Below are 57671 nucleotides of genomic sequence, written 5' to 3' on the forward strand. Positions count from 1 at the left end.
GCCTGCAGGTCTTCCAGGCGATGCCCGCCGCGCCGGACTTGACCCCTGCCCAGGCGCAGCGCGCCAAGCACGCCGCCCGCAGCCTGGGCGCGGCCTTCCAGAAGGTCAACTTCCTGCGCGACCTGGCGGAAGACAGCGAAGATTTGGGACGCAGCTACTTTCCCGGCCTGGACCCGGCAGGATTCGATGAGCCAAGCAAGGCGAAGCTGGTTGCGCAGATCGAGCAGGACCTGGCCCAGGCCCGTGCCGGCCTGCCCTACCTGGCCCCGTCCGCTGCCCGGGCGGTGCGCCTGGCCCATGACCTGTTCCGCGAACTGAACTCCCAGCTGGACAAGGCCCCGGCCTCCCAGCTGCTGCGCACCCGCATCTCGGTCTCCGCCCCGCGCAAGGCGCTGATCGCCGCCCGCGTGCTGCTGGGCACCCGGGGCACCACCGGCCGCAAGCCAAGAATGGAAGTAGCAAGCAGATGAACCACGCACAAAGAGAAGTCGTAGTCATCGGGGGCGGATTCTCCGGCCTGGCCAGCGCCGGGTTGCTCGCCGCCCGAGGCTGCAAGGTCACCTTGATCGAACAGCAGCCGCATCCAGGCGGACGCTCCGGGCGCCTGGAGCGCGACGGGTTCCGCTTCGACACCGGCCCCTCCTGGTACCTGATGCCCGAAGTCTTCGAGCACTGGTTCAAGCTCATGGGCACCAGCGCCAGCGAACAGCTGGAGTTGCGCGAACTGGCCACCGGCTACCGCACCTTCTTCCAGGACCGCGAAGAACCGGTGGATGTCGGAACCGGCGCTGCGGTCAGCGGACTCTTCGAAGCCCTGGAACCGGGCAGCGGCCCAGCCTTGGAGCGGTACCTGCGCACAGCGAAGGAGGGTTATGAATTGGCCTTGGAGCATTTCCTCTATGACGATTTCAGCTCGCTCACCTCCCTGCTGCACCCAAGGATCCTGCGCCGGACCCCGCAACTGGCCCAACTGCTGGCCTCCAGCCTGGAAAGCCATGTCGCCCGGCGCTTTTCGAGCAACGAGATCCGCCAGCTGCTCGGATACCCGGCGGTGTTCCTGGGCTCCAGCCCGAGCCGCACCCCTGCGCTCTACCAGCTGATGAGCCACCTGGACCTCACCGACGGGGTGAAATACCCGATGGGAGGCTTCGCTGCCGTTGCCGATGCCATGGCCGAACTGGCACGGAAACACGGCGCGGCCATCCATTTGGGCGCCACCGCAACGGCCATTGAAACCAGCGCAGGAAAAAATCCCCGGGTCAGCGCGGTGCGCTGGATCGACGCGCACGGCAGGCAGCAGCGCACCCCGGCGACCCAGGTGATCGCAGCCGCCGATGTGCGCCACCTGGAAGGCCATTTGCTACCCGAGGAGCTGCAGACCCATACCGCCAAGAGCTTCCAGCGCAAAGACCCCGGCCCCAGCGCGGTGCTGCTGTGCCTGGGCATCAGCGGCAAGCTGCCGCAGCTGGAGCACCACAACTTGCTGTTCACCACCGATTGGAAAGAGAATTTCTCGCGGATTCGCCAAGGGCGGATGCTGGAGGCGGAAACCAGCATCTATGTCTGCAAGCCCAGTGCCACCGACCCCTCGGTGGCCCCGGAAGGCTGCGAGAACCTGTTCATCCTGGTTCCGGCTCCGGCCATGCCCGAATGGGGGATCGGCGCAGCCGATGGGGCAGGAGATGCCGCGGTGGAAGCGGTGGCCGACGCGGCCATCGACCAGCTGGCCGCATGGGCTGGCATCAAGGATCTTCGCGAGCGGATCGTAGTGCGCCAGAGCATCGGCCCGGGGGACTTCCTCCAGCAGTACGGCGCCTTCAAAGGCGGTGCGCTGGGCCTGGCCCATACCCTGGGGCAAAGCGCCATGCTGCGTCCGGGCAACCGCAGCGCCAAGGTGGGCGGGCTGCACTATGCCGGCAGCACCGTGCGCCCCGGAATCGGCGTGCCGATGTGCCTGATCAGTGGGGAACTGGCTGCCAAAGCGGTGCTCGGGATCAAGGCCGCGGGGCCCATGGACGAAAACTTCGCGGCCACGGTGCGGCAGGAGGCAGGAGCATGATCTACCTGGGCATCTTGCTGGTACTCCTGGTCTGCATGGGGCTGCTGGACGCGAAGGGAAAGCTCTTCATCTTCCGCCACCCGGTGCGCGGGCTCCTGTGCCTGGGGCTGGGCACCGGATTCTTCGTGCTCTGGGATGTGCTGGCCATCAGGCAGGGCATCTTCCTGCACAAGGAATCGGAGCTCATGACCGGAATCATGGTGGGCGAGCAGTTCCCTGTGGAAGAAGTCTTCTTCCTGGTCTTCTTGTGCTATTGCGCCATGATTGCCTTCACCGGGCTGCCAGTGCTGGCCGGAATGCTGCGCAACCGGAACCAGAAAGCACCCAAGCGCACGTTAGGGGAGAACCATGTTCCTTGAATTGAGCTTCTGCTTCCTATTTGCGGCCATGGCCGTCTTTGCCGCCGGTCTGGCCGCCAGCAAGCAGCGCCTGCGCTCGGTCGCCAAGCCGCTGGGCGCTGCCATGGCCTTGATGCTCGTGCTCACCGCGATCTTCGACAACCTGATGATCTACGCCGGGCTGTTCGGCTACGGCAGCGGGACGCTGTCCGGGGTGCATCTGGGCCTGGCCCCGATTGAAGACTTCTTCTACGCCGCCTGCGCGGTCTTCCTGGTTCCCGGGCTGTGGTGGCTGCTCGGTGCCCGCAGCCACAGAAAGGACGCTTCATGATCCGCGGAATCGTATTGAGCTCACGCCCCATCTCCTGGGTGAATACCGCCTACCCGTTTGCCGCCGCCTATCTGCTGGCCGGCGGCGGGATCGATTGGCGTTTGGTCCTGGGCACGGTGTTCTTCCTCTTCCCCTACAACCTGCTGATGTACGGCGTGAACGACGTCTTCGACTACGAATCGGACCTGCGCAATCCGCGCAAGGGAGGGATCGAGGGGGCGTTGCTGTCCAGGCAGAGCCATAAGGCGCTGCTCATCGCCTGCGTCCTGTGCGCCGCGCCATTCCTCGCGGTGCTCGCGGCGGCCGGGGATGGCGCAGCCAACCTCGTTCTGGCCGTGTCGCTCCTTGCGGTGCTGGCCTACTCCGCACCGCGGTTGCGATTCAAGGAAAGGCCCGGGCTGGACTCGCTGACCAGCGCGGTGCACTTCGTCTCCCCGGCGGTCTACGGATGGGTGCTGGCTGGCGCCAGCGTGCAGGCCGAGCAGTGGCTGGTCTTCTGCGCGTTCCTGCTCTGGGGGATGGCCAGCCATGCCCTGGGCGCCATCCAGGATATTGTTCCCGACCGCCAAGGCGGGCTCTCCTCGATCGCCACCGCCTTGTCGGCTCGCACAACCATCTACCTGGTCTTGGCCGCCTACCTGCTGGCCGGAGTGCTCGTGGCGGTGGGCCTGTCGGGCCTTGGCCGATGGGCGGCGGTGCTGGCCCTTCCCTATGTGCTCAACGTCCTACCCCATCTTGGAATCAGCGATGCAAGCTCGGGTACGGTTAATCGAGGATGGAAGAGATTCTTGTGGATCAACTACCTGTGCGGTTTCCTGCTGACCATGCTCCTGATCTTTTCGGCACTTTTCACCAACTAGACCCGGATGGGGATTCAAGGATTTCAATGGACGTCATTTTGCTTTCGGATCAAGGCCAGCCTATTGGCACGCGCCCGAAAGAATCGGTTCACACCACGGATACCGTGCTGCACCAGGCATTCTCCTGCCACGTGCAGAATCAAGCCGGCCAGGTGCTGGTGACGCGTCGCGCCCTGTCCAAGGTGACCTGGCCAGGGGTCTGGACGAACTCCTTCTGCGGGCATCCCCAGCCCGGCGAGAGCTTCGAAGAAGCCATTACGCGCCACGCGGCCCATGAGCTCGGCTTCAAGGTCAAGCGCATCGAATCGGCGCTGCCGGACTTCCGCTATCGCGCCGTGGATGCCTCGGGCATTGTGGAAAACGAAATCTGCCCGGTCTTCACCGCGATAATCGACAGCGAGATCTCTGCGAACCCGGACGAAGTCATGGACTACTGCTGGGTGGATCCGGCACAACTCGGTGAAGCCCTGCGCGCCACCCCGTGGGCTTTCAGCCCGTGGCTGGTGATGCAGGCTGCAGGGATGTCCCTGTACCAAGCCGAGCAAGGCTGATTCCGGGCCCGCCGCCGGCGTGGAATCCGTGCTGGGTGATTCCTGTGGAATTGTCCGGGGCATTGGCTATGCTCAATTGCATGGTGCTTCAAGTAATTTCTTCCGGTATCCAGCAGCGCTGCGTGGCCATCGATGCGTTAGGCAGGGCCAGTGTGGTCGCCGGTGGCCTGGTGCTGGCTTCGTCCCTGGCCAGCTGTGCCCCGCTCCAGTTCGAAGCATCCGCGCAAACTCCTAGCGTGAGCCAGCAGATCGCGGCCTTGCCGAAGTATGCCGACAACCTCCAGGAAGTCGAAGGGCGCCAGAAATGGGCGGATCAGAAGATCTTCCAGTACCTCAATGGCCAGGGCGCCGCAGGCTTCCATTCATTCGCCCAGGATTCCATCCAGTACGCCACCGTGGGGTGGCTCTCTCCGGTCCAGGGCGTGCTCGCCATTGTGGTGGAGGGCAGTGATTGGATCGCGGAGGGCAGTGCTGCCGGCTATGCCGAGCGGGTCATGACCTCCGTCGGCTACGAATCAATCGAGTTGGACCGGGTTGAGATCCTCACCGTCGAAGGGCAGCTGCTCGCCTCCGACTACCGCGGGAATCATCCCGGGGCTTTGTAAGCGAAAAGGCCATCTCGCCGCGTAGCTCGTAATGGAGCTAGCTGGCGGGATGGCCTTTGCTATGGCGAATTCTCTTGCTGGTTATACGAAGTTCTCGGTGCCTTCGATGGTGTTCATGAAGTGGTCCATGAAATCAGCGAAGTCCTCTGCATCTGATTTCTGGTCAATGGTGGCACCAATGCTGATGGCATCATCGACATGCAAGTCGATGCTCGGCGCTTCGGGAATGCTGAAGCGGAACACCCGGCCCGAAGAGATCGCGATTTCGTAGCCGCCATCGCTGAGCTCGGCGAGCTGGTTCACATTCGTATTGTTGATGTTGATCGCATCCTCGGATGCTTCCAAGCTGCTGGCATTCACTGGCGCAATAATCAGTTCCGCTGGTTGGCGCCGATATCCAATGACCTTGAGCCCTCCGGAGCCGGCGATGCCGGTGCCCGCCACGAGATTGTAGCTGGCGAAGTTGGGGATCTGCGAGTCGAAGGCCTCATGGAGGCGGGCCTTTACCTGCTGGGTTGGATTTTCGTCTGGGCGCTTGTCCATAACCAATACTCTACCGATAACTTTGGACAATTTGACCAGTCGCAACATTTATCGAAATGTGTCATCGGCACGTCATGGGTTATCTGATTGGTCATATTGACTTCTAGAATGGGATTAATGAGCCAGGATGCTGATTGAGTCGCCAAGCCATGCGCCCGTGTGGCCATCGACGGAACTCATGCCTCTCCCGGCTCAACGCTGCAAGCGAAACCAACTGCATGGCAGGGGACTTCCTTGGAGCAAGGGGTGCGCAGCGCGAGCGATGCGCATTCCCGGCAGTTGGTGCTTGTCTCCAGCTAATCCCGTTTCGACAGGCGCTTTTGGTGCCTATGAAGCGAAAAAACCAAGTCTTGTTTGCGGTGTCGCGTCCAAGGCTTGGACATCCATCTCATATAATGAGATAAACAGGGTGTCTAGTTGCTCTTTGCCGTGAGGTGGAGAAAACTAGAGGCATGCAAACAAACACCGATGTACTACTAGTTATCAGGCGCGGAGCCTGAGGCACTGTCCAACACCACGGACAGTACGTCGGTAACGCGCAAGCCCCCTTTCGTCAGTAGTGACGGCCGCGGGGCGTTTTTTATGCGCAAACGAAGAGATAGATATGGAAAGGATCCCGATGAGCAACTCAACACCCGCCAATCCGGCGTCGGTTGCGAAGTCAATCAATCGAACCAAGGATGCCGCCGCCGCTGTCTCTTCCGTCGTGGAGGCTTCGAACCCGGTACAGGGTCCGAATAATATCGTTGCTCCCACACAGATGACGGGCTCACAAGCCATCGTCCGCTCGCTGGAAGAACTGGGCGTCAAAGACGTCTTCGGATTACCAGGTGGGGCCATCCTTCCCACCTATGATCCACTGATGGATTCGACCAAGATTAACCACATCTTGGTCCGCCACGAACAGGGTGCCGGCCATGCCGCACAGGGTTACGCCATGGTGAGCGGGGAAGTGGGCGTATGCATCGCTACTTCCGGACCAGGCGCAACCAACCTCGTCACCGCACTGGCCGATGCCAATATGGACTCGGTACCAATGGTGGCAATCACCGGTCAGGTCAATAGCGCTTTCATTGGCTCTGACGCATTCCAGGAAGCAGACATTGTCGGCATCACGATGCCGATTACCAAGCACGCTTTCCTGGTCACTAACGCGGAAGACATTCCGCGCACGCTGGCCAGCGCGTTCTACCTGGCGCAGACCGGCCGTCCCGGTCCGGTGCTGGTAGATATCACCAAGGATGCCCAGCAGAGCGACATGACCTTCTCATGGCCGCCAAAGGTCGACCTGCCGGGCTACCGCGTGGTCACCCGCGGACACAACAAGCAGCTGCGCGAAGCCGCCAAGCTCATCGCTTCGGCAACCCGCCCGGTGCTGTATGTTGGCGGTGGCGTGATCAAGGCCAACGCCCATGAGCAGCTGAAGGAATTCGCGGAATTCATCAACGCGCCGGTGGTCACCACGCTGACCGCACGCGGTGCCTTCCCGGACTCGCATGAACAGCACGTGGGCATGCCAGGCATGCACGGTGCCGTCTCGGCGGTCACGGCACTGCAGCAGTCGGATTTGCTCATTACCCTCGGCGCCCGCTTCGATGACCGCGTCACCGGCGTGCTCTCCACCTTCGCGCCGAACGCGAAGGTGATCCACGCCGATATCGATCCTGCGGAAATCTCCAAGAACCGCGTGGCCGATGTGCCGATCGTCGGCTCGCTGGATGAAATCATCCCGCAGCTGCACGAGGCCTGCGCCTCGCGCTTCGAGAACGAAGCCCAGCAGGACCTGGCCGGCTGGTGGGGACTGCTCAACCGCCTGCGCGAAACCTACCCGATCGGCTACACCGAAACCCACGACGGCCTCTCTGCTCCGCAGAATGTTATCGGGCGCATCGGCGAGCTGACCGGTCCGGAAGGCGTCTACGTGGCAGGCGTGGGCCAGCACCAGATGTGGGCAGCGCAGTTCGTCAAGTACGAGCGCCCGCGCTCGTGGCTGAACTCCGCCGGCCTGGGCACCATGGGCTACTCGGTTCCTGCCGCCATGGGCGCCAAGGTGGCGCAGCCGGACCGCGTGGTCTGGGCCATTGACGGAGACGGCTGCTTCCAGATGACCAACCAGGAACTGGCTACCTGCGTGATCAACCGGATCCCCATCAAGGTTGCCATCATCAACAACTCGTCGCTGGGCATGGTCCGCCAGTGGCAGACGCTGTTCTACGATGGCCGCTACTCCAACACCGATTTGAACACCGGCCACGGAACCGCCCGGATTCCGGACTTTGTGAAGCTGGCCGACGCCTACGGCTGCGTGGGCCTGCGCTGCGAACGCGACGAGGATATCGACGCGACCATCCAGAAGGCATTGGAAATCAATGACCGTCCGGTGGTCATCGACTTCGTGGTCTCGGCCGACTCCATGGTGTGGCCAATGGTCCCATCGGGAGTCAGCAACGACCAGATCCAGATTGCCCGCGGCATGACCCCTGAATGGGAAGAGGAGGACTAGGACATGGCAAAGCATACACTTTCGGTACTGGTTGAAGACGTTCCCGGCGTGCTCACCCGCGTCGCCAGCCTCTTCGCCCGCCGTGCCTTCAACATTCACTCGCTGGCCGTGGGCCCCACGGAAATTGCCGGCATCAGCCGCATGACCGTGGTGGTGGACGCCGAAGGGGATTCCCTGGAGCAGGTCACCAAGCAGCTGAACAAGCTGGTCAACGTCATCAAGATCGTGGAACTGCTGCCGGAAACCTCGGTGCAGCGTGACCACATCATGATCAAGGTGCGCGCCGATGCGGCGACGCGACTGCAGGTCACCCAGGCCGCGGAGCTGTTCCGCGCATCGGTGATCGACGTATCCACGGACTCGCTGGTCGTTGAGGCCACCGGCAATGCGGCGAAGATCGAAGCACTGCTGGCAGTACTTGAGCCATTCGGCATCCGCGAGATCGTCCAGGCCGGAACGCTGGCCGTGGGACGCGGAACAAAGTCGATGAGCGACCGTGCCCTGAAGACGCTGTCCGCCTAAGCGCACAACGACTTCAAGAGACACGAACTACAAATTTAGGTATTTGGCACCTAGCTTAGAAGAAAGCAACAGTGCCTAAGCACAAGACTTCTTTACCAGAAGCACAAATAAGGAGAATTACAGTGGCTGATCTGTACTACGAAGACGACGCAGACCTCTCGATCATCCAGGGCAAGAAGGTAGCTGTCATTGGCTACGGCTCCCAGGGCCACGCCCACTCATTGAGCCTGCGCGACTCGGGCGTCGAGGTTATCGTCGGCCTGGCTGAGGGCTCCAAGTCCCGTGCCAAGGCCGAGGCCGAAGGCCTTAAGGTAGCTACCGTTGCCGAGGCAGCGGCTTGGGCAGATGTCATCATGATCCTGACCCCGGACCAGGTCCAGGCCCAGGTCTACACCGAGTCGATCGCCGAGCACCTCGAAGAGGGCAACGCGCTGTTCTTCGGCCACGGCTTCAACATCCGCTTCGGCTTCATCCAGCCACCAGCCAACGTCGACGTTGCACTGGTTGCTCCCAAGGCACCAGGGCACACCGTGCGCCGCGAATTCGAAGCCGGCCGTGGCATCCCTGACCTGATCGCCGTGGAGCAGAACTTCACCGGCGGCGCCAAGGAACTGGCACTGTCCTACGCTGCAGGCATCGGCGGCACCCGTGCCGGCGTTATCGAGACCACCTTCACCGAAGAGACCGAAACCGACCTGTTCGGCGAGCAGGCTGTGCTCTGCGGTGGCACCTCCCAGCTGGTCCAGTACGGCTTCGAGGTCCTGACCGAAGCTGGCTACAAGCCGGAAATCGCCTACTTCGAGGTGCTGCACGAGCTGAAGCTGATCGTCGACCTGATGTGGGAAGGCGGCATCGCCAAGCAGCGCTGGTCGATCTCCGACACCGCTGAGTACGGCGACTACGTTTCCGGCCCACGCGTGATCACCCCAGAGGTGAAGGAAAACATGAAGGCTGTGCTGGCCGATATCCAGTCCGGTGCTTTCGCCAACCGCTTCATGGAAGACCAGAAGGCTGGCGCTCCGGAGTTCAAGGAACTGCGCGCCAAGGGCGAAGCCCACCCAATCGAGACCACCGGCCGCGAACTGCGCTCGCTGTTCTCCTGGATCTCGGATGCATCCTCGGATGACTACGTAGATGGTTCGGTAGCCCGCTAATTGCGAGCTGACAACTAGCTTCATAAGCTGAAAACCGCTGGCTCTGAACGATAGGAATATCGTTTAGAGCCAGCGGTTTTCGTTTAAATGCATGTTGCGTCCATTCTGCGATGAGCGCATCGAAAAGGGAGCTGCACTCCTGCTGTGTGCTGAAGTGCCGCGGCCTGAAGGAACTTTAGTATTCAATCTTTTAGTGTAAGAATTGTTCCGGGCGAGAGCAGAACGAACAATGCCGCCGCCGCTGTTCAGTAGCTGATAGTTCAAGGAGCAAAAAGTGGCTAGCGAAGATATTGAGATCGTTTCTGATGGAAATGGCGTGGCAGTCCTTGGCGAACGCAGCGCCGTTGACAAATTCGTGGAATCCGTCGGCTTGATTTCCAAGGAACTGCCCTTGGAACGCGTAAGCAAAGCAGCTGGCCTCAGTGCAACCGCGATGCAAGCCGGTAGCGGGATTGCGCAGACGTCCGGACGCTGGATCAAGCTCTCGGAAGACTCAGCACGGATCTTCAATGCCAAGAACCTGATGGCTGGATCGGAGAACGGCCTGGCGCGTGCAGTCGTCATGAAAGATGGCAAGATCAGCAATTTGCTTGAAATCGTCACCAGCCCAACGGCGATGCTTTCAAACCCGGCTGTTCTGGCAGGCGTGGGTGGGATTATAGCCCAATACGCGATGCAGCAGAGCATGGATGAGATCACCGATTACTTGAAGGTGATCGACGAGAAAATTGACGATATCCTCCGTGCGCAGAATGACGCGGTCCTAGCGGATCTTGATGGTGTTGGAATGCTCATCGATGATGCCATGGTCGTGCGCGACCAAGTGGGGCATATCGGCGAGACGACATGGTCAAAGGTTAATTCGAATGCCAAGACCATCGCAACGACCCAGTCCTATGCGCTGCGGGCCTTGGCAGGATTAGCTGAAAAGCTGGAAAACAAAACGAAGATGGGTGAACTGGCCAAGATCACCCGCGAGATCGAATCAAAGGCCACCCAGTGGTTGGCAGTACTGGCACGTTGCTTCCAACTCGAAGACGGCATGTCTGTTCTGGAACTGGACCGTGTGCTCAACGGGTCTCCTGACGAACTGGAGAATCATCGAATCGCGCTGCAGATCGCGCGCGAACGCAGAATCGCACACATTACGAAGGTGACCGAGCAGCTTCTTGAGCGAATCGCTGTCGTCGCCGGACTGGCGAATTCAAAGGTGCTGCTGCATCCGAAGTCATCGAGCGAAGTCGTGAAGGCGACGAATGCCGTCTCGAATGATCTAGTGGAATTCCAAAGCCGATTGGGAATCGAGAGCGCCTACGGGGCACTGGAGTCAAAGAAGTGGCTCAAGGCTGTCTCCGAGGTTCGGGACAAGGTGACTGATGCAGGCGCTGATGGCTTGAGCGCAATCAAGCAGTTTGGGGACGAGACGAAGAACCGTGCCTTGGACAAAGCCGAGGACGTAGCAACTTCATTTGCCGAGAATATCAAGAAAAGCCGCAGTGGGGAGTCCGCGAAGGATTCTCCAGAAGCCATTGAGAAGTAGGAGCTGGCGGAACTAGATTCTTCCCTCGCACTTGGCTCCATTGCATTTCAAATAAATCGACCTCGGTTGCTTCCCATATGGGAAGCAACCGAGGTCGATTTTTTAGTTTGCTGGGTCGGATACCAGCCAGGCAGGTTTAGAGCTTCGAAGCCCGGTAGCCGGCCTTGCGCGCATCAGCTGCAGTCTTGAAGCATTCTTCTGGCTTCGTGATGTTGTAGAAGCGCTGTCCCTTGACGTGGTACTTCCACTCCTTCTGGCTGCCGGTGCGGTTGCCCTTCACCGGGTAGCCTGCAGGGCAGTTCTTTGCCTTGCCGCTCATCTTCACGGAACGCTTGGCGGCCGCCTTCTTCACCAGCAAGGTCTGCGTCTTCTGAATGGTCGAGGTCTTGCCCTTGAGCTGGTACTTGACCGTGGTGGTGACCTTGTAGGTGCCCGCTGCGAGCTTGACGGACTTCTTCTTGCTGGCGACGGTCTTCTTGCCCTTGACCACCTTCAGCAACGCCGACTTGATCTTCACGTTCTTTGCCTTGGAATAGCTAGGCTTGATGGTTGCCTTGGCTGAACCCTTGACAGTCTTCGTGCCGATTTTCTTGATCGTTACCGCAGGAGCCTTTTTCTTCGCAGCAACGATGCTGGCAGATGAAATGCTGGTGGGCAACGGAGCGGCCGAAGCCGCGGAGACACCGGAGAATACAAGTGCTCCCGAAGCGATGACAGCGAACGAACGCTGAACTAATTTATTCAATTTCTCCCCATGGAAAGTCGAGCGAGCATGGGCACTGATCGGTCCCATGTGCTGATTCTAATCTGGACTGGGAATAGAAACTATGGCTGGACGCGATTGTGATCGATTGCGGCTAATGCAGTCAAAGCGTTACCCGAGCAGTCGAGTGTTTTCCCAATGATTAGTTGAAGCCCTTGCTAGGCTCGGGCAAAACCATGCAAAGGAGCGCGCCCGTGCCACAGGAAAGCAACTACGACGATTTCGCCCAGGACTACGCTGACGAGAACGAATTCAGCATGCTGAACGCCTACTATGAGCGGCCGGCCACCTTGGAACTGGCAGGAGAGGTTGCCGGCCGGAACATCCTGGATATCGGCTGCGGCGCCGGCCCGCTGTCGGAACAGCTCATGAGCCGTGGAGCGAGCGTCTCGGGCTTCGACACCAGCCGGGCAATGGTGGACCTGGCACGCCAGCGGCTGGGCGAAGATGCCGACCTGAAAGTGGCGACATTGGGGGAGAAGCTCCCGTATGCCGACAACGGTTTTGACGATGCCATTGCTTCCTTGGTGTTCCACTATTTGCCGGACTGGGACTACGCACTGGAGGAAGTCCGCCGGGTCCTCAAGCCCGGCGGCCGGCTCATCATGTCGGTGAACCATCCGATCCTCTACCCGTTCAACCACCGAGGCAAGGACTACTTCCAGCTCACGCAGTACACCGACGAAGTGACTTTCAAGGGGAAGCCTGCCGAACTGACCTATTGGCATCGGCCTTTGCATGAAACCATGAAGGCACTGATCTCCGCAGGGTTCGCGGTGGAGCGTGTTTGGGAGCCGCCGTATGCCAAGGATGCGCCCGAAGGCGTGATTCCAGAAGCCTTGCGTGAACGCGACGCGTTCTTGAGCTTCCTGTTCTTCTCGCTGCGCTCGACGCGCTAGCCAGCGCACTGCTTCCGGGTGCCAACGGCGTCCGGAAGCCGCGAAGCCCTCGAATGTCAGCTGATAGCCGGCATAGCGGCAGGACGCGTTGAATGATGGGGATCGACGAAACTGTTTTCTGCCAGCTGAAGCAAGTAATCGCCATACCCGCTCTTGCCCAACTCCCGGCCCAAAGTGCGCAACTGGTCATCGCAGATGAACCCCTGGCGCCATGCAACTTCCTCGGGAGAACCGATCTTCAAACCCTGCCGCGCTTCGACAGTGCGCACGAAGTTGGAGGCGTCGTTGAGCGAATCGAAGGTTCCGGTATCAAGCCACGCAGTTCCGCGGGCCAGCACCGTGACGTTGAGGTTGCCCTCTTCGAGGTACAAGCGGTTGATGTCGGTGATCTCAAGCTCTCCACGGGCCGAAGGCTGCAATGTCCGGGCTTTGCCAACCACGGAATTGTCGTAGAAGTACAATCCCGGAACAGCGTAGTGGCTTTTCGGGTCCAGCGGCTTCTCTTCCAGCGATACGGCCCTTCCGGAGCTATCGAACTCGACGACGCCGTAGGACCTGGGATCCTTGACCCAGTAGCCGAAGATCGTCGCGCCGGTCTGGTCGGCGTAGCTTCCCAACTGGGTGCCGAACCCCGGTCCATGGAAGATGTTGTCACCCAGCACCAGCGCCACGGATTCCCCTCCGATGTGCTCGGCGCCAAGTATGAACGCTTGGGCCAGGCCTTCAGGCCGGGCTTGCACGGCATAGGACAGAGTGATGCCGAACTGCGAGCCATCGCCGAGCAAGGACTTGAACTGCCCCTCATCCTGCGGCGTCGTGATGACCAGGATGTCCCTGATTCCAGCGAGCATCAGCGTGGTCAGCGGATAGTAGATCATCGGCTTGTCGAAGACAGGCACCAATTGCTTTGAGATGCCTCGCGTGATCGGGTGCAAACGAGACCCGGTTCCCCCAGCTAGAATTATTCCCCTCATGGCTATCGAGCCTAATGAAGCGGGCAGGGATCTTGTCAGAGTAGTCATACTCGAGAATTGCTAGGAAGCTGCTTGGCCGCGGTGCCCACTGGCTACATTGGTGAGATGAAAAGAATCCTTGTAACTGGGGGAGCAGGATTCATTGGGGCAAATTTCGTGCACCATATGATTGCGCATTCCGACAGTGAAATCACCGTATTGGATAAGATGACCTACGCCGCCAACCGGCAGTCGCTGGAAGGCTTGGACAGCAAACGCGTCAACCTTGTTGTTGGCGACATTTGCGACTACGTGTTGGTCAACGAACTGGTGCCGCAGCATGATGCTGTGGTCCACTTCGCGGCAGAGACGCACAACGATAATTCCTTGCATGACCCGCGCAGCTTCGTGAATTCCAATGTCTTGGGAACTTTCGAACTCCTGGAAGCCGTGCGCAACCACGGTGTGCGCCTGCACCATATTTCCACCGACGAGGTCTATGGAGACCTGGAACTCGATGATCCGCAGCGCTTCACCGAAACCACGCCCTACAAGCCATCCAGCCCTTATTCGGCTACCAAAGCCTCCAGCGACCTGCTGGTCAAGGCCTGGGTCCGTTCCTTCGGGATCGAGGCGACGCTATCCAACTGCTCGAACAACTACGGGCCGTACCAGCATGTGGAGAAGTTCATCCCGCGGCAGATCACCAACGTCCTGGGGGGATTGCGGCCCAAGCTCTACGGCAATGGAGCAAATGTGCGCGATTGGATCCACGCCAGCGACCACTCCTCGGCGGTGCAGCTCATTCTGGAAGCGGGCCAGACCGGGCGCACCTATTTGATTGGTGCGGACGGAGAGAAGAGCAACCGCGAAGTGCTCGCCCTGATTCTGGAGCTGATGGGCAGGAAAGCCGATGACTTCGATGCGGTGGCCGACCGGGCCGGCCATGACCTGCGCTATGCCATCGATTCCACGGTGCTGCGCACCGAGCTTGGCTGGCAGCCGCGGTACACCGACCTGGTGCAGGGCCTGGAGCAGGCCATTGGCTGGTACCGTCAGCACCGCTCCTGGTGGGAGCCGGCCAAGGCACAGACCGAGCAGCGCTATGCGCAGCAGGCCGATGCGTTCAAGGTTGCCAGCTGATGGGCGGCGCGGCACAGCTACGGGTAGAGGACAGCCCGATTCAGGGACTCAAAGTGGTCAGCCTGCCGGTGCACCGCGATGAGCGCGGCTGGTTCAAGGAGAACTGGCAGCGGGAGAAAATGGTGGCTGCGGGTTTGCCGGACTTCCGTCCGGTGCAGAACAATGTCTCCTTCAATGGCCAGCGCGGGACCACTCGCGGATTGCACGCCGAGCCATGGGACAAATACATTTCGGTGCTGTCTGGGGAGATCTTCGGCGCCTGGGTGGACCTGCGTCCCGGACACGGTTTCGGCAGGCTGTTCACCGCTCAGGTGGGCGAAGGCCAAGCGGTCTTCGTGCCCCGCGGGGTGGCCAACGCCTTCCAGACCCTGGCCTCGAATACCGTGTACTCCTACCTGGTCACCGAGCACTGGACCGAGCCAGCCCGGTTGGAATACAGCTACGTCAATCTGGCCGACCCGGATTTGGACATCCCCTGGCCCATCAGCTTGGATGAGGCCATAGTTTCACAGGCGGACAAGGAGCACCCACCGCTGGCGCAGGCGAAACCAGTGCAGCCCAAGAAAATTGCGGTGCTCGGCGGGAACGGTCAGCTCGGACGTGCCTTCGCCCAGCTGGCGAAGTCAGATGAACGGATCGCTTTGTATACCCGCGCCCAGACCGACTTGCAGTCCCCGGGCTTCGCGGCATCGCTGGACCTTGCAAATTGCAGCCACGTGGTCAACGCGGCGGCGATGACCTCAGTGGACCGGGCGCAAACCCCTGCGGGCAGTGCCGAAGCGTGGCAGGTCAATGCCGTGGCCGTGCGCCAGCTGGCGTCACGATGCGCCGAGCGGGGGGTGCCGCTGGTGCATGTGTCCACCGACTATGTGTTCGATGGCGCGCAACGCGAGGTTGATGAGTTGCATCCGATCGCGCCGCTCGGAGTCTACGGCCAAAGCAAGGCCGCCGGCGAGCAGGCCGTGCTGGCCCACACCAGAAACTATGTGGTGCGCACCAGCTGGGTTATCGGGCAGGGCAACAATTTCGTGTCCACCATGCGCCGGCTCGCCGAGCAGGGAATCGCGCCCAGGGTGGTCGATGACCAAATCGGCCGGTTGACCTTCGCCAGCGAGCTGGCCCGCGGCATCATGCATTTGATTGATGCCGGCAGCGCCCCGGGGACCTATCACCTGCAGGGTGGCGGCGAACCCGCCAGCTGGTACCAGATTGCCTGCGAGGTCTTCGCCTTGTGCGGCCATGACCCGGATTCCGTGCAGCCGGTTTCCACCCGGGAGTATGCCTTGGGCCGGCCGCAGTTGGCACCCCGGCCGGCGAATAGCACGCTGGACACCGCAAAATTGCAAGCGACCGGCTTCGCACCGAAGCCGTTAGCCGACTTGCTGGATCAGTTCCTTGGCCAGAATCGCGTAACGCCATAAAAACCGGGTAGGTAAATATCGGGTGTGGTCCCAGTGAATGGCAGGTGAACGGCCAGAACCCCTCATCCAGGCTCGTCAATCCTGCCCAAGGTGCGAGTTATTCCAAGTCAACTAGAAAAGTCATGGGGACTAACTCGTTGTTCCCGAGTGAAGGCGAAGTGCTGTGCAATCACTGGGAAAAGAAGAAAAAGTGACTGAGCTTCATTTATCCTGCCGAACCCAGTGTTCTCGGTGCCTTTAAGTCCTAGGATGGGGAAATACGAGGAAGAGTCCTGACAGATTCTTTCGCGGTTAATTTGGGGGAACGAACCGATTGGGGCGGTTTGAATAATGGAATATTCACGAATTCTCTCGCTGGCGGGCACTCGCAATGCTCAAGCGCAGCGGGGAGATAGCAAGACAACTTCGAAACTCTCGCGGATTTCGCAAGGCATTTTGGGCAGAGTCCTGAACGACCCGCATTGCGCCGGAGCTGTGGTCTCCGGACCACCGGGCAGCGGTCGAAGGGCGCAGCTGGAAACCGACTTGGGCCAGATGGCCGAGCCGCCGAAGCTGATCCGGCTGAACGGAAGCAACTTCGGCACGAAAGTGCCTTTCGGTGTGCTTTCATTCCTGCTTGCCCAAGTCGACGTGGCCGGCGCTTCGACCCGCCATGAGCTGATCCACCAGCTGGGTCGGGTGCTGTGCACCGACCGGCGCCCGTCGATGGTGGTCCTCGGGCGGCCTGAATTAATCGACGAGCAATCCAGCTCCTTGCTCGCCCAGCTGGCCACGATGGGCAAGATCAAGCTTTTCGTGATCTGCGAACACGTGCAGGATCTTCCTGGGGACCTGTTCGCCTTGTACCGTTCGGGCCGGCTGGCGCACCAGCGCGTCGAGCGCATGGGCAGCATGGAAACGCACGCTTTCGTCCAGCAGGAATTGGAAGGGCGGGTCTCCGCCTACGCCTCGGCAACCCTGTGCTACTTGGCCGGGGGCAACCGCTCGCTGATGCTCAAGTTGATGCACAGCTGGCGCGAAGACGGCCATCTGCTGCAGCACAACGGTACCTGGGCCTTGCGGATAAACGCGCTCGATTCCGGGCCTGCGATGCAGGCCCTGCACGTTTCGCTGACCCATGGGCTCGATGACGGTGAACGCGAACTGCTCGGGGCCCTGGCACTGGGCGGGCCGGTGGAACTCAACCGCATCCGGCGTTCGGGCCTGACCTGCGAGCTTGACGGCTTGCTGAACCGTGGCCAGGCCAAGTACCTGCCCGGCGCCGCCTACAAGGTAGGCATATCCAATCCGCTGCTGTCCCTGCTCGTGCGCGCCGAATCCAGCAATCAGGCTCACCCTCACGGTGTGGAACTGCTGGCCAAGTTGCACAAGGACCCATTGGCTGCCCGAATCCTTGCGCAACTGAAATCCCTGAACGACCTTGGCGACTACGAATCGCAGCTCAGGGTGGCAGAAGACTTCCAGCAGCAGGGCTATCACGCCGAATGCTGGCCAACTGACCCGCGCACCCGGGTGGCCATCGTGGAGATGCACGTGCGCGCGCAGGCCATGCTCGGCCAGCTGTCCAACGGACTCGAAGCAATCGACCTGGCCAGGGCGGGACTGGCCCAGGCCGTCAGGGAGTCCGGTCCGCGCGAATCCCTGGATACCGCATTCCAGGAACTGGAACTGCTCAGCACGTTCGCGACCTTATTCAGCACCGAGATGACCAAAGAAACGAGCATCGCCGGCAGCAGCGAGTCACTGCTGTCTTCGTCAGGCTGGATGAGCGAGTCATTGCACCTGCGGTCCCTGTCGTTGCAAGCTGCCAGCTGGGCGGCGCAGTCGCGACAGGCCGATGCCATGAAGCTGGTCAGTTACGTGGACGGGGAACTGCGCAATATCCGCTTCAACGGCCCGACGGTCTCGAATTTCCATTCCGAGGACGCAGCAGACATAGAGTTCCAGCTGCTCCAGGCCGAATTGCTCTCTGGAGTCTGGAACGCGGCATCAGCCCGCGCCCAGCGCCTGGCCGAAGGGCAGTACATCAGTCCCTTGCTCATTTCCTACGGGGACATCATGCGGGGGATCCTGCTGGGACTGGGCAATGACTACGACGCTGCCTTGCGCCTGCTGGAACCGAACCTGCACCAGATGCAAGTGGCCGGAGACCGGGGAACCGAAGCGCTGATTGGGTCGGTCATTGCCTATGCGCTGGCTTGCTCCGGGAGGCGGGTGGAGGCATCCGCACTGGTATGCCCTGAATACGGGACCCCCGGAGCGATGCAGATGCCGCTGAGCTTCTACTCCTGGGCGGCAGAAGTCTTCTCCTGCCTTGCGTTGGCCGAACTCGGCTCGCCGCAGGCTGCAAGGCTGCGGCTGGCAACCTTCGCCCAGCGTGCCCGCGGCGGCCAGCACACCCTGCTCGAAGCGCTGACCTTGGGGTTCGCCGCGCGGCTGGGAGACCAGCTGGTGCTGCCGCAGCTGCGCAGCGCCGCCAGACGCTGCGAGGGCCTTGTCGGACAGAATCTGGAGGCGCTCGCAGACGCGGCGGCGGCCAAGGACTCGCCGCGCTTGGCAGCGGCTCTGGACAGCATGGTCGAGGCCGGGCACTTGCTCATGTCCGTGCCATCGAACAACGAGTTCGTCGCATCAATGGAAGCCAGGGACCAGCGCAAGCTTTCCCGGACAGTCAACGGCCGCAAGCGGGCCTCGGCTCCGCAGATCCAGCAGCACGACGAGCTGCAGTTTGAAGCCATCGAACAGCAGCCTGGCTGGATGCGCGAGCTGACCAAGCGTGAGGCCCAGATCGCCAAGATGGCCATAACTGGCAAAACGAATTCGGAAATTGCCAAATTCAATGGCGTCTCGATTCGCACCGTGGAGGGGCATCTGTACCAGGTATATTCCAAGCTCCAGGTCCGCAATCGCCAGGAGCTCACTGCGCTTGACCGCACCAGCCGCCGTACCGCAGGGCTGCGATGAAACAGCATCAACTGATTGCCAAGACCAGGACAACTGAATACAACCAGCTGCTGCAGATCCTGCAAGGGCCAAGTCCTGCCGGCGTCTTGCTGCTGGGCGAGCAGGGCGTGGGCAAGACCAGCCTCGTGGAGGCAGTGCTGGCTTCCCCGGGCATGGGCGAGCCGGTCATGACGCTGTATTGCACGCCGTCCTTGAGCACTATTGCCCATGGTGCCTTGTCGCCATATCTGGGGGCCCTGGAGAGCATCGACGAGCCGGTGAGCGTGCTGCGCGAGCTGAATCGGAGCCTGCTTTCCAGCCGCGGGCAGGTTGAACCGCATATCGTTGTGGTCGAAGACGCGCAGTTCCTGGACCCGCAGTCCTGCTTTATCCTCTCTCTGCTGGTGGAAAACGCCGACGTGAAGGTGCTGGCCCTGGGCAGCGGGTCGCTAGAAGCGGATAGCCCGCTGGGCGCGCTGGCCGAGCTGGGATCCTTCACCACCATGGCCCTGCAGCGCCTGGACCGCAAAGGAGTGCGCGCGGTGGCCGAAGGCGTGATCGGACGCAAGCTCGCCGAGGGCACGGTGAGCCTGATCGACGTGGTCACCGGCGGTAACCCCAGCTTCGTTGAAGCCTATGCTGCATCCTGCCTGGAGCAAGGCACGCTTTTCCACGATGACAGGTTGCTGCAGAGCCACGGGCTCCACGAGCCGGTATGGATCGTGGCCCGCGCACTTCCGGAAATCGATACGCCAATGTTGACGCTGGGCCGGGAAATCACCCGGACCCTGTCCGTTCAGGAGCAGCAGTCGCTGTTGCTGTTGGCTTTGGCTGGCCCGCAGCCCCCAGAAGTGCTGGAGCAGTGCGGATTGCCTTACCAGCGGCTGCTGAAAATCGGTGAGCTGATGCAGCAAGGCCCGGCAATGGTCTTGAAATCCAAGCTGATGCAGCGGATCGTCCGCGCCTTGGCCACCGAACATGACATCGCACAGCTGCATGACCTGTGGGTTACCGCGGCGGTCTCGCTGGGAAAGGAGCCAAACGCCCGCGAGGTGCTGTGGTCCTTGGAAACCGGTAAGCAGGTGCCCATGAAGTTGGTCCTGGATCTGGCCGAGCAGGCCGCTCGGGAACTGAATTTCGGGTTGGCCCTGCGCCTATGCGTCCTGGGTAAGCTCGCCCGGCATCATGGGCAAGGAGCGCTGCTCGAAGCGCGGATGCTGCTGAGCATGGGGCGGCACCATGCCGCGCGCGCGCTGTTGCTGCGCCTGATCGATCAGCTGACCGATCTGGCGCTGCTGGGGCAGGCCTACGCCTACCTGCTGGAGGTCACCACGAATATCGGAACCGATGGCGTCGAATTGGGGCGGATCCTGGACGATTGGAAGCATCGGGCCCTGGGGCACGCGGACGCAGAAGAGGTAGCCAGCTTCTTGGCCCTGCATAGCGCAGGGGCCAGGGTCCTGGATTTCTGGCTCAGGGTCAATACCGCCCGCGGTCCACTGCCGAGCGTTTCCGAGCTGCAAGAATTCCTGGAAGACCGGCTGCTGCCCGCGCAGGTGCGCTTCATCGGCATGATGATGCTCAGCGACCTGCACACGTCCGCCGGCCGGTGCCAGCAGGCCCTGGATCTGATGGAACCGGCTTTGCAAGACCTCAAGGAGTACCCGGCCCCGCAGGCCATGTACGAGGTCCGGGTGTTCTTCCGCATTGGCTGGAACCTGCTGTTCTTGGGACAATACGAGCGCGCCGCGGCATTCATCGACTCCTACCGCCATCCCCGGCTCCGTTCCATCCAGTACTACCAGGGGGCAATCTCGCTGCTCGACGGCGTCAGCCACCTGCTGCAAGGCAGAGTCCAGCTCGCCATGGCCAAAATGGCCGAGGCCGTGACGGAACTGCAGATTGCGGACACCACTCAACTGCTGGCCTTGGCCAATAAACTGTACCGGCTGCTGCTGGCCCGGTTGGGCTTTCCGGTGCCTGAATCCCTGGTGATCGGGCCCGGGTCCTCCAGTTCCAGCGGGACGATTTCGCTGAACGGACAGCTGGGCGAGGAGTCGTCGAAGCAGCGGATACTTGCACGGGCCTTCGCTGCGGGTCTGGGTTATCCGTATCCGGGTGAGTCGCTGGAGTGCTTCCCGCTGGTGGAACGCGAATTCCTTTTCAGCATGACCCGGCAGCTGGGGGACCAGGAGCTGGCCGATTCCCAGATGGGTGAAAGACTGCGTGCCTTGGCTGCGGGGCAGCAGGGTTCGCGAGCGGCGTTTTTGGCGCGCCTGATGGACTTGCGAGGCTCAGAGCTTGGCGAGCCGCTGGAGCAGCTGGCCCAGGACGCCCTGGCCAAGAAAGAATACCTGGTGGTGATCGAGGCCTGGGCCCGGGCGGCCGAACGCTACGCCCAGTCCGGGGACCAGCGGCGCTGCGGCGCCTTGCTGCGCCGGGCCGCCCAACTGATCGACCAACAGGGGATGGACCCGGGAAAGTACATCGCCCGTGTCCTGGCGCTGACCGAATTGACCGCCCGGGAAGCGGAAATCGTCGGCTTGGCCCGGCAGGGATTGAATAACGCGCAGATTGCCCGGACCTTGACGGTCTCGCAGCGCACGGTGGAGGGGCATCTCTACCGGGTATTTTCGAAGTTGGGGATTACCGAGCGCGCGGAATTGGATCACGCAGGGCTTGAAGCGGGTACAACCGGCAGGTAGCACGTGCCGGTTTGCGCAAACTTGGAGTAGGTACCACCCGTGCCCGGCCCAGCACAGGTGGGTAATGTGATTTGCGGGAGCTGGAGACTTACGCAGGCGTTCTTTTGCGAACGAGTGCCTATCCGTAGGGTGCGCGGTCGGTGCCGTGGCGGCGAAGCTCTTCCCTGAAACGGGGCCGGTGGCCAGCGAATCCGCGAGGATTGCCCCCAGCGCGGCCGCCGGCTCCTTCCCGAATAGACCCTGTGCCGGCAACCCCTCTGCGCCGGTGCAGGGTTTTTCCATGCCCGGAAACTTCCTTCCAAGTAGCGAGCGAGTATGAACCAAGTGCCGCGTGAGTATTTGAAGGATATGCAGGCCATCTTTTGAGTGTTCTTCCACTCGTGCATCGGATGAATTCGCATCATAGGCTCAAGGTCGAGAACGGCAGCCGGGCTGGTGGGACAGCGCGATTGCCATGTGTATTGGGGAACTCGCTTATTTCTTGGGGGAATACAGATGATTGACGTTGTGTTGCCGGTTTGCGACCACCCTTGCTGCGTCGAATCGCTAGCCAGGGCGGGAACAAGCCATGTCGCAAATTAGCAGCAAGCTGCGCGAAGATCGGGTATCTTCTCTCGGCACCTGGACGTTCGCACCTCCAAGGACAAATCAGGAAACCGGTACCGCCAGTGCCCGGGGCCGCGCTTATCTGCGTCGGCTTTACGGCACTGATCTGCTGGTCATTTCCTTGGTGAGCTCCTTGCCGGCAATCACGCAATTCCAGAGCTCGCAGATGCCGCAGTTCATTGCGGGCAGCACGCATTACTACGCGCTGGCCGGGTTGCTGCTCACCTTCGCCTGGATGGCCAGCTTGCTATCCTTCAAGGCCCACCGGCTGGGAAGTGTTGCCGTGGGGATGCAGGAATACAGGATCATGGTCTATTCGGGGCTGGCACTGTCGGGCTTCATGGGGGTACTTATCGTGCTCACCGGCCAAGACAGCCTGAAAATTTTCCTGGTCCTCTCTTTGCCGCTGGGACTGCCCGCACTGCTGCTGAGCAGGTGGACCTGTCGCCAGTGGCTGAGCTGGCGCAGCCGAAGCGGCTACGCCTTGAGCAATGTGCTGATCTACGGCCAGCCCACCGACGTCCCGTACGCCGTTCGCCAGATTTCCAAGAAATCCGGGCCCGCCTACCGGGTTGTTGGCGCGCTGATGGACGGCGCGGCGGATCCGGAAGCCGAACGCGATATCCGCAAAACCGATCCGACCCTTCCTCTGGCCTACGACACCGGCGCCATCGAGCAGGAAATCCAGCGGTTGCATGCTGATTCGGTGATCGTGGCCGGACCATTGCCCGGTGGCAATGAAGCCTTGCAGCAACTGGGCTGGCGGCTTGAGGGCACCGGGACCAGGCTCATCGTGGCCTCCTCGATCATCGGGGTTGCCAGCCGCCGCGTGCGGACCAGCCCCGTGGATGGGATGCCGCTGCTGCATGTGGAACTGGCAAAGTTCACCGGAGCGCGATACCTCTGCAAGCGCGGCTTCGACATCGTCTTCTCGCTGCTCGCCTTGCTGGCCTTGTCACCGGTTTTCCTGGTGATCGCCTTGCTGATCCGGCGCGAGGGCCCGGGGAAGATCTTCTTCCTCCAAGAACGGGCCGGACAGGACGGCCGCCCCTTCAAGATGATCAAATTCCGCACCATGGTCCACGATGCCGAAGCGCAATTGGCCGCCCTGCAAAAGCTGAATGAAGGGGCAGGGCCGCTGTTCAAATTGAAAGACGACCCGAGGGTCACCCGGTGCGGCAACTGGCTGCGCAAGCATTCATTGGATGAGCTGCCGCAGTTCCTCAACGTCCTGCGCGGGGACATGTCGGTGGTCGGACCCCGTCCGGCGCTGTTCGCCGAAGTGGAAACCTATGATGGCCACGCCCGCCGCAGGTTGCTGCTGAAGCCGGGGGTGACCGGACTTTGGCAGGTCTCCGGACGGTCAAACCTGGAGTGGAAGGAAAGCGTGCGGCTGGATCTGTACTACGCAGAGAACTGGACCGTGCTCAGCGATTTGCGGTTGATCTGGCGTACCTTCCAGGTCATGGTCAAGCCCGACGGTGCCTACTAGGAGCCAGGATGAGAACTTGCATCGTGCCCGCGGCGTTGACTGCGGGCACGCCGTGGCAGGGCCACTGGGACAAGAAGATATCGGGCCGCATCAATTTGCAGCCAGGATCCGCAAGCATGCGCTACCTCTCATCGGGTGCCAAGCGCAACCAATGTTCGAAAACAAAGCAGTACGGATTCTGTGGGGGATCAGAAAATGCGTTCGTTGCGAGCACATGAGCCTGGAAGCACTCGGGCTATCAACAAGAATTGCTCTGGCGGGACACCGCCGGATGCGCATCAACCAGTCCATCCGATTTCCTGCGCGGGAGAATTCCCGCTTGCGAGTTCCGGGTGGGCTCATGAGGCGGAGTCGGCGGCATGTCAGTCGCGCGAAAACACGACTTGCCCCCCAGCTGCCGCCGACTCCTTTGCCACGAAACCCGCCGGACGGATAAGAATTCTGTCAACGCTGGCGATGCTCTGCTCGTCGATCTTCTTGCTTGCAGCGTGCACTTCAGCTGCGCCCAAGGCGAGCGAGCTGGACAATGCGTCGCCGCAAGAACAAGCACCATCACCGTACGCACCGCCAACTGGGAAGCCCCAGGCCAATCCGACGAAGGCACCGGAAGACAGTGCGCCGCAGCTGGAAGCTACCAAAGTGCCCAGCGACGAGCCAACACCCGAAGTAGAGAAGCCAGCGGACTACAGCGGGATAGCCTTCGAAGCCGGCGATGGAAAGCTGCCGGTGGTGAAGCGCTCCGGTGAAGCAGTCAGGGCCGCAGACCGCATGCCGGCGAATATGAAGGATGCGACACAAGCCAGCTATCGGGACGGCGTCAACGTCACGGTTGCCGCGATCGGCAATGGCATCGTGAAAAGCGAGGGACCAGGCTATTTCACCGGAGCGAAATACCGGGTGTACGAGGTCCGGATTAGCAATGGATCCGGTGAGGAACTGGACATCTCCAGTGTGATCATTAACCTCGTGCCGGGCAAGGGCCAGCAGGCAGCACTGCCGCTATACGGCGAGGTCGAGGCCTATGACTTCTCTGGCACGATCGAGGCAGGAAAGCAGGCCAGCGCCCACTACGCCTTCATCGTCCAAGATGCCGGCGCCGTGGCAAAGGTGCAGGTGGATCTGGACAACCAGCACGCTCCAGGGTTGTTCACGTTGAAGGCAGAGAAGAAATGACTCTAGCCAGAACCCTGCTGAACAAGGTTGCCGGTGTAGCTTCATCTTCCACGGCACAGGCAATCCAGTCCCTGACGAGCCTGATTGTGCTGATGCTGGCCGCCAAGCTTCTCGGGCTGGAGGCGCTGGGCCTCATTTCGACGCTTTACGGAGCGCTGATCCTTGCAGCCGCCATCATCTCCGGCTTTGTCGGCGACTCGTTGACGGTACTGGACCGGCATGATCCGCATGTGCGGGCCGGACTGCGCTTCTGGCTCGCGTTGCTGGCCCTGTCCCTGGGGGCCATTGCAGCGTTGCTTTGCTGGGCGGGTACCGAGCTGGGCTTGCTCGGAGCTGTGCTCTACGGCCTGGCAGTGGTTGCCTACGTCGCTGAAGAGCTGGTTCGGCGCAGTTACATGGTGATCCTCAGCTTCGGAAAGCTGATCGCGGTAGACCTGGTGGTATTGGGAACCACCAGCATGGTGCTGCTGGGATTCGGCGTCTTCTCCACCTTGACGCTGGAAGCGTTCTTCTTGGCGGTCCTGGCCGGGCAATGCGCCGGAACCGCCTTCGGTTGGCGGCGCCTGCCAAACAGCGAAAAAACGCCGGCCCGCCGTCCGGCGCAAATCCGGGCTGTGGCCAGATTCGGAATCTGGCGCTCTGCCCTGCAAGGACTGCGCCCGGCCCAGCTGACCGTGATGCGCGTGCTCGTCACCGCCTTGATCGGCCTGGCCGCAGCCGGCGCGCTGGAGGCGGCTAGGCTTTATGCTGCTCCTGCGATGCTACTGGTCACCGGCACCTGTGCCTACCTGTTTGCGTCACTGGCCCGCGACCGAGATGCCGGTCCTTGGCGCCAGCTGAAGAACACTGATTCGGTGGTGCTCAAGCTTTTGCTGGCCACCGCAGGCTGCGCGGCCATTGGGCTGGTGCTGCTGCCTTGGGGCGGACCTCTGCTGACGGGCATCCGCCCGTCAGGTCTTGCTGTTACCGGGTGGCTGGCGTATGCCAGCGCGGTGGCGGCATCCACGCCGTATGGCCTGCTGGCTGCGGTACACGAGAATGCACGGCCGGTATTTGCTATCAGGTTCATGGACAGCATCCTGTCCGTGGTGCTGATTGCCTCGGTCCTGGTATTCACTTCGGACTACCGGCTGGTTCCGTGGGCCGCCGCCGCTGGTGCCTTGGCCGGCGGCTTGGCCATGCGGCGGTGGCTGCAGAAATCGGTTGCCGTGCACTTGCCCCGGTAGGGGCAACCAGCGGGCCGATTCGCCCAGCAGCGCTGACTTGGCAAAGCCCCGGTATCAACAATGAACGGAATGGACATGGAAGAGCAGCAGATAACGGCAGGCCGGCGCACACCCGTGCGGCGATTCACACGGGTGCTGGCTTCGGTCGCCGCGGCTGTGCTGGTCATTGCCGGCCTGAGCGCAATTCCGGCGACAGCCGCTGGCGAAGAGGAAATCGAGCTGCCCGAGACGGTCAGCGCAAATCATCTTCCTACCCCGCAGCTGAACGGGGTGGCTTGGGACCTGCGTGTGCGCGGGAATGTGGCTTATGTGGTCGGTTCGTTCACCCGGGTACGGCCAAGCGGTGCGAATCCTGGCGGCGCCGGGGAAGTGGTTCGCAATAACGCCATGGCCTTCAACATCACCAACGGGCAGATCCTGCCCTGGAACCCGAACTTCAACGCTCCAGTCATGGATATCGAGTTCTCTCCGGATGGAAGCCGTTTCTACGCAGGTGGACAGTTCACCGCCGTCAGCGGCCAAGCCCGCAGCAAGATCGCTGAATTCACCACTTCCAACGGGGCGCTGACTTCCTTCTCCGCCAGCGTGGGCGGGTCCGTGGAAACCCTTGCAGTGACCAGCGACGCTGTCTACCTGGGCGGCTCCTTCAACTCCGTGGCCAACCAGACCCGCCGCAATGTCGCCAAGCTGAACCGCGCCAACGCGGAACTTCAGGCGTGGGCACCGGCCACCGATGATATCGTCCACGGCATCATCGCCACCGACCAGAGCGACCGCGTGGTCATTGGCGGACGCTTCCAGACGATCAACAACGAGCCCAAGGTCGGCATCGGCGCCGTGAATGAGACCACCGGCCAGCAGGCGGCATGGAGCTCCACTCCGGTCCCGGCGCGGATCGATGACAATGCCCGTGCATGGGTCGTGGATCTGAAACTGGAAAACGGCGTCATCTACGCGGCGAACAACGGCATGGGCTGGCACTGGTTCGACGGCCGATTTGCCGCCGACTACGCCACCGGAGACCTGATCTGGCTCGATAATTGCTATGGATCGACCTCATCGATCAGCATCATGGGCGACGTGGTCTACTCGACCCCGCACGCCCACGACTGCTCGTCGGTCAACGGGTTCCCCGAGGAGAATCCGATGATCTGGAAGCGCGCGCTGGCGGAGACTGCCTTCGCCACCGGTACGGATGCCACTGCGCCGTCGAATAATTCGCTGGTGCGCAACCAGCCAATCCCGACCTTGCTGCACTGGTATCCCTCGATTAATACCGGTACCTACACCGGGCAGTACCAAGGTGGCTGGGCCATGGACAATAACGGGGACTACCTGGTTCTCGGCGGCGAGTTCACCAGGTTGAACAACACCAACCAGCAGGGCTTGGCTGTCTTCCCCAAGCGGTCGCTGTCGTCGAATTCGATACGGCCCGAGTACACCGCGGAGCTGAAGCCGTCGGCGATTTCCCAACGCAGCGGTTCCGTGCGCGTGGCCTGGCCGACTACCTGGGATATCGATGACGAAACGCTCACCTACGAGCTGCTGCGCGATAATTCGCTCACCGCCATCGACAGCCAGGACGTGTCCTCCATCTGGTGGAAAAAGCAGTCGCTGGGCTTCCGCGATGACAGCGTGGCTCCGGGCAGCACCCACACCTACCGGGTACGCGTCTCGGACCCGTGGGGCAATAACTACATCGGTCCGCGCTCGGATCCGGTGACCGTCAGCAGCAGCGCCGAGAGTCCGTATACGCAGGTCCTGCGAGAGACCGGCGCGGACATCTACTATCCACTGAACGAATCCGACGGCACCGTAGCCTTTGACAACATCGGCTTCGTCGATGCCGACGCCAGCGCGGCCTTGCAGCGCGGCTTGCCCGGTGCGATCAGCGACGATGACGCCAGCGGATTCAGCGGGCAGTCGCTGGCGAGCCGAAATGCCGCGACCGCGCCGGACACCTTCACCACCCAGCTGTGGTTCAAGACCGAGAGCGACCAGGGCGGCAAGCTGATCGGCTATGGCAGCTCGGCCACCGGCGACTCCGGTAGCTACGACCGCCATGCCTGGATGGACAATTCCGGACGCCTGCACTTTGGCACATGGCTGGGGTGGGCGGCAACGGTCAGTTCCACGGCGAGCTACAACGACGGGCAGTGGCACCAGCTCACCGCAACCCTGGGCCAAGCCGGAATGCACCTGTATGTTGACGGGCTGAAGGTCGCCGAACGCACCGATGCCAGCAGCGGCCAGGCCTACTCCGGCATGTGGCGCATCGGCGGGGACAACCTCAACGGCTGGCCGAACCAGCCGTCGAGCAAGGCCTTCAACGGCGAGCTGGACGAGGTGGCGATCTTCAACGAGCAGATTGACGCAGCCACCGTGCTGCAGCTCTTCCAATCCACCGGGCGCACTGCGGACATCCCCGAGCCTCCAGCCGATGCCTACGGCATCGCGGTCTACGGCGATGAACCGCAGATGTACTGGCGCCTGGATGAAACCGGGGGCAACGTGGCCACGGACAGCACCATCGCCCGCAACGACGGAACCATCAACGGCCCGGTCCGCTACGCAGAAGATTCCGCCATCGGCCACGGCACATCGCTGGGCTTCGGCGAGTCCGATGCCGCGGTGGTCTCGAACCGGGCGGTGCAGAACCCGACAGTGTTCTCCACCGAGGCCTGGTTCCGGACAACCACGGGCAATGGAGGCAAGATCATCGGTTTCGGTAATGCGGCCAGCGGCCTGTCCTCCAGCTATGACCGGCATGTCTACATGCGCAATGACGGCACCTTGGTCTTCGGCGTCTACACCGGAGCTGAAAATCTGGTCACCACCGGCCGGGCCTACAACGACGGGGACTGGCATCATCTGGTTGCCACGTTGTCCGGCGAGGGCATGAAGCTGTACGTAGATGGCGCGCTCACCGGCACCAACCCGCAAACCGCGGCCGAGCCGTTCAACGGCTACTGGCGCATTGGCGGGGACCGGGTATGGTCCGGAGCCAGCTCCGCATGGTTCGATGGCAAAATCGATGAGGCCGCCGTCTACGCCAGGGCACTGAGCCAAGCCGAGGTCAATGAGCACTACGGGATTGCCGGCGAGCCGAACCAGGATCCGCTGGCCGACTTCAGCAGCACCAGCCAAGGTCTGGCGGTGGCCTTCGACGCCAGCGGATCAACCGATGCCGACGGCACCATCGCCAGCTACGCCTGGGACTTCGGCGACGGGCAAAGCACCACCGTGCAGACCGAAGGAGTGCTTCATGAATACGCCCAAGCCGGCACCTACACGGTGGTGCTGACCATTACCGATGACCGCGGTGGCACTGCCACGAAGACGCAGCAGGTCGAGGCCAGGGCGGTCAACCAGCCGCCGGTGGCCGCGATAGCCAGCGAACAGACCGGTTTGAAGGTAAGCCTGAGCGGCTCCGGATCCGAGGATCCGGAACAAGGAGAGCTGTCCTACGAATGGGACTTCGGCGATGGCAGCCAGAAGGCCTCCGGCCAGGACGTGGAGCATGCCTATAGCGCAGGCGGAGAGTACACGGTGACCCTGACGGTGACAGACAGCGCTGGGGCCACCGCCCAGGCGCAGAGCATCCTGACGGTGGAAAACTCCGCTCCGCTCGCGGCCATGGAAGTGGTTGTTGACGGCCTGGGCATCCACGTCAATGGATCTGGCTCCGCAGACCCCGAGGGCGGGGAACTGGATTATGCCTGGGACTTCGGCGACGGGACCGAGGCCACCGGGGCCGAAGCCGCCCACGAATACGCGGAACCGGGAACCTACGAGGTCACCCTCGTGGTGGCCGATGAGCACGGGGCCACCGGCACGGTGGCGAATTCGGTGCAAGTGAAGGTGCCGAACACGGCACCGGACGCTGCCTTCGAATCCACCGTCGACGGACTGGCCGCCGTCTTCACCGCCGCACCATCGCAGGATGCCGATGGGCAGATCGTGTCCTGGGAATGGGACTTCGGCGACGGGACCACCGGAACCGGGGCCGAAGCCATGCACCAGTACTCGAGCAGCGGCACCAAGACCGTGACCCTGACCGTCACCGACAACGAGGGCGCCACCGGCACCGCTTCCAGCGAAGTCACCGTGCAGGACCCGGCCGAGCTGGATCCGACCGCGGCCTTCACCTGGGAAGCCGATGAGCTCGCGATCACCGTGGACGCCTCCGATTCGCTGCCTCCGGCAGCCGGCGGGGAGATCACCGGGTACCTGTGGGAGTTCGGCGATGGAACCCAGGCCAGCGGAGTGGCGGCCAGCCACAGCTACGAGTCGGCCGGAACCTACTCGGTGACGCTGACCGTCCAGGCAGGGGAGCGGGAAAGCACCATCAGCCAGGTGGCCACGGTTGCCGCCGCCCAAGGTCCGCAGGCGCAGTTCAGCACCTCGGTACGCGGACTCGCACTGGGCGTCGATGCCTCGGGCAGCACGGCCGGGGATACGCCGATTACCGGATACCAGTGGGACTTCGGTGATGGGCAGAACGCTCTGGGAGAAACTGCGCAGCATCGCTACGCCGAGGACGGCCGGTACACGGTCACCCTGACGGTCAGCGATGGGAACGGGCTGGAATCACGCACTGAAACCGAAGTGGATGTCCATAATTCGGCACCGGTGGCGGCCTTCGCCCTGGAAGTGAACGGACTTGAAGTCCAGGTCGATGGCGCCGCCTCCAGCGATGCTGATGGCCAGATTGCCACTTACGCATGGGATTTCGGAGACGGGAACACCGCCAGCGGCCAGAATGCCTCCCATGAGTACGCCGAGCCAGGCGGCTATCCGATCAAGCTGGTGGTCACCGACGAGGACGGCGCAAGTGCCGAGCTGGTCCAGCAAGTGCAGGTCGCGGTCGTCGCCGAACCGGCCCTGCTGGTTTCAGATGCATTTGGACGCACCGTTTCCGATGGCTGGGGTGACGCCGATACCGGGGGAACCTGGACGCGGCAAGGCTCATCGTCCAACTTCAGCGTGGCCGGAGGCACCGGAACGATCCGCATGTCCTCCGCCGGCAGTGGACCGCTGTCGTGGCTGCCAGCCACGGTACGGGAAGGCGACATGCGCATCAAGCTCAGCCGCGACAAGGCGGCTACCGGCGGAGGCATCTACCAGACGGTGACCATCCGGGATATTCCAGGCGTCGGGGCGTACCGCGCCAAGGTCAGGTTCCTGTCCAACGGCTCGGTGGCGGTGACCCTGGAGAAGGTTGTCTCCGGCAGCGTCAGTGCGTTGAGCGCCGAGACCGTCATCGGCCAGGTAGACGGTTCGCCGGGCAAGGCCGTGTGGCTGCGTTTGCAGGCTCAGGGCAGCAGCTCCACCAGCTTGCGGGCCAAGGCCTACAACCAAGGCCAGGATGAGCCGGTGAACTGGCAGCTCAACGCCACCGACTCCACCGCCGCACTGCAGGCCGAAGGCCGTTTGGGGTTGTCGGTCTACCTCTCCGGCTCGGCGGGTAACGCGCCGGTCAACGGCGGGTTCGATGATCTGGAGGTGCGGGAAATCGCCGAATGAGCCCGGCCGTTCGCGGTTCGTTGCGCCAATGCGGTGCGAATCGCGAGCGCTGGCTCAGCGGCTTCGCCTAGGAATGGGAATTCGATGGATAGAACACGGGAAATGAACTAGATTGTACTCAGCTTGGGTTGTCCCCTGGGGATGCGCTGCACAAATGCGGTGCTTGGGGACAGGGCTGAATATCGGGGGCGCTTGCGGCCGATCGCGGCCGCAAGCACATAAGAGTTCACTGGGGAGGACTCACATGCTGCAAGAACAACAAGGATACCGTTGGGCAGTCGCAGAACTGCGCCAGCGGCAGAAAACCAATAAGGGAGCGCCAGCCTACTCGCGCTTCGTCAACAGGCCACTGGGCCGCCGGCTGGCGGCACTGGCCTATCTGCTTCGGCTAACGCCCAACGGCGTCACCGGCATCAGCGCACTATGCACGGCTGGCGGACTGGCGGTGATCGCGCTGCTGGAACCGTCCTTCGGCTCTTCGCTGCTGATCACGGCTTTGCTGGTGCTCGGCTACGCGCTGGATTCTGCTGATGGGCAGCTGGCCCGTCTCCAAGGCTCCGGATCCGCTGCCGGCGAATGGCTGGACCATATTGTCGACGCGATCAAGACCGCCGCCCTGCACGCGATGGTGCTGATCTCGTGGTACCGGTTCTACCCGGTAGAAGGCGCCTGGTACCTGGTGCCCATTGCCTACCAGGTCGTGGCCTGCAGCCTGTTCTTCTCCATGATCCTCACCGATCAGCTGCGCCGGCTGAACTCCGGGAGAACGGGGCATTACCTGCAGGGCCAGGGCAAGAGCTCGGCCCTGTACTCATTGGCCGTCGTGCCTACCGACTTCGGCCTGATCTGCCTGGCCTTCCTGACGCTGTGGCTGCCATCGGTGTTCATTCCGGTGTATGTCCTGCTGCTGCTGGCCAACGCAGGCTTCCTGGCGCTGGCCCTGGGCAAGTGGTACCGGGAGGTGAAGGGCCTTGGCCAAAGCGCTTGATTACCGAGAACATCGCACCTGGCCAGCTGCACCGGAATTGGGCTGGGGACAGCATGCGCATCGGGAGGCGGCAGGCATGGATCTGAGTGATTTCCTCTTCGTGCTGCGAACCCGCATGTGGTGGATCGCGGCCAGCACCCTTGCCGGGATACTCGCCTCCATCGCCATCACCCTGGGGATGACCCCGGTCTACACCGCGAAGTCGACCTTGTTCGTCAGCGTCAATTCCAGCCAGGACACGGCCTATGCCCGTGGCCAGTTCGCGCTGCAGCGAGTGGGGTCCTACCCGCAGCTGGTCAATGATCCGCAGCTGATCAACCAGGTGATCCGCGAGCTTGATCTGGATCGCAGTTTCCAGGACGTCAAATCCAATGTGAACGCCACCAATCCGGTCGATACCGTGCTGCTGGCCGTGACCGCGAAGGCCCCGGAGGCCCAGCAGGCCGCGGACATCGCCAATACGGCTGCCGGGTTGCTGGCGGAGTCCATCCAGAAGCTGGAGAACACCGACCCCAAGAAGCTGGAAGTCAAAGCGGAGCTGTCCGTGCCGGCCTCGGCACCGCAGTACGCCACCGCGCCTCGCAAATCCGTGAATCTGGCCCTGGGCCTGGTTTCGGGAGCCAGCTTGGGATTGCTGCTGGCCCTGGCGCTGCACAAGTTGGATCCGAGGATCCTGCGCGGCCGCGACGCCGAACGGCAATTGCGCATGCGCGTGCTGGGCACCGTGGCGGCCCGGTCCAAGGACGGAGCCCGTGCCAACCCGACCGGCATCCAGGTCGGTTACCGCCAGCTGGTATCGAACCTGCTGATGGCCAATGACGGGCGCCTGCCGCAACGCATCCTGGTGCTCAGTACCCGTGCCGATGCGGTTCTCGATGGGCAGCAGCTCGCCCAGACCCTGGCGGCCATGGGCAAGCGCTCGGTGATCGTGCAGGCCGACCGCCAACTGGAGCCGCTGCGCCGCGACGAGGCAAGTGGAACGGGCCTGGCCCAAGTGCTCGCTGGCACCAGCGAGCTGCATGATGCACTCACTCATATCGAATCGGTGCCGATGGGCTACCTCCCTGCCGGACCGCAACCTGAAACGCTGCGCCGTTTCGATGTGTTCGCCGGATTGGACAGCTTGATCGCTTCCCTTGAAGAGGATTTCGATGTAGTGATCTTCGTAGCCAGCATGGAGGGCCAGCCGGTGGACGCCACCGCAGTGGCCCTGCACAGCGATTGCGTGATCCTCACCGGACGTGAACGGCGAACCACCTACCGACAGGTTGCCGATGCCCTGCAGGAGCTGAACGCTGTGCGAGTCGGAGCGACCGGGCTGGTGCTGGTGCGCAAGCCTTCGCGCTTCCGGCACCGGCGGGGTACCTGATCATGCCTCCGGCCGTCAGCGCGTCCTGGACGCCGGCGGAGCAGATTCCGGTGCCACGGCGCTACCGGGTTCCGCGTCTGTGGCAGCTGAACCTGCTGTGGATCCTCATGGTCTTCAGCGTGGTTGCCTGGCGCCAGGGAACGCTGTTCACCGGCGGATTGGACCTCGTGGTCGTGCTCAAGGCGCTGCTGCAAGGCGCCGTGCTGTGCTGGGCGATCCTGCTGTGGATGTGGAGTGGGGTCCGTCAGCCGGTAGGCGTGCGCAGTATCGCGCTGCTCGCTCCGGTTCTGGCCCTGAGCGTGATCGGGGCGATGGCAGAAGGCAATGTCATGGCCTCGGCCATCATCGCGATCCGCGTGGCGATGCTGGCAGCGACAGTGCTGTTCATCATGCGGGTTTTCCCGGCCCACCAGGTGCTGCTGGCCATGTGCGTCGGTTTGGCCGCGGTGGGCATCATCAGCGCGGGGACCGGGCTGGCGCTGGGCGGAGGCGGGCGCTTGACAGGCGGCATCCCTCCGCTGAGCCCCAATGAGATTGCCTTGCTTTCCGGTATCCCGGCACTGGTTCTTTTCCACCAATCGCTGCGCGCGCACGTGCGGTGGTGGCACGTGGGGATGCTGGTGTTGCTCAGCGCCATCCTTCTGCTCTCCGAGTCGCGCACCGCTCTCATCGCGGCTGCTTGCACGGCAGCTGGCATGCTGCTGATGCTCCGCCGAATCCCGTTGCAGACCATCGTGGCGGCGCTGGCGGCCCTTCCGCTGGTGTTCTACCTTGCGTTCCTGACTCCGGTTTTGCAGAATCTGATGGCTCGCGAGGACAGTGCCTCGGTGATGACGTTGAACTCCCGGACTATCAGCTGGTCGGTCGTGCTGAACCTGCCCAATGATTCATGGCAGAGATGGATCGGTGCGGGATTGAGCCAGAAGACCATTGCTGTCGAAGGGCAGTACTGGGACGAGCAGGTTTTCGATTCTTCGTGGATTTCCTTGCTGGCGCAAACTGGAATCATCGGAACGCTGCTTGTGGCTTTCTGGGTTCTGCTGACGGTTTTCGCCGCATTGCGTTCAAGCAGGCTGCGCAGCTTGCTGTTCCCGCTGCTGGCGTTCGTGATCATCCGCAGCGTGATGGAAAACGGGCTGGTAGATGCCGGTGCGCTATTCCTGATTTTCCTGGTGTTCGCCCTGATGCTGGAACCGGCCAGCAGCCGAGCGGCCTTGGACTGGGAACACGCTGCACCCCTGCAGCGCAAGCAGCCGCCGGATCCACCGGTGGCGATGGGCAGCTGAACCCGAATGCACCGGATCCCGGCTGGGCACAATGCCGAGCCGGGATCCGTTGCTTGTACTGCCAGGGTGGCCCGGAGCCTAGCGCGGGTAGCTGCCGATGCGCTTGGAAGCGGGGGCCTGTCCTATCAGGAAGGCAATATCGCTAGGCAATGCGGTAGCCTGGCTGTTCTTGCCCGTAACGCTGGTAGTCGGATTATTGGTACTGCTCAGCACCGTGCTGGAGGTGAGTTCAAAGGAATTCAGCTCTTGTCCGGTGGACTTGGCGAAGGCCGGCAAGGTGGTGAACACCGCGGGGTTTCCAGCGCCTGTGGACCAGACGGAGGACCACTTCGGATTCGTGGAGTTGATGCGGTGATAGGCATTGGACGCCAGGGAGATCTTCATCTGTTCTGCCGTGTAGCTGCCCGAGTAGTCCTCGACGGCAAGAATTGCGTTGCCACCGCCGGTATTGGAGAACACGTTGTTCTTCGCGACAATGTTCTTATTGATCCAGGTCATGGTGGTGTCAGGGAATGGCTGGCGCGGATCGTGCCCGGGGTCGGACTTGTTCGCTGCGCGGCGCGCATCCTGCACGATGTTCAGCACCCGGTTCTTGCCGCTGATGGTGTTGTTCCAGATCTTCACATCGCTGGTGTTGTTCAGTTTGAAGGCGAATCCGGAATTCTTGGTGATGCGGTTGTTGGCCACCACTGCTTTTGCGGAGATCTCCAGCGACAGTCCGTGCCCGGTATTGGAGATCAGGTCATTATTCAGGATCTTGGAATCGTAGACGGATTCATCCAGCCATAGTCCCGGACCGTAGTTGCTGTTGAGCTTGGAATCCTTCACCGTCACGCCCCGGGTGCGTCCGATCTTCAGCCCGCCGGAGACAGGCGAAGTGTTGAACCGCTCGTGGTTATTGCCTGTGGAGGCCAGTTTGTTGACGACCAGTCCGTCAGCGTACACGGCGTTCATGCCCAGCATGCCGCTGCGCTGGATCTTCACGTTGCTCACGGTGTTCTTCACAGCGCTGACGTTCAAACCCGTGGTTGCCGTATCCTCGATGGTCAGGTTCTGCACAGTGATGCCCGGCTTCTCCGCGGTGACCGCACCCATGTCGGGCACCGAAGGAGCGAACTTGCGCACATTGATACCCGAAACGCTGGAATTGTCGCTGCGGATGCTCAGGGCCTTGACCAGCGTAGAAGCGCGCACGGACTTTCCGGTTGGGTCGGTACCGAGGTGCAGCTTGTTATTGGCGCGGTCCACATAGAAGGCACCCGGTTTGAGCTTGGCAACCGAGGATACCTGGGTCTGCTTGGTCCCGTTGATCCATACCTGGTCGGGATGGGCTGCCATGGGATAGCTGGAATTGATGAAGCCCCATGCTTCAGCCGTATTGTCTGTGGCTCCCCGGGTGTAGGTCGGGCTGGTATCGAAATCGTAGTCCCAGTCGGATTTCACCCATCCATTGCTCGCGGCGGAGAAGCCCGTGATTGCCTTGGAACCATCGAGCCAGACGGTCTCTCCCGGGTATTCGCGCAGCTTGAGGCTCTTGCCTGCGGGGATCACTACCGACTCATGGTAGCTGCCACCACGCACCACGATGGTCTGTCCGCTGGAGGCTTTGGAAATGGCCTTGGACAGGGTGCGCAGTGGCGCTGAGGCGGTACCGCCGGAGGCATCATTTCCGGATGCCGAAACATAAAGTGCTGTTGAAGGGATGGCGCCCAGGGTTCCCGCCTGCGGTGCCTGCTCGCCAACGCTGACCTCTTCGGAGTGGGGAACGGTTCCTTCGGCATCAGGTGCAGGTTCGGGAATTGGGGAAGGCGATGGGGCAGGTGCCGGTTCCGGGGCCTGCATCGCCGGTTCGGTAGCTGAACGCGCCACCAGATTATCAACGTGCAGACCGGAGTTGCCGGCGGCGCTGGCCGAAAGGTAACCGCCTATGCGCAAGCTGCCTTTGGCCGAGGCCAGCGCTGTGGATGCATCTTCCGATTCCAGTTGCCATTCGGGAGTTCCGCTGCCAGCTGCGAAGGCGCGGGCCTTGAGCGACGCGGTGCCGCTTCCGGCGACGGCGAAGTCAACATGGTACGCAGTCCCCGGGCGAGCCGCAGCACTGATCTGCCGAGAATCGAGCACGATTTTTTTACCGCTGACGGTCCGTGAAATTTCCAGGGACAGATTGCCAGTGCTTTGCAGCCGAAGCGAAGCGGTGTATTGGCCATCTGCGGTACTTCGGGCACCTAGGTGCGCATAGGACGAACCCGTGCTGGGCAGCGAGTCGAAGGAAATATCGACGCCGGCCTGCATGTCGGCAGCGTTGATGGCGGCGGTGGCATGGCTGAGCTTGCCGGGGACCAAGGTAATTTCACCCTGGGAACCATCTACGGCGAAACGGCTTGGACTGTTGGCTAGGTAGGGGATTCCACTTGAAGTAGAGCCCCAGCCGGAGCCAACTGTGCGGTTCATGGCATCGGCGACCGATGTGGTCGAAGCGGCCACGGGCACCGGGTTCAAGGAGGTGGCAACGATGCCGCACGCGGCGACTAAGGCCAATGCCGCGATCAGGCGCGGCCGCTGGGAAGATTGGCCGGATGTATCCGGACCGAGGGGCAAGAGGTTTTTGGGGGAAAGGTTCTGCAAAGGATCCTCGGAGCTTAACCCGTGCTCCCCAGCAAAACAGGCCCTGCTCATTCAATATAGACGATGGTTTAAGGGTCACGCGGGCCCTGCTGTAAATGGTGGCATGGAATGAACCGTTATTCAATCGTGATGTTTCTCTCTCGATCCATGGACTTCGAGGTTGACGAGAAAACTTCCCCAGTGGCCAGTGAGTATTCCAAGTACCCCCGAGCAAGTAATTCGCGGGTAACGCAAGTACGGGTGCACTCGTGTGCCGCAACGGCACGACACATATGCTCGGTAGATGAGAAACGCATGCTTGCGGCATGTTCCGGAACTCGCCGTTGATTTTGGGGATCGACGCTGGTGCGGCAAGCAAGCGAACGTTGATTCTGCTGTTTAAATTTGGGGGAACAGAATGCAACGCACCGAGCACCATGACTCGCGCGCCAAGCTGCGCATCGCCTTGATCGGCACCAGGGGAGTACCTGCACGCTATGGCGGTTTCGAGACTGCTATTGAAGAGGTAGGGCGCCGCCTGGCCGATCAAGGGCACGAGGTGACCGTATATTGCCGTGGCACTGCCAAAGACGAGCGCATGAGCGAATACCAGGGCATCAAACTGGTGCATTTGCCTGCCATGAGGCGAAGGAGCCTCGAGACGCTGAGTCATACTGCACTGTCGGTGATCCATGCCCTCTTCAACCGGCCCGATGCGGCGATTGTCTTCAACGCGGCCAATGCCCCGCTGCTCCCGCTGCTGCGTTTGGGAAGGATTCCCGTCGCCACGCACGTGGATGGGCTGGAATGGAAACGGGCCAAGTGGGGACCTATTGGCCAGAAGTACTACCGGCTATGCGAGCGCCTCTGCGTCTGGTGGAGCAGGGAATTGATTGCCGATGCCCTGGGTATCGCCAACTACTACGCGGCGAAATTCTCGCGGGCAACGAGGCTCATCACCTATGGGGCACCGCAAATTCCCGAGGCTGCTGCAGTGAAATTGGCTGAGCTCGGCTTGGAATCCGGAAAGTTCCATCTGGTAGTGGCCCGCTTCGAGCCGGAGAACCACGTGGAGATGATTGTCCGTGGCTACAGCCAGTCGCAGGCCAGGCTCCCGCTGGTGGTCGTCGGTTCGGCGCCCTATGCCGAGCAATACACTCAGCAGGTTCATGCCGCGGCCACGGAACAAGTCCGCTTCCTAGGCGGGGTATGGGACCAGCAGCTGCTAGATGAGCTCTATGCCCATGCACTTGCCTATTGGCATGGCCATTCGGTCGGCGGTACCAACCCATCATTGCTCAGGGCGTTGGGTGCCGGCACGGCGATCAACGCCTATGACGTGAACTTCAACCGCGAAGTGGCCCAGGCAGCCGGCGAATACTTCAATGACCCGCAATCCGCGTCCAGGCTCTTCGACCGCACCGAATCAAAGGACGATGCCGTTCGCCAACGCGCCCAGCTCGCACGAAAGCGCGCTAGCGACTATGACTGGGACGATGTTGCCCGGGCCTACGAAAAGCTGTGCTTGGATTTGGCCGGTGCCGGAGAGCCTTCGGTGGAATTCGACGCAGAACCGTCTGCGGAAATTGGCCGCCGCCGCGCCTGAGGCTGGCACGAGAATTCTGGGAAACAGTAAAGCGTCCAGGCCATGGGGATGGCCCGGATGCTATGGGGAATCGAATCAGCAACTGGTTCATGAGAAATTGGGGAAAATAATGATCACTGGGTACGCCGCAGGTGCTTTCGACCTGTTCCACGTCGGGCACCTGAATATTCTCAGGCAAGCCAAGTCCAGATGCGACTATCTGATTGCCGGTGTGGTCAGTGATGAAAGGCTGCTCCAAACCAAGGGGAAACGGCCGGTGATACCCGAAAGCGAACGACTGGATATCGTCTCCTCGATAGGCTTCGTGGATGAGGCGGTTCTTGATTTTCATCCGAACCGATTACTGACGTGGGAGGATGTCAGATTCGATGTGTTCTTCAAGGGAGATGACTGGAAGGGCACCCGCGAAGGAAAAGGACTAGAAGAGCTCTTTGCAACCGTCGGGGTGAGAGTCGAGTACTTCCCCTACACCGTGCATACTTCCAGCACCAAGCTCAGAGTGGCCTTAGGGCAACTAAGCTCGCCATCTATCCAGGTCCAGCGGGCCTGAGCGCAGAACCAGACAGATCATGCAACGCGCACAAGCAGCAGAACCTCCGGCCTGCGGCCATGTCCCAGCCAAGATGCGCATCGTTCCGATGCTGCTCTTGCTGGGAATCGCCCTGGTTTCCTGCACGGTAGAACCCCAGGCTTCGCCGCAAGCGGCCATGCCTGGGGAACCAGCCGAAACTACATTGGCGACTATCGATCAGCAGCTGCACGAATCAGCCTTGGCGGCGCCCTCCACCAAGGCGGGCAAGGCCGCTGAAAAATCCGAGGATTCAGCTTCTCCTGCCGAGAAAGCAGAGAAGTCCACATGGAAAAAGGACAAGGATGCGCAGAAAGTGGCGCCGGATGCCCAAGCGGCTGGCAAGCCGCCTGCCACAGCCAAGGCAGTGGACCTTGCTGAAGAAGTCCAGGCGGGCCCGCATGCGCAGATGCGGATCAAGCGCATCGAGCAAACCCAGTCCGAAGCAGAAGGCATCGGGCAAATCGCCGGGGCCGCGACACTGGTTGAAATCGAGTTATCCAACGACGGAGTCACCGCGCTGGACTTGGGCGAGGCCCAAGTGCGCTTGTTCTACGGGGACGGCAGGGAACCGGCGGCCGTGCTCACCGACACACGCAGCACCGTACTTCCTCCACAACTGGCGGCAGGCAAGCAGGCTACTGCCACCTATCTATTCAGCGCCCAAACGGAATCAGCGTCTGACGTGACCCTTGAATTCGAAACTGGCGCAACCAAGAAAATCCAACAGCTCGCAGGTGAGGTATCGCCATGATCCGCAGATCCGCCCCGGCCATCGCCCGATGGGCCATGACCATGATTGCTGCAACCGCGCTGATCGCGGCCGCCGCATTAGCCACGCCGCCGCAGGCACTTGCAGATAGTGTGCCCGCGGATCCGTCAGACCCGCTCACCCCTGCGACCGTCACCGCCGATGCCCTCCCGACCGTCCAGATCGATGGCGTGGTCTGGAGCCAAGTGGTCATTGGCAACACGGTATATGCAGGAGGAAGCTTCGCTACCGCGCGTCCTGCAGGTGCTGCGGCTGGGACGCAAACCGCAACACGCAAGAACATCCTCGCCTACGACATTCGAACCGGAGAACTGCTCAACAGCTTCACTCCGGAATTCAATGCCCAGGTACTCACTCTTGCTGCTTCGCCGGACGGCAGCCGGCTCTACGCTGGCGGCGACTTCACCACCTTGGACGGGCAAAGCGCTTCGCGCATTGCGGCACTGGACCCGGTGACCGGAGAACGCATCGAGGAATTCGACCCGCAGCCTTCAAATTCCGTGCGCAGCATTGTCGCCACGAACACCACGGTGTACCTGGGCGGTTCGTTCTTCCGCATTGGCGAAGCCTGGCGTGAGCAAGCGGCTGCGTTGCGTGCCAGCGACGCGGCCCTCCTGTCGTTCAGGCCCGTGGTCGCAGGAGGGCACGTCGAGTCCATGTCGCTGTCGCCCGATGGGACAAAGCTGGCCTTGGGCGGCAAATTCACGCAGGTGAACTCGACCAGCGACTTCGCCAACGGCCTAGCCGTCGTGAGCACCGAGACCAGCGGGAAGTACCCATATCCGGCAGCCTCGCATGTCCGCAATGGCGGGGAGACTGGTTCCATCACTTCCATTGCCACAGACCAGGACACTTTCTACGCCAGCGGCTACACGTTCGGTCGAGCGACCACCCTGGAAGGCGTGGTGGCCATCAAATGGGCAGACCTCGAAACACGCTGGGTAGAGGACTGCCACGGGGATACCTACTCCGTGCACGCCACCGGAGACCTGCTCTACCTTGCCGGGCATCCGCACTATTGCGGAAACATCGGCGGATTCGCCCAGGAACCCAACTGGCAGTACAACCGCGCCATGGCCTTCAGCAAGGAAACAGCGGGGACAATTGACCGTGAAATCCACGGATATACCAACTTCGAAGGACTGCCGCATCCGCGGCTGCAGACCTGGTTCCCGGCGTTGAGCACCGGCACCTATACCGGGCAGAGCCAAGGCCCATGGAGTGTCACAGGCAATGACGAATACATTGTCTATGGTGGTGAATTCCAGCGGGTGAACTACAAGAACCAGCAGGGGCTGGTCCGCTTCGCTATCCGCAGCCTGGCCCCCAATGACAGGGGCCCGCTGCCAAGCGGCGAGGACTTCGTTCCGACCCTGAGCTCCACCACTGCAGGCGAAGTGCGCATCCGCTGGCAGGCAGCCTCGGACATGGACAACGGGACCCTGGCCTACAAGGTGATCCGGGACGGAGCGAATAACGCGCCCATCCACACGGTCCAAGGCGACTCGACCTTCTGGATGCGCCAAGGCATGTCCTTCGTGGACAAAGACGTGGAGCCGGGAAGCACGCACAGCTACCGGATCTTCGCCGTGGACCCGACGGGGAAGGAGACACGCAGCACCACCGAGAGCATCACGGTGGCGCAGGACACCGTTGCCTCCACCGCATACGAAAAGGTCATCAAAGCTGACAAGCCCAAGGCATACTGGCCATTCGGAGCAGCTGACAACTCCACTGCCCTTGACGCCGCCGGAAGCGAAGACCTGCAGCTCGCAGGAAATGCAGGAGTCGATTCCTCATCAGCTATTGCCGGGGGAAATGGCCGAAGCCTGTCCCTGGGCGGCAGCGGGGCGCAGGACATGGTTCGCTGGCAGCGTCCGCAGGAGTTCACGACCGAATTGTGGTTCAAGGCCTCGCCCCTGCAGCGTGGCCGGCTCATCGGCTATGGCAATGGACAGAATGCGGACTCGACCGACCATGACCGGTTGACCTATGTGAATTCCCTGGGACGGTTGTCCTTCGGCGTGACCGAACGCGGCGCTCGCCGGGTGATCACCTCGTCCGGGATCTACAACGACAACAGGTGGCATCATGTGGTCTCAAGCCTGGGAGAAGATGGCATGCGCCTGTACGTGGACGGGCAGCAAGTAGCCTCGCGTGCAAGCACCAAATCCGCATTGGAACTCGACGGCTTCTGGCGAGTGGGCAATGACCGTGTCAGCGGATGGAGCTCGGCGCCAACTGGCGGTTTCGCCGGACGGGTCGACGAAGTCGCGGTCTACGGCAAGCAGCTGAGCCCGGCCGCGGTGGAGAATCACTACCAGGCTGGAATCGGACGACCTGCCAATGCCAGTCCGACGGCTGAATTCACTCATGAGATCCAGGGCCAGCAGCTCACCGTGGATGCATCGGAGTCCGCGGATCCCGACGGCACCATCGCCAGCTATGGATGGGACTTCGGAGATGGAAACAGCGCCGAAGGCATCACCACCGGGCATAGCTACGCAGAACCCGGGACCTATCAGGTGAAGCTGACCGTCACCGATGATGCCAACGGGACGGATACGGCCACGAAGCAGGTCACCATCCTGCCGCCGCCAGAACCCAACCAGCCTCCGGAAGCGGCCTTCGAAATTACTGAAGTGGACGGGCTGAAGGTTACCGTTGATGCCTCGCAGAGTTCTGATCCCGATAATGATGAGCTCAGCTACCGCTGGTCCTTCGGCAACGGCAGCGACTGGGTGGAGGGCGCATCCATTGAATCGTTCAGCTACAGCGAACCAGATGAGTACACGATAACCCTGGAAGCCAGTGATCCGGACGGCTTGGTGGATAGCCACACCGAAACGGTGAAGGTCTCGCTACCGCCAAGGCCGGTGGCAGTTGACGCCTTTAGCCGCAATGTCACCGGCAATTGGGGCGCTGCCGATACCGGTGGCACGTGGACGCGGACCGGATCCGCGGCGACCGCCAACGTCGCTGGGGGAGTCGGCCAGCTTCTGGGCCTGAATCCCGGTTCAGGGCCAGCGATCTACCTGCCGGTGGTCGACAGCACCACCACGCAAGCCGCTGTCCAGGTGCAGCTGGATAAGCAGCCGACCGGCAATGGAACCTATGTGTCCTTCTCGTCGAGGTATCTGGGCAATGCGAACCAGTACTACCTCAAAAGCCAGTTCACTTCCTCGGGCGGCATCCAGATCCAGCTGATTCGTGCCGTGGGCGGTGCGGAGAGTGTTCTGGCCACACAGTACCAGTCCTCCTTCGGCTACCAGGCTGGCGAGGCGGTCCACTTGAAGCTGTCGGTGACAGGAACCAACCCGACGCAGCTGGCGGCAAAGATCTGGGCTGCCGCAGACAGCGAGCCAGCCGACTGGCAGCTCAACGCCAGCGACTCGACCAGTGCGCTGCAAGTTCCAGGAGGCACAGGCCTGCGCCTGTATCTCTCCGGCTCGACATCCAATGCACCGGTGACCGCGTCCTTCGACAACCTGTCCGTGATCGGTTAGCTAGGATCCGCACAATGCCAGACCCGCCAGAGCCCAGGCCTTGGCGGGCCTGGGCTGCCGAGGGGGCATCATGGAAACCGGAACTGCAGGGCCGCTCGCGGTCAGCCGCCGCACGTTCCTGGGCTTGGCTGCCGGCGCATTGCTGCTGGCCGGGTGCTCAGGGGAATTAGTGGCAAAGCGCGCCTCGCCCAAGGCGGTCAGCGCGGCAGACCTGCTCGAGCAAGATCTCTTCTACATTGCCCACCGCGGGTCGGGGGATAATTGGACCGAGCATACGCTGCATGCCTACCGGCAAGCCCTGGCCCATGGTGCCCAAGCCATCGAGATCTCGGTGCACCGGAGCAAGGACGGCCATTTCATTTGCCACCATGACGCCAGCCTGGAGCGCCTGTGCGGAGTCCCGCGGCTGATCAGCGAAACCGCGTGGGACGAGCTCCAAGCACTGCGCAACGATGCTCGCCAATGGCTTGGACCGAATGCTGCGTTGGAGCCCTTGGCACGCCTGGAAACCGTTCTGGAAGCACTGGCGGACCAGGCGGTCCTCTTTATCGAGGACAAGAGCGGACAGCACGCCGCCGAGCTGATCGAGATGATTGCTGCTTCCCCGGTTCCTATCGAATCGACGGTGTGGAAGCAGCCGGCAACCGGCACCGGAGCCGAATTGGCATCGGCCGCCGGGATGAAGACCTGGGGCTACTTCGCCCCGGAGAATTTTGGCGGCATTGAACAGCTTGCTGGTGGGTTCGATGCACTAGGAATCCACGATTCGGCTGACCCGGGCACCATTGAACGCGCAGTGGACACGGGGCTTCCAGTGATCTGCTGGGAAGTGCACCGCAGAAGCCAGAGGGACTGGCTGGCACGGCAGGGCGTGCGGGGGATGATGTGCTCGAACTTGCCCTACGTAACTTCTTCACCGCAAGCCGTGCCGACGGTTGCAGACGGCTTCACCAGCGGCCTGCGGGCCGCGGGTGACCTGCCCGATGCGATTACCTGGAAAGCGCAGCCGCAGATCTCTGCCGCAGAAGGCATTCTCACGCTTGGCGACTCCCGCAAGGCATCCTATGCCCTGGGATCAATGGCCTTGGCTGGGGCCGGCAATTGGCGTTTGAAGGCCCAGATCCGCTGGCCGCAGCGGGGAAGCGGGAACCAGATTGCCGGACTGGCCTTCGGACTGCCAACGGATGAGCCCTACCGGGCATTCGAGGAATCGCAGGCAGACGGATTCCACCTCCAGCTCGAAAGCCACGGCGAAGTATCGCTCTGGCGAGCAGGCGGGAAAACTCCGCACAAGCTGGGAAGGGCAATGTGGAATGCGCCTTCTGGAGGTGAATGGGCGCAGATCGAGCTGGTGATGGCGGATGGACGGATCCTGGCCGAATGCGGTGGCGAGGCATTGGCAGCGGAACTGGGCGAATCTGTTGCGCCAGGCTACCTGAACCTGCTGAACCTGATTCCGGCCGGGCATGGGGTGGACTTCCGAAAGGTGTCGCTGGAGCTGGAAGCATCGGCGTAACCGGGCAGAGCATGGAGCTGAAGATTATCCGGAGGCAAGAAGCGATTTCAAGGCAGAATCCATGCGCTGTCCGAAGAGCTCGGGGTCGTGGAATTCTCGCGCCTTCACCGCCGACTGCTGCGCCGAAACTCTGAACTGCTCCCACCCGCTGCGGATCGTCTCGATGGCCGCCGCCAGCTGTTGGGGATTTCCTGGTTCAACGAGTACCGCGCTGGAATACGGTTCCACGGCTTCCTGCAAGCCGCCGATGCGCGAGGCAATGACCGGACGCTCGGCGAGTATGGCTTCCACCGCGGTGTTCCCGAAGGATTCTTCGAGCTGCGCGGGGACAACGGCGATATCCGCGGATTCATAATGGGGCCAAACATCGGATTGGAATCCCAAGAACTCTACAAGTTCGGGTCGCGGCAGAGCCTTGACGCGATCTTGGAGCGCCTGTTCGAAGGATTCGTAGCCTTCGAATACGGCCCCGACCAGGTTTAACGACACGTCCACGCCTTGCTGTTGCAGGATCGTGACGGCATCGAGCAGAACCAGCAATCCTTTTCGCTCAGAGAGCCGTCCAACGTAGAGCAATCGCAGGGGGCCGTAAAGTTTCTGCCGGGCCGGTGCTGGAATTGGGGGACCTGCGATGCCGTTGTAGATGACTTGGCTGTTCTTCTGCGCCCAAGGCACGTGCTGGAGGTACGCGGTATTGGTGAAGCGGCTGTTGGTGATGATCCTGTGAGCGAAGGTCCCGGGCAGGGACAAGCCCAAGCGCATCAGTTTGGGGGAATGGGATTCGGACTCGTGCACGTGCAGGGCAACCTTGTGCCCCGACAGGCGGGCATAGGCGACCCATAAGGGAATGATGGTGGTGTTCACCAGGACAGCGGATGGTTTGGTGCTCTTGAGCAATGCATGCATCTGGCGCACGCCTTGGAAAGTGTCTTTGGCAAACCCCACGGCCCCGCGCGGGGTGAAGATTGACTTGCGCAGCACCGGCGTATTGCAGACCACTACCTTGGCACCCTGCGCACGCAAGGCCGACGCCAGTAGACCCTCGGCAGGAAGTCCGACGGTGACCCTCCAATTTCCCCGCAACAAGCCTTTGACGTCCTCCAGCAGCATTCTGTCGGATCCATACATTTCGGAACCTGGATGCGCTACCACGATCGTTCGGTTCGATGCCTTTGCCCCCATGAAATGATCTTCCCATTCGAAACTGATATCCGATAGGAGCAGTGAGTCTCAGATCTTGTATCCAAGTAAAAGTAGGGGGACTGCAAATAATACCCGCCAGCGATGCGGCGAAGTCGATGTGGATCCGGAAACACAGGGATGGGAGAGATGGCATCCTGAGCGGAAACGTAATGTTTCGCACCGGCATTCGATACATCCTATCCAATAAGTGAAAGTTTTCACAAAGTCGGTTTTTCCCTGCGTAACATGCATGAATTCGAGGGAAAACGGGGGATGCATAGCGCTACTCTGGAAATGTAGGCAGTGGAAAACAGCTGCCTCCATGCAAGCATCAGCCCAAGAAATCGCAAAGGTGCCACACCCGTGTCTGACAACAAGCCAATCGTACTTCTGGCCGAACAACTCTCCCCAGCAACCGTTGCTGCTCTCGGCCCCGACTTTGAAATTCGTCAGACCGACGGAGCTGACCGCTCCCAGCTGCTCGAAGCCATTGCCGAGGTAGATGCAATCCTCGTTCGCTCCGCAACCCAGGTGGATGCCGAAGCTATCGCCGCAGCAAAGAACCTGAAGGTTATCGCCCGTGCCGGCGTGGGCCTGGATAACGTAGACATCAAGGCAGCCACCCAGGCTGGCGTCATGGTGGTCAACGCTCCAACCTCCAACATCATCTCCGCGGCTGAATTGACCGTGGGCCACATCGTGTCCCTGGCACGCCGCATTCCTGCTGCCAACGCATCGCTGAAGAACGGCGAATGGAAGCGCAGCGCCTACACCGGCGTTGAACTCTTCGAGAAGAAGGCCGGCATTATCGGCCTGGGCCGCATCGGTGCACTGGTTGCTGCCCGCCTGCAGGGCTTCGGCATGGAGATCGTTGCCTACGACCCATACGTCACTCCTGCCCGTGCAGCACAGCTGGGTGTCACCCTGCTGACCTTGGACGAGCTGTTGGCTGAGGCCGACTTCATCACCATCCACATGCCAAAGACTCCGGAAACCCTGGGCATGCTGGGCAAGGATGCCTTTACCAAGATGAAGAAGTCCGCATACGTGGTCAACGTGGCCCGTGGCGGTCTGGTGGATCAAGACGCGCTTTACGAAGCATTGAAGAATGAAGAGATTGCAGGCGCTGGCATTGACGTGTTCGTCAAGGAGCCAAGCACTGATCTTCCATTCTTTGAATTCGAGAACGTCACCGTCACCCCGCACCTTGGCGCTTCAACCGATGAAGCACAGGAAAAGGCTGGCGTCTCGGTAGCCAAGTCGGTTCGCCTGGCACTGGCCGGCGAATTGGTCCCGGATGCTGTGAACGTTGCCGGCGGCGTCATCGATGAGAACGTGCGCCCTGGCATCCCGCTGATTGAGAAGCTGGGCCGTATCTTCAACGCATTGACTTCCGGCTCGCTGACCAGCATTGACGTTGAAGTTGCCGGCGAGATCGCTTCACTGGATGTCAAGGCCCTGGAGCTCTCGGCACTCAAGGGCGTCTTCATGGACGTAGTTTCGGATCAGGTCTCCTACGTGAACGCGCCGGTCTTGGCTGAGCAGCGTGGTGTTGCTACCCGTCTGATCACCACCCCCGATTCGCCTGAGTACCGCAACCAGCTGACCATCAAGGGGTCCACCAATGAGGGCACCCAGCTTGCTGTGGCGGGCACCTTGACCGGGCCTAAGCAGATCGAGAAGCTCGTAGGCATCAACGGCCACGAAATCGAAATCCCTATTTCGGATCACATGATTGTCGTTCGCTACGCGGATCGTCCAGGCGTCGTTGGCTCTTTGGGTAATGTGCTGGGGGAGCAGGGGGTCAACATTGCCGGTATGCAGGTATCGCGCGATGAAAAGAAGGCAGAGGCCTTGGCAGTCATCAACATTGATTCGGCACTGCCTCAAGGCGTTCTGGATGTCGTTGGCGCTGCCATCGGTGCGAGCGTGGCGCGAGAGATCAACTTGGCTGACTAAATGCGTGTAGCTCCTATCAGTTCAGTTGTGCACCGAACTAGTCCAATAAGGTCGCACTAGCTGAACAATCGTCCCGCATGAGGCAGCACGGGTATGGCATCGATATCGATCGGTGCCGTACCCTTCAGCCATTCTTGACGCCGCTTAGTGCTCTTCTACTGGTATAAACGCTTTGTTCTGTTCCTGGTGCTGGCTAGCATTTATAAATCGTTCGCCACGGAATGTGTCTGACTCTAACTGGCTATAGAATTTCAGAATAGCCGAGTTTTCGTAGCAATTGCTCTAGTGCGAGATGGACTTCACCGCATCCTGGTCCTTCAATAAGTATTTCCACGTCGGATGCTGATAGCGAACCTTAGATCGTTATGCACCAGCAACTTCATACTAAAGTACGGCTCGCCTTAGTCTCTGGACAGGCCTTGACTCGTGAAAGCTAATGGTCGGCGAGGGGCCAGCGTGAACGGATGATCTTGTGCTCGGACAGATTCACGATAAGGGAGAGAATGAGCATGCTCTGATCAACCCGGGCCTCTATCACGTTGCTGAGATGAACTGTATCCGGTGCTGCCACGTCGAATCGCCGGCCTGACGGGTTCCAATGATCCTCCCATGTTCACATCGGCACAGGTTCCAGTGTCGTTTCGAATTCTCTTCTAATCGAGTACCGAGTGCACGAATGAGGCCGAGAGCTATTTTTTCCGCCTCCCAGCCTGGACGTCTAACAGAACCGGCCGGAATCCATGGAGTTGCTTGCTGCACGCAAATGAGGCGATGATAGTAACTTTCAGCTCTGCGCCAGGATTGGGCCGGACCAGACATTCGAACCGGTCAGAGAATGTCGATCATGCAAGATTGGCCAGTAGCAGCAGGCCGCTGAAGTAGTGCACTGGCTTGAGGGAGGCGATTTCTTGGGATTCAGGCGATGCTCTTGAGCACCACAGTTCGCAAATATTCAGGAAAACAACCTCAGTCAGGCACCCGTGCTGCACTACATGATTGATAACGACTCCCGACATGCACAGTGTCGAACAGACGAAGTCTGTCAATGGGCCCACGACCCTCCTGTCAACACTAATTGAATACTGACCCTTGAACGACTTTTGAAAATTGCTCGTTGGTGTATCGGGGCAAAATCCTCGAATATAAGATCAAACACCGAGAAACAGTATGTCGGCCCCCGAACTATTTGACTCGGTTCTCGAATCAAGAAAAACACGTCTGCCATGACTTCGCTCATGAAGCTAATCGAAAGAAATGAATTCGTGAACCTAAGGGATTTGGTTCGGTCGTCGTAGTCAGTTGGGTGGCTGCATGCTCGCATTCTGGAAATCTGCGTTCGGAGGCCGTCTATGTGTCGCTGGCTGGTGTAAACCCCAGCCCAACGGCTTTATAGGCCATAGGGTGTCATTCGACGAAAAGCAGTTGATTAGCAGATGTATTTGGTAGCACCTGTGCGCGTACCCGATGTGTCATCTCGTTACTTCGTAGACCCAGGGTCTTACTGCTTCGTGGACAATCGATTTGGCGACTTTGTACACAGCTACTGTCGGCGTGGATTTGGACGCCGTCAGTAGCTACGAACTAAAGGTAATCAAATGCCTCAGGCTTGTCGGCTTTCCTCGCTTCGTACTGCGGTCGATAGTCGGCGGATTTCCGCCTCTATTGCTTGGTCGGAATCGCAAAGTGAATTCCTCTGATCGAAAACGAAGCCACAAAACGCCCATGAACACGCAAAGCAACTGGAGATAACGGGAAACTTAGGACCACCTTCGCGGTATGGGGATTCAACGAAATAATTTCGTCGTCTGTGATGGTTATCAGTACCTGGGTCTGGCATAGGTCTGCAGTAGTGAAAGCCGCTTGCCACGATAGTGGGCTTGGCTATTATCCTTACTGACCCGAATCAGTAGTGGATGGATTTCCAGTTCCATCTCCGATTGCTGCTCGTCCCTGATCTTCGTCAGGCTGTCACCAGTTTTCGAAACGACTAGGTCAGCGCGGTCCACCGAGGAGCAGCCGATTCGATGCTTCATCAAGTACTCGGCCGCTTCGCTTTCAAAACACCATCGTTACTGGTTCGGTGGCCGGCGTGTGCTCCCTCAACTCCCAAACCATTTGTGCTGGATGGTTTGATTGAACGACTGGTGCGGGCTGCTCATGTTGTAGTGCTCACGGTAACGTTGAAGCAGTTTCTGCACGTCCGTGAGATTCCGTGGTCTGTTGGCTATAAGGAATTGCTGCAGGGTCCGGTGCGAACGCTCGTTCTTACCCTGGGTAGTTGGTCGGCAGGGTAGCCCGGTGATCGGTAGGCCTATCTGTAGAGCCAAATAAGCTTCCACGGTGCCAACGGTGCCAACGGTGCCAACGGTGCCGCCACGCAGCTGATTTAGTGTCTTGGAAATATCACTGAGGACTTCCTTGGGCGGCTCGGACTCCATAATTGGCACTGGAGAGTACTTGCTGCGCGTCGCCACTGTTCTATTGGCGCGAGTACGCACAGGTTGCCACGTCGAATTGCGTCGCGTCGTCGATGAGGTGGTTGACCGTTACTACCTGGTCGTAACCGGTTCTGTATTCGAACGCATCTAGTTGCCACAGCGGCTATGGCAGTTGAACGTACGCAGGGAACGCAGGAGGATCTGTGGCGTTTGCGTGGACTGCGTTCAACTTGCCGACACTGTCCAGCAACCGTGCAATGGCCGCAACGGCAGGGATTCGGCCGCCGGGAACTTCAAGGATAGTCGCTGCGAAATGGATGGTTATCGGTTGATAGTCCCAACCATCTTCTTTATGCTCTTTGCGGATCCGGACCAGATCGTTGATCACTTAGGGAACGTAGGGTCTGGAAGGTTGCTTCGGGGCTCGCGAACGCGGTTGGAGTTCGCCAGCTGATTCTTGGGAGGCCCGTTCAAGTAGGCGGTAGTAGATGCTTCGCGAAATATTCGGTGACTTGCAGAATTCGCTGACGATCAAGGTTTCAGGCTGTGTCGGATCATAGCTGGTAATCATGGCTCCGGGTCGTGGAGAGAGCGCAGTACGCAAGCGATTGAGCGTGCTTGAAAGTCACGACTCGAACCTCCACCAAGGTATGCGACAGGGTGTCCACGATCTTATGAGACCGTTTGTCCACAAAGTCATGAGATCGATTGTCCATGAACCAGCGAGATACTGTATCGACGAAGTTACGAGACTGCACAACGCACAGATGCTTCCAATTACCTCTGCTGAACAGCAGTGGAAACCTGTAACTGAACAGGGCGCCGCATGCCGCTGCGCTGATCCTGATTGCGTATGTCGCCGGGTCCTGTCCTACATTGAGACATACGTGGCGGAAAAGAAGAGGAAAAGGGAAGCCGCAGGAGGATAAAACAGACCCTAGAACGTCGGCTCTACAGAGTTCTGGAATCTGCGGAAGCGTATTCGTTGAGGACTTGCCTGATAACAAGATTCACTTCAAAGGTCTTCATCACTTTTCCAATCCAAATTACTGGAATCCGTTCTATGTTTAATGGGCGCGTTTTGGGTCGTTGCAGAATAAAGCCCCTTCAGTCAGTTGATAGAATAGGGTCGTGAAGTGGTTCACACGGTGAGTAACTGAATTTTTGGTTCTGCTGTTATTGTATTGAAACTGAATGAAATTGGAATATTTTCCATCACTAATCGAAGGTCACGGAGAGCCCTGGGGGTCATCTAGTGTCGGATACTTGGGAGTTGTGCTTTGCGTATTGGTTTAGTCGGATTCTTCGGATGGGGAAATTTTGGCGATGAATTGTTCTTCAATATTTGGCGCGAAACATTGTCTCAGTACGAGCTAGTACGTATGAATGACTTAATCGAGAAGCCCTATTTTACGAAGTCGGCTGTTGCTAAAGCATCATCAGTCGATGCCGTCATAATTGGTGGAGGTGATTTGATCAGAATCGAAGCAATTTCACCCCTTTATTGGAATGGTGCATGGACTGCCAAACCGATTGTGGTGTCTGGTATTGGGGTCGCTGAAGAGTCAAAAACAAATCGCCCAGATGTTATACCACGCCTTCAAAAGTTCTTTAGTTCAAATAACATTCTGTCATTGAGCGCGCGAGATGAACGAAGTGCCGAGTGGATAAGTCAAAATATCAGGCCTAAAGTTCCAGTCCGAATAGTTCCCGATTTAGTTTTTGCGGACACTACTCCCTCCAACGGAATCGACGGAAGAGTTAATGCCGTGCCAAGGGTCGCATTCGTCCTTAATAAAAAACAAATTACGGAATCTGATTTAGAGATCTGGGGTAGTCTTCTTGCTGCGCATTCCGAGGGGAGAATTGTTGCATCAATATTGGTGCTAGCAACTGGCGATCAGCGTGAACGAGAGATTGATAATCTTAAACGACATGGTTTAGCGGAATACGCTGAGTCGTTTGACGACACCGCGCAAATGCTTGATCACCTACGCAAAATGGATCTGGTGATGAGCGCGAAGTTCCATGCGCTTGTGGTCGCTTCCAAATATGGGATTCCATACGTTTCGCTGCGAGATACGTCGAAGTCACTTGGGTTGATGCGATATTCTCCTTCAGGAGCAATTCCTCCCGAATTAATCGATCTGTTAGAACCACTAGTTGACAGGACCAGCCTGTCAAGTTCTGTGCAAAGCCTTACAAGAAAGCATGTTCGAGATTTAGCGAATGCCGAAATTTCGCATGTAACTGGGCTGATGAATGCAATCCGTCAGTTAAATTTCCCATAAATCGGCTTCTATGAAGGAAGTGCTCATGTCTAATTATCTTATAGCTGTTGGCGTCAAATCCAAGATTGACAAGATTCGTTCGTCATTAATGTCCAACGAATCTATTAATAGAAAATATAGTTCGGAAGTGGCTGAACAAGATCTCAGTAACGGTTACAAAATTCTTATTGTAAGCCGTGGAGCTGAGAGTGAAACTGATTTCAAGAATAAGGTGTTTTTCCGTGGGTATGCCATATTTAATGAAACAGAGAGGAAGGTTATTTTCAGTGGTAATTCAAGTAGTTCATCAGTTGTTGACAAAAGATCGTTGAGCTTCAAATCGGTCGAAGGGTGCTACGTAAGTTGCGCCTGGAACCAAGAATCTAACAAAGTTGAGATCTCGAACGACCTCTTTAGTCTCTGCCCTTTGTTTAGGACAGTTGCTAGTGACGTCGCACTATTTTCGGATTCGATTTACGTCTTGCGAGAAAGCAGACGAATCCTGTCAATGCCGATTACTGTTGATGTGACCTCCGTGACTGCTCGTACCTGGGCAAATGCCATGGCGGGACAAATGCTTAGTAGCAATACCATGATTGACCAGATTAAAATGGTACCGGTGGGCTCCACCATGCGAGTGGAGCTTGGTAAAAGATTGGTTGCTCATTTACAAAGTGGCAACCTACCCGAGATTTTTGGGGCCGACGCTGGTCCATCTTATGAACAGAGTCTTCGTGAATATACCGTTGAATACGTAAGTTTGTTGTCCAGTTTGGCATCGTTGGGTCCGGCGCGTGTAAATATGGCCGTGAGCGGCGGGCTAGATTCGCGTGTAAATATTGCATCGGTGACCTTATCTGAGGAACTAAAGAGTCAGGCAAAAATCACGTGTCAGAATTCGGCCCCGCAGCATCAGAAAGACTTCGAAGTTGTCGCGGAACTAGCAGAAATCCACGAATTACCTCTCAACAGGCAAATGCCTAACGCAGCTACTCGAAAGATCGAACGCGTCGAGAATCCGCTAGGTCTTTGGTACTTATCTAGCTCGGGACTTTACGATTTTATGGTCCTTCCTGACCGTATCGTAACCGAGCATCCGACGTTCAATATTGGAGGTCATGGTGCTGAATTGGCAAAGGGGCAATACGGATGGCGTTCGATGTCTCAAATTCATCGGACAATCAAGAACAAGAACGTTGCTGATGCGTTTTATGCCGAAACGGAAGTAGCAATGTTGGAGATGGGCATCGACTTCGATGACCCTATAGCATCTGAATGGCATTATCTGGGCCACCGTAATGCCCTACATAGCGGACGGTTTGTCACGACGTCTATGATCGGGGTCAGACCTTTTATGAATAGGAAACTCGTAGGCCTAGCTCGTTCGGAAAGTTGGAAAGGGACAGTACGATCCGGCAAGTCGCTCGGCGTAATTCATGACATTATTTCACTAATCAGTCCACAAATGGCTTCGCATCGTTATGACGATGACCGCAAGAACATTTCTTCTCCGGAAGTAGATGCCAGGCTATCGACACTTTGTGGGCGGATTCATCCAGATGAAATCTACAAATTTGAGATTGAAGGTAGTGCTGATGAAGTAGTCAACGGTTACTCCTTCGTCCTCGCTGAATTAGCAAGGAAACGAGGACATATGCTGCACAAGGACCGAGAAACATTATCCGAGCTAACTCGAACTGGATTTGAGATTGCTCAGACACATGGCTTGGGAGATGTTTGTCAGCCAATTTTGGAAGAAGCGAACTCCAAACTGGCGGATCTGTCGTTACCCCTTCAATTTGCAAGGAGCTCCATAGGGAAGCTTCTGAGCTATCATTTGCTAGACTGATCGAGTCTGAACTATATACGGCAGAGAGCTTCTGATATGACAAGTACGCAGAATTTTCCGGTTCCTGAGTCGCCTTATAGAGGCAATCCGAGACGGACGTACTGGAAGACCGGTATGCGCACTTCTTCAGTGGCGACGATTCCCGATTTGTACAAAAAACGCTTCGAAATCAAAGCAACTGACCGCATTGCAACCGCAGGAAGCTGCTTCGCTCAGCACATCGCCAAGTACATGCGGTCAAATGGATATAATGTCGTTGACGTTGAGCCGGCCCCGGAGAATCTAACTAAATCTGGGGCTATGGAACATGGCTACGGAATTTATTCAGCCCGTTATGGAAATATCTATTACACTCGTCAACTGTCACAACTTGCGCGAGAGGCCATGGGTGACCGAGTACCCGCGGAAGTCGTCTGGGAGCGTGATGGGAAGTTTTATGATGCACTTCGTCCTACGATTTTCCCCGGAGGGCACGATAGCCCCGAATTGGTACTAAGACATCGTAAAGTCCACCTCAGACGTGTTCTTGAATTGTTGAAGCAAGCTAACGTTTTTGTCTTCACGATGGGGCTGACTGAAGGATGGGTGTCAAAGGTGGATGGCACTGTCTATCCAACTGCTCCCGGAACAGTCGCTGGTTCCTATGATTCTGAAAAGTACGAATTTAAGAATTTTGGTTACACAGAGGTTGTGCGAGATTTTCTGGAGTTCCGTATTTTGGCTCGTCGAGTTAATCCTCGAATCAAGTTTATCCTTACTGTCTCTCCAGTTCCTCTAGCCGCCACTGCAACCAGTGACCATGTGCTCACGGCGACGACGTACTCTAAGGCGGTACTTAGAGCTGCCGCTGGTGAGATAATTAGACGGTGCCAGGACGTCGATTATTTCCCGTCCTACGAGGTTATCTCGTCAAGCTACGTCGAAAATTCCCCTTTTGATGAGACTGGACGCAATGTCAAGCCTGAAGCGGTGGAAAAGGTTATGAATTACTTCTTCTCTGAACATATACCAATCAAAAATTCTTCGTTGACGGCAAAACAAGAACGTATCGCAGACGAACAGGTATTTTGTGACGATTCGCTTTTGGAGATATTTGCGAAATGAAAATTTGTTTTATCGGTAATTCACATCTTGCCCCTCTTGCAGTTACTTCGCACGGGGTTAAGCCTGAGTCTTCAACTGAGGAACGTAAGTTCTATATTTCGAGAACCTATGGAAACCAGCCCTTAAAGATAGTCGGAACGAAAGATGTGGCTACGCTGGACATGGTCAAAATTGAGGCCACCAGTACTTCCGAATCTACCGTTTTTGCGGAGGATTGGGACCATTTTGTTGTTCTTGGATTCGGATTCTCTGTTGTGTCGATGATCGAGAGTTGGAAAGAATACCAACCTGACGATTTACCGTTTGATCTGGGCGGGCAATTACTAACTCCAGAGGTGTCCATTTCGTATACGAATCATCGTATTGCGCAATCGCAAGCCTCTCGCTTAATTTCAATCCTTAGACGTGTAACCGACAAGCCCGTGACGTTGGTTCCTGCACCATTGCCTGCCGAATGGGCCGGAACTGAATCTGGTGAGCGACTAGAAGCGTTTCACGCGTTCAACGATAACCAGGCTGAACGATATTTGTTAGAAAATTATGAATCTCAAAAAAATCGATTTATATCCAATGGGATCCGGGTAATTGAACAGCCCGAAGAAAGTAAGCGCGGATTTATGTGGACCAAAACCTCATTATGCTTAGGCCAGCCAGACGCACCTGATGAGCGGGGATTCTTCAAACGTCGCGACTTTTATCATATGAATAAGACTTTTGGAAAAATGATGCTTTCACGCATTATTAGTGAACTATACGAGCAGCAAGGAAAATAGACCGTGGCTAAAATTGGCTTAGTAG

The 57671-nt window shown here is 59.6% G+C and carries 39 protein-coding genes and 2 pseudogenes (2 of these 41 only partly in view); 35 read left to right on the forward strand and 6 right to left on the reverse strand.

Annotated elements, in window-relative coordinates; translation table 11 throughout:
• The 8 genes and pseudogenes from ACIP6G_RS14495 to ACIP6G_RS14530 form a co-directional block, all read left to right on the forward strand.
• Nucleotides 1–470, forward strand: the end of a protein-coding gene (locus ACIP6G_RS14495) for a phytoene/squalene synthase family protein (RefSeq protein WP_400290930.1). The gene continues 475 nt to the left of window position 1, outside the view; 470 of the gene's 945 nt are visible here — the last part of the coding sequence; its start codon lies off the left edge, out of view; the stop codon is at nt 468–470.
• Nucleotides 461–529: pseudogene (locus tag ACIP6G_RS14500) on the forward strand (hypothetical protein); the annotation flags it as partial. The gene ACIP6G_RS14495 and the pseudogene ACIP6G_RS14500, both read left to right, overlap by 10 nt.
• A gap of 3 nt (nt 530–532) precedes the next feature.
• Nucleotides 533–2059 (forward strand): phytoene desaturase family protein, encoded by a 1527-nt coding sequence (gene crtI / locus ACIP6G_RS14505; protein WP_400290996.1) that lies wholly within the window; start codon nt 533–535, stop codon nt 2057–2059.
• Nucleotides 2056–2418, forward strand: coding sequence for a lycopene cyclase domain-containing protein (locus ACIP6G_RS14510; protein WP_400290932.1), 363 nt, complete (start codon nt 2056–2058; stop codon nt 2416–2418). Before crtI ends, ACIP6G_RS14510 begins: the two co-directional genes overlap by 4 nt.
• Nucleotides 2408–2728 carry a lycopene cyclase domain-containing protein gene (locus tag ACIP6G_RS14515; protein ID WP_105658079.1) on the forward strand — a complete coding sequence of 107 codons (321 nt, stop codon included), beginning with the start codon at nt 2408–2410 and terminating at the stop codon, nt 2726–2728. The genes ACIP6G_RS14510 and ACIP6G_RS14515 overlap by 11 nt, the downstream gene beginning before the upstream one ends.
• Nucleotides 2725–3588 carry a prenyltransferase gene (locus tag ACIP6G_RS14520; protein WP_400290933.1) on the forward strand — a complete coding sequence of 288 codons (864 nt, stop codon included), beginning with the start codon at nt 2725–2727 and terminating at the stop codon, nt 3586–3588. Before ACIP6G_RS14515 ends, ACIP6G_RS14520 begins: the two co-directional genes overlap by 4 nt.
• A gap of 26 nt (nt 3589–3614) precedes the next feature.
• Complete coding sequence (gene idi, locus ACIP6G_RS14525) at nt 3615–4139, forward strand: isopentenyl-diphosphate Delta-isomerase (protein ID WP_400290935.1); 525 nt, start codon at nt 3615–3617, stop codon at nt 4137–4139.
• 80 nt (nt 4140–4219) lie between these two features.
• Nucleotides 4220–4744 (forward strand): hypothetical protein, encoded by a 525-nt coding sequence (locus ACIP6G_RS14530; protein WP_400290937.1) that lies wholly within the window; start codon nt 4220–4222, stop codon nt 4742–4744.
• An 81-nt stretch (nt 4745–4825) separates the two neighbouring features.
• Here the strand turns inward: ACIP6G_RS14530 and ACIP6G_RS14535 are convergent, their stop codons facing one another.
• Nucleotides 4826–5287 (reverse strand): hypothetical protein, encoded by a 462-nt coding sequence (locus ACIP6G_RS14535; protein WP_105658083.1) that lies wholly within the window; start codon nt 5285–5287, stop codon nt 4826–4828.
• A gap of 619 nt (nt 5288–5906) precedes the next feature.
• Between ACIP6G_RS14535 and ACIP6G_RS14540 the strand changes: the two genes are divergently transcribed.
• From ACIP6G_RS14540 to ACIP6G_RS14555, 4 genes are all read left to right on the forward strand, one after another.
• Nucleotides 5907–7790: an acetolactate synthase large subunit gene (locus tag ACIP6G_RS14540; RefSeq protein ID WP_105658084.1), complete on the forward strand. Its 1884-nt coding sequence runs from the start codon at nt 5907–5909 to the stop codon at nt 7788–7790.
• A 3-nt stretch (nt 7791–7793) separates the two neighbouring features.
• Entirely contained in the window at nt 7794–8312 is a 519-nt protein-coding gene (ilvN, locus tag ACIP6G_RS14545) for an acetolactate synthase small subunit (protein WP_105658085.1), read from the forward strand.
• Between the two features lie 122 nt (nt 8313–8434).
• A complete protein-coding gene (gene ilvC, locus ACIP6G_RS14550) occupies nt 8435–9466 on the forward strand; it encodes a ketol-acid reductoisomerase (protein ID WP_332731768.1) in 1032 nt (343 codons plus the stop codon).
• A 274-nt stretch (nt 9467–9740) separates the two neighbouring features.
• Nucleotides 9741–11006: a hypothetical protein gene (locus ACIP6G_RS14555; protein WP_400290942.1), complete on the forward strand. Its 1266-nt coding sequence runs from the start codon at nt 9741–9743 to the stop codon at nt 11004–11006.
• Between the two features lie 136 nt (nt 11007–11142).
• Here the strand turns inward: ACIP6G_RS14555 and ACIP6G_RS14560 are convergent, their stop codons facing one another.
• Nucleotides 11143–11799, reverse strand: a complete 657-nt coding sequence (locus ACIP6G_RS14560) for a hypothetical protein (protein ID WP_400290944.1) — start codon at nt 11797–11799, stop codon at nt 11143–11145.
• A 164-nt stretch (nt 11800–11963) separates the two neighbouring features.
• Here ACIP6G_RS14560 and ACIP6G_RS14565 point away from each other — a divergent pair, with 164 nt between their 5' ends.
• On the forward strand, nt 11964–12668 hold the full coding sequence (locus ACIP6G_RS14565; RefSeq protein ID WP_332595374.1) for a class I SAM-dependent methyltransferase: 705 nt from the start codon (nt 11964–11966) through the stop codon (nt 12666–12668).
• A 56-nt stretch (nt 12669–12724) separates the two neighbouring features.
• On the opposite strand, the gene rfbA is transcribed toward ACIP6G_RS14565, so the two are convergent.
• Nucleotides 12725–13642, reverse strand: coding sequence for a glucose-1-phosphate thymidylyltransferase RfbA (gene rfbA / locus ACIP6G_RS14570; protein WP_332595373.1), 918 nt, complete (start codon nt 13640–13642; stop codon nt 12725–12727).
• Nucleotides 13643–13747: 105 nt separating this feature from the next.
• Here rfbA and rfbB point away from each other — a divergent pair, with 105 nt between their 5' ends.
• The 11 genes from rfbB (at nt 13748) to ACIP6G_RS14625 (ending at nt 35499) form a co-directional block, all read left to right on the forward strand.
• Nucleotides 13748–14764: a dTDP-glucose 4,6-dehydratase gene (gene rfbB / locus ACIP6G_RS14575; RefSeq protein ID WP_105658120.1), complete on the forward strand. Its 1017-nt coding sequence runs from the start codon at nt 13748–13750 to the stop codon at nt 14762–14764.
• A complete protein-coding gene (locus ACIP6G_RS14580; protein WP_332595372.1) occupies nt 14764–16185 on the forward strand; it encodes a bifunctional dTDP-4-dehydrorhamnose 3,5-epimerase family protein/NAD(P)-dependent oxidoreductase in 1422 nt (473 codons plus the stop codon). The genes rfbB and ACIP6G_RS14580 overlap by 1 nt, the downstream gene beginning before the upstream one ends.
• Before the next feature lie 435 nt (nt 16186–16620).
• Nucleotides 16621–19149, forward strand: coding sequence for a LuxR C-terminal-related transcriptional regulator (locus tag ACIP6G_RS14585; RefSeq protein WP_400290947.1), 2529 nt, complete (start codon nt 16621–16623; stop codon nt 19147–19149).
• Nucleotides 19146–21833, forward strand: coding sequence for a LuxR C-terminal-related transcriptional regulator (locus tag ACIP6G_RS14590; protein WP_400290950.1), 2688 nt, complete (start codon nt 19146–19148; stop codon nt 21831–21833). Before ACIP6G_RS14585 ends, ACIP6G_RS14590 begins: the two co-directional genes overlap by 4 nt.
• Nucleotides 21834–22401: 568 nt before the next feature.
• Nucleotides 22402–23931: a sugar transferase gene (locus ACIP6G_RS14595; protein ID WP_332595077.1), complete on the forward strand. Its 1530-nt coding sequence runs from the start codon at nt 22402–22404 to the stop codon at nt 23929–23931.
• Between the two features lie 639 nt (nt 23932–24570).
• Complete coding sequence (locus tag ACIP6G_RS14600) at nt 24571–25104, forward strand: hypothetical protein (RefSeq protein ID WP_146112301.1); 534 nt, start codon at nt 24571–24573, stop codon at nt 25102–25104.
• Nucleotides 25101–26330, forward strand: a complete 1230-nt coding sequence (locus ACIP6G_RS14605; protein ID WP_400290952.1) for a hypothetical protein — start codon at nt 25101–25103, stop codon at nt 26328–26330. Before ACIP6G_RS14600 ends, ACIP6G_RS14605 begins: the two co-directional genes overlap by 4 nt.
• 75 nt (nt 26331–26405) lie before the next feature.
• Entirely contained in the window at nt 26406–31856 is a 5451-nt protein-coding gene (locus ACIP6G_RS14610) for a PKD domain-containing protein (RefSeq protein WP_400290955.1), read from the forward strand.
• A 244-nt stretch (nt 31857–32100) separates the two neighbouring features.
• Nucleotides 32101–32844, forward strand: a complete 744-nt coding sequence (locus ACIP6G_RS14615; RefSeq protein WP_105658095.1) for a CDP-alcohol phosphatidyltransferase family protein — start codon at nt 32101–32103, stop codon at nt 32842–32844.
• Between the two features lie 76 nt (nt 32845–32920).
• Nucleotides 32921–34213 carry a Wzz/FepE/Etk N-terminal domain-containing protein gene (locus ACIP6G_RS14620; RefSeq protein WP_400290958.1) on the forward strand — a complete coding sequence of 431 codons (1293 nt, stop codon included), beginning with the start codon at nt 32921–32923 and terminating at the stop codon, nt 34211–34213.
• Between the two features lie 2 nt (nt 34214–34215).
• Nucleotides 34216–35499 carry an O-antigen ligase family protein gene (locus tag ACIP6G_RS14625; protein ID WP_400290960.1) on the forward strand — a complete coding sequence of 428 codons (1284 nt, stop codon included), beginning with the start codon at nt 34216–34218 and terminating at the stop codon, nt 35497–35499.
• Between the two features lie 78 nt (nt 35500–35577).
• Here ACIP6G_RS14625 and ACIP6G_RS14630 read toward each other — a convergent pair whose 3' ends face one another.
• Complete coding sequence (locus ACIP6G_RS14630) at nt 35578–38037, reverse strand: right-handed parallel beta-helix repeat-containing protein (RefSeq protein ID WP_400290962.1); 2460 nt, start codon at nt 38035–38037, stop codon at nt 35578–35580.
• Between the two features lie 484 nt (nt 38038–38521).
• Here ACIP6G_RS14630 and ACIP6G_RS14635 point away from each other — a divergent pair, with 484 nt between their 5' ends.
• The 5 genes from ACIP6G_RS14635 to ACIP6G_RS14655 all read left to right on the forward strand — a co-directional run bounded on the left by ACIP6G_RS14635 (nt 38522) and on the right by ACIP6G_RS14655 (nt 46071).
• Nucleotides 38522–39709, forward strand: a complete 1188-nt coding sequence (locus tag ACIP6G_RS14635; protein WP_400290965.1) for a DUF1972 domain-containing protein — start codon at nt 38522–38524, stop codon at nt 39707–39709.
• A 109-nt stretch (nt 39710–39818) separates the two neighbouring features.
• Entirely contained in the window at nt 39819–40259 is a 441-nt protein-coding gene (locus ACIP6G_RS14640) for an adenylyltransferase/cytidyltransferase family protein (protein ID WP_105658121.1), read from the forward strand.
• A gap of 19 nt (nt 40260–40278) precedes the next feature.
• Nucleotides 40279–41031: a hypothetical protein gene (locus ACIP6G_RS14645; protein WP_400290968.1), complete on the forward strand. Its 753-nt coding sequence runs from the start codon at nt 40279–40281 to the stop codon at nt 41029–41031.
• Nucleotides 41028–44555, forward strand: coding sequence for a PKD domain-containing protein (locus ACIP6G_RS14650; protein WP_400290971.1), 3528 nt, complete (start codon nt 41028–41030; stop codon nt 44553–44555). The genes ACIP6G_RS14645 and ACIP6G_RS14650 overlap by 4 nt, the downstream gene beginning before the upstream one ends.
• Before the next feature lie 70 nt (nt 44556–44625).
• A complete protein-coding gene (locus tag ACIP6G_RS14655) occupies nt 44626–46071 on the forward strand; it encodes a glycerophosphodiester phosphodiesterase (protein ID WP_400290974.1) in 1446 nt (481 codons plus the stop codon).
• A 24-nt stretch (nt 46072–46095) separates the two neighbouring features.
• On the opposite strand, the gene ACIP6G_RS14660 is transcribed toward ACIP6G_RS14655, so the two are convergent.
• A complete protein-coding gene (locus ACIP6G_RS14660; protein ID WP_400290976.1) occupies nt 46096–47181 on the reverse strand; it encodes a glycosyltransferase in 1086 nt (361 codons plus the stop codon).
• Between the two features lie 435 nt (nt 47182–47616).
• Between ACIP6G_RS14660 and serA the strand changes: the two genes are divergently transcribed.
• Nucleotides 47617–49212: a phosphoglycerate dehydrogenase gene (serA, locus tag ACIP6G_RS14665; RefSeq protein WP_400290978.1), complete on the forward strand. Its 1596-nt coding sequence runs from the start codon at nt 47617–47619 to the stop codon at nt 49210–49212.
• A 1581-nt stretch (nt 49213–50793) separates the two neighbouring features.
• On the opposite strand, the pseudogene ACIP6G_RS14670 reads toward serA, so the two are convergent.
• Nucleotides 50794–52254: pseudogene (locus tag ACIP6G_RS14670) on the reverse strand (integrase core domain-containing protein).
• A 676-nt stretch (nt 52255–52930) separates the two neighbouring features.
• Between ACIP6G_RS14670 and ACIP6G_RS14675 the strand changes: the two are divergent.
• The 5 genes from ACIP6G_RS14675 to ACIP6G_RS14695 all read left to right on the forward strand — a co-directional run.
• Nucleotides 52931–53941, forward strand: a complete 1011-nt coding sequence (locus tag ACIP6G_RS14675; RefSeq protein WP_400290981.1) for a polysaccharide pyruvyl transferase family protein — start codon at nt 52931–52933, stop codon at nt 53939–53941.
• A gap of 25 nt (nt 53942–53966) precedes the next feature.
• The gene (locus ACIP6G_RS14680) at nt 53967–55769 is read left to right on the forward strand and encodes a hypothetical protein (RefSeq protein ID WP_400290983.1); all 1803 of its coding nucleotides are present in this window, start codon (nt 53967–53969) and stop codon (nt 55767–55769) included.
• 114 nt (nt 55770–55883) lie between these two features.
• Complete coding sequence (locus ACIP6G_RS14685; RefSeq protein WP_400290984.1) at nt 55884–56873, forward strand: GSCFA domain-containing protein; 990 nt, start codon at nt 55884–55886, stop codon at nt 56871–56873.
• A complete protein-coding gene (locus ACIP6G_RS14690) occupies nt 56870–57646 on the forward strand; it encodes a hypothetical protein (RefSeq protein WP_400290986.1) in 777 nt (258 codons plus the stop codon). The genes ACIP6G_RS14685 and ACIP6G_RS14690 overlap by 4 nt, the downstream gene beginning before the upstream one ends.
• Before the next feature lie 3 nt (nt 57647–57649).
• On the forward strand, nt 57650–57671 hold the start of the coding sequence (locus ACIP6G_RS14695) for a polysaccharide pyruvyl transferase family protein (protein WP_388025699.1). The gene runs 974 nt beyond the window's last position; 22 of the gene's 996 nt are visible here — the first part of the coding sequence; its start codon is at nt 57650–57652; its stop codon lies beyond the right edge, outside the window.

The sequence above is a fragment of the Glutamicibacter sp. NPDC088483 genome (genome assembly GCF_044753145.1).
Taxonomy (GTDB): Bacteria; Actinomycetota; Actinomycetes; order Actinomycetales; family Micrococcaceae; genus Glutamicibacter.

Excerpts from the sequence above, each read along its gene's own strand:
- ACIP6G_RS14510 (WP_400290932.1), top strand. The coding sequence starts at position 2,056 with ATGATCTACCTGGGCATCTTGCTGGTACTCCTGGTCTGCATGGGGCTG.
- ACIP6G_RS14515 (WP_105658079.1), top strand. The coding sequence starts at position 2,408 with ATGTTCCTTGAATTGAGCTTCTGCTTCCTATTTGCGGCCATGGCCGTC.
- ACIP6G_RS14520 (WP_400290933.1), top strand. The coding sequence starts at position 2,725 with ATGATCCGCGGAATCGTATTGAGCTCACGCCCCATCTCCTGGGTGAAT.
- idi (WP_400290935.1), top strand. The coding sequence starts at position 3,615 with ATGGACGTCATTTTGCTTTCGGATCAAGGCCAGCCTATTGGCACGCGC.
- ACIP6G_RS14530 (WP_400290937.1), top strand. The coding sequence starts at position 4,220 with ATGGTGCTTCAAGTAATTTCTTCCGGTATCCAGCAGCGCTGCGTGGCC.
- ACIP6G_RS14535 (WP_105658083.1), bottom strand. The coding sequence starts at position 5,287 with ATGGACAAGCGCCCAGACGAAAATCCAACCCAGCAGGTAAAGGCCCGC.
- ACIP6G_RS14540 (WP_105658084.1), top strand. The coding sequence starts at position 5,907 with ATGAGCAACTCAACACCCGCCAATCCGGCGTCGGTTGCGAAGTCAATC.
- ilvN (WP_105658085.1), top strand. The coding sequence starts at position 7,794 with ATGGCAAAGCATACACTTTCGGTACTGGTTGAAGACGTTCCCGGCGTG.
- ACIP6G_RS14560 (WP_400290944.1), bottom strand. The coding sequence starts at position 11,799 with ATGGGACCGATCAGTGCCCATGCTCGCTCGACTTTCCATGGGGAGAAA.
- rfbA (WP_332595373.1), bottom strand. The coding sequence starts at position 13,642 with ATGAGGGGAATAATTCTAGCTGGGGGAACCGGGTCTCGTTTGCACCCG.
- rfbB (WP_105658120.1), top strand. The coding sequence starts at position 13,748 with ATGAAAAGAATCCTTGTAACTGGGGGAGCAGGATTCATTGGGGCAAAT.
- ACIP6G_RS14580 (WP_332595372.1), top strand. The coding sequence starts at position 14,764 with ATGGGCGGCGCGGCACAGCTACGGGTAGAGGACAGCCCGATTCAGGGA.
- ACIP6G_RS14590 (WP_400290950.1), top strand. The coding sequence starts at position 19,146 with ATGAAACAGCATCAACTGATTGCCAAGACCAGGACAACTGAATACAAC.
- ACIP6G_RS14595 (WP_332595077.1), top strand. The coding sequence starts at position 22,402 with ATGTCGCAAATTAGCAGCAAGCTGCGCGAAGATCGGGTATCTTCTCTC.
- ACIP6G_RS14605 (WP_400290952.1), top strand. The coding sequence starts at position 25,101 with ATGACTCTAGCCAGAACCCTGCTGAACAAGGTTGCCGGTGTAGCTTCA.
- ACIP6G_RS14610 (WP_400290955.1), top strand. The coding sequence starts at position 26,406 with ATGGAAGAGCAGCAGATAACGGCAGGCCGGCGCACACCCGTGCGGCGA.
- ACIP6G_RS14615 (WP_105658095.1), top strand. The coding sequence starts at position 32,101 with ATGCTGCAAGAACAACAAGGATACCGTTGGGCAGTCGCAGAACTGCGC.
- ACIP6G_RS14620 (WP_400290958.1), top strand. The coding sequence starts at position 32,921 with ATGGATCTGAGTGATTTCCTCTTCGTGCTGCGAACCCGCATGTGGTGG.
- ACIP6G_RS14625 (WP_400290960.1), top strand. The coding sequence starts at position 34,216 with ATGCCTCCGGCCGTCAGCGCGTCCTGGACGCCGGCGGAGCAGATTCCG.
- ACIP6G_RS14635 (WP_400290965.1), top strand. The coding sequence starts at position 38,522 with ATGCAACGCACCGAGCACCATGACTCGCGCGCCAAGCTGCGCATCGCC.
- ACIP6G_RS14640 (WP_105658121.1), top strand. The coding sequence starts at position 39,819 with ATGATCACTGGGTACGCCGCAGGTGCTTTCGACCTGTTCCACGTCGGG.
- ACIP6G_RS14645 (WP_400290968.1), top strand. The coding sequence starts at position 40,279 with ATGCAACGCGCACAAGCAGCAGAACCTCCGGCCTGCGGCCATGTCCCA.
- ACIP6G_RS14650 (WP_400290971.1), top strand. The coding sequence starts at position 41,028 with ATGATCCGCAGATCCGCCCCGGCCATCGCCCGATGGGCCATGACCATG.
- ACIP6G_RS14655 (WP_400290974.1), top strand. The coding sequence starts at position 44,626 with ATGGAAACCGGAACTGCAGGGCCGCTCGCGGTCAGCCGCCGCACGTTC.
- ACIP6G_RS14660 (WP_400290976.1), bottom strand. The coding sequence starts at position 47,181 with ATGCTGCTGGAGGACGTCAAAGGCTTGTTGCGGGGAAATTGGAGGGTC.
- ACIP6G_RS14680 (WP_400290983.1), top strand. The coding sequence starts at position 53,967 with ATGTCTAATTATCTTATAGCTGTTGGCGTCAAATCCAAGATTGACAAG.
- ACIP6G_RS14685 (WP_400290984.1), top strand. The coding sequence starts at position 55,884 with ATGCGCACTTCTTCAGTGGCGACGATTCCCGATTTGTACAAAAAACGC.
- ACIP6G_RS14690 (WP_400290986.1), top strand. The coding sequence starts at position 56,870 with ATGAAAATTTGTTTTATCGGTAATTCACATCTTGCCCCTCTTGCAGTT.